The sequence below is a fragment of the Streptomyces sp. NPDC048361 genome, assembly GCF_040651795.1.
Classification (GTDB): Bacteria; Actinomycetota; Actinomycetes; order Streptomycetales; family Streptomycetaceae; genus Streptomyces.
Genome location: NZ_JBEZKW010000046.1, coordinates 1 through 56,485, shown reverse-complemented (window position 1 = coordinate 56,485; position 56,485 = coordinate 1). Strand labels below are relative to the sequence as shown.

The 56,485-nt window shown below is 70.9% G+C and carries 54 protein-coding genes (1 of these 54 cut by a window edge); 29 read left to right on the top strand and 25 right to left on the bottom strand.

Annotation, left to right across the window (positions count from 1 at the left end):
• Positions 1-70 carry the beginning of a D-alanyl-D-alanine carboxypeptidase gene (locus tag AB0D31_RS24685; RefSeq protein ID WP_362726977.1) on the bottom strand. The gene continues 1,379 nt to the left of window position 1, outside the view, so only the first 70 of its 1,449 coding nucleotides appear in the window; its start codon is at positions 68-70; the stop codon falls past the left edge of the window.
• Between AB0D31_RS24685 and AB0D31_RS24680 the strand changes: the two genes are divergently transcribed.
• The 3 genes from AB0D31_RS24680 to AB0D31_RS24670 all read left to right on the top strand — a co-directional run bounded on the left by AB0D31_RS24680 (position 69) and on the right by AB0D31_RS24670 (position 4,452).
• A complete protein-coding gene (locus AB0D31_RS24680; protein ID WP_362726974.1) occupies positions 69-341 on the top strand; it encodes a hypothetical protein in 273 nt (90 codons plus the stop codon). The two genes, AB0D31_RS24685 and AB0D31_RS24680, sit on opposite strands and share 2 nt — an antisense overlap.
• A gap of 132 nt (positions 342-473) precedes the next feature.
• Positions 474-2,036, top strand: coding sequence for an ABC transporter substrate-binding protein (locus AB0D31_RS24675; RefSeq protein ID WP_362726972.1), 1,563 nt, complete (start codon positions 474-476; stop codon positions 2,034-2,036).
• A gap of 217 nt (positions 2,037-2,253) precedes the next feature.
• Positions 2,254-4,452 carry an alpha-N-acetylglucosaminidase gene (locus AB0D31_RS24670; RefSeq protein WP_362726970.1) on the top strand — a complete coding sequence of 733 codons (2,199 nt, stop codon included), beginning with the start codon at positions 2,254-2,256 and terminating at the stop codon, positions 4,450-4,452.
• Positions 4,453-4,527: 75 nt separating this feature from the next.
• On the opposite strand, the gene AB0D31_RS24665 is transcribed toward AB0D31_RS24670, so the two are convergent.
• The 7 genes from AB0D31_RS24665 to AB0D31_RS24635 form a co-directional block, all read right to left on the bottom strand.
• Complete coding sequence (locus AB0D31_RS24665; RefSeq protein ID WP_362726967.1) at positions 4,528-5,271, bottom strand: TetR family transcriptional regulator; 744 nt, start codon at positions 5,269-5,271, stop codon at positions 4,528-4,530.
• A gap of 121 nt (positions 5,272-5,392) precedes the next feature.
• On the bottom strand, positions 5,393-5,611 hold the full coding sequence (locus AB0D31_RS24660) for a hypothetical protein (protein WP_362726964.1): 219 nt from the start codon (positions 5,609-5,611) through the stop codon (positions 5,393-5,395).
• Positions 5,612-5,771: 160 nt separating this feature from the next.
• Positions 5,772-6,548 (bottom strand): succinate dehydrogenase iron-sulfur subunit, encoded by a 777-nt coding sequence (locus AB0D31_RS24655; RefSeq protein WP_362726961.1) that lies wholly within the window; start codon positions 6,546-6,548, stop codon positions 5,772-5,774.
• A complete protein-coding gene (gene sdhA, locus AB0D31_RS24650) occupies positions 6,548-8,302 on the bottom strand; it encodes a succinate dehydrogenase flavoprotein subunit (RefSeq protein ID WP_362726958.1) in 1,755 nt (584 codons plus the stop codon). The genes AB0D31_RS24655 and sdhA overlap by 1 nt, the downstream gene beginning before the upstream one ends.
• A 31-nt stretch (positions 8,303-8,333) precedes the next feature.
• Complete coding sequence (locus AB0D31_RS24645) at positions 8,334-8,816, bottom strand: succinate dehydrogenase hydrophobic membrane anchor subunit (protein ID WP_362726955.1); 483 nt, start codon at positions 8,814-8,816, stop codon at positions 8,334-8,336.
• Positions 8,817-8,824: 8 nt separating this feature from the next.
• Positions 8,825-9,205, bottom strand: coding sequence for a succinate dehydrogenase, cytochrome b556 subunit (gene sdhC / locus AB0D31_RS24640; protein WP_362726953.1), 381 nt, complete (start codon positions 9,203-9,205; stop codon positions 8,825-8,827).
• A gap of 166 nt (positions 9,206-9,371) precedes the next feature.
• Positions 9,372-10,100 carry a 2-oxo-4-hydroxy-4-carboxy-5-ureidoimidazoline decarboxylase gene (locus AB0D31_RS24635; RefSeq protein ID WP_362726950.1) on the bottom strand — a complete coding sequence of 243 codons (729 nt, stop codon included), beginning with the start codon at positions 10,098-10,100 and terminating at the stop codon, positions 9,372-9,374.
• Positions 10,101-10,560: 460 nt separating this feature from the next.
• Between AB0D31_RS24635 and AB0D31_RS24630 the strand changes: the two genes are divergently transcribed.
• The 4 genes from AB0D31_RS24630 to AB0D31_RS24615 all read left to right on the top strand — a co-directional run bounded on the left by AB0D31_RS24630 (position 10,561) and on the right by AB0D31_RS24615 (position 16,387).
• On the top strand, positions 10,561-12,156 hold the full coding sequence (locus AB0D31_RS24630; protein ID WP_362727011.1) for a glycoside hydrolase family 20 protein: 1,596 nt from the start codon (positions 10,561-10,563) through the stop codon (positions 12,154-12,156).
• A 446-nt stretch (positions 12,157-12,602) separates the two neighbouring features.
• Entirely contained in the window at positions 12,603-14,108 is a 1,506-nt protein-coding gene (locus AB0D31_RS24625) for an ATP-binding protein (RefSeq protein WP_362726947.1), read from the top strand.
• A gap of 594 nt (positions 14,109-14,702) precedes the next feature.
• Positions 14,703-15,365 carry an RNA polymerase sigma factor gene (locus tag AB0D31_RS24620; RefSeq protein WP_362727009.1) on the top strand — a complete coding sequence of 221 codons (663 nt, stop codon included), beginning with the start codon at positions 14,703-14,705 and terminating at the stop codon, positions 15,363-15,365.
• The gene (locus AB0D31_RS24615) at positions 15,365-16,387 is read left to right on the top strand and encodes a hypothetical protein (protein WP_362726944.1); all 1,023 of its coding nucleotides are present in this window, start codon (positions 15,365-15,367) and stop codon (positions 16,385-16,387) included. The genes AB0D31_RS24620 and AB0D31_RS24615 overlap by 1 nt, the downstream gene beginning before the upstream one ends.
• A 308-nt stretch (positions 16,388-16,695) precedes the next feature.
• On the opposite strand, the gene AB0D31_RS24610 is transcribed toward AB0D31_RS24615, so the two are convergent.
• Positions 16,696-17,592, bottom strand: coding sequence for a L,D-transpeptidase family protein (locus AB0D31_RS24610; RefSeq protein ID WP_362726942.1), 897 nt, complete (start codon positions 17,590-17,592; stop codon positions 16,696-16,698).
• 206 nt (positions 17,593-17,798) lie between these two features.
• On the opposite strand from AB0D31_RS24610, the gene AB0D31_RS24605 reads away from it, so the two are divergent.
• The 3 genes from AB0D31_RS24605 to leuE all read left to right on the top strand — a co-directional run bounded on the left by AB0D31_RS24605 (position 17,799) and on the right by leuE (position 20,840).
• Positions 17,799-19,379, top strand: a complete 1,581-nt coding sequence (locus tag AB0D31_RS24605) for a methylmalonyl-CoA mutase family protein (protein WP_362726940.1) — start codon at positions 17,799-17,801, stop codon at positions 19,377-19,379.
• A gap of 101 nt (positions 19,380-19,480) precedes the next feature.
• Positions 19,481-20,065, top strand: coding sequence for a Uma2 family endonuclease (locus AB0D31_RS24600; RefSeq protein WP_362726937.1), 585 nt, complete (start codon positions 19,481-19,483; stop codon positions 20,063-20,065).
• Positions 20,066-20,171: 106 nt separating this feature from the next.
• Positions 20,172-20,840 carry a leucine efflux protein LeuE gene (leuE, locus tag AB0D31_RS24595; protein ID WP_362726934.1) on the top strand — a complete coding sequence of 223 codons (669 nt, stop codon included), beginning with the start codon at positions 20,172-20,174 and terminating at the stop codon, positions 20,838-20,840.
• Here leuE and AB0D31_RS24590 read toward each other — a convergent pair.
• The 3 genes from AB0D31_RS24590 to AB0D31_RS24580 all read right to left on the bottom strand — a co-directional run bounded on the left by AB0D31_RS24590 (position 20,827) and on the right by AB0D31_RS24580 (position 24,742).
• Complete coding sequence (locus AB0D31_RS24590) at positions 20,827-21,951, bottom strand: acyltransferase (RefSeq protein WP_362727007.1); 1,125 nt, start codon at positions 21,949-21,951, stop codon at positions 20,827-20,829. The genes leuE and AB0D31_RS24590 overlap by 14 nt on opposite strands.
• Before the next feature lie 386 nt (positions 21,952-22,337).
• Positions 22,338-23,711 carry a polysialyltransferase family glycosyltransferase gene (locus tag AB0D31_RS24585; protein ID WP_362726931.1) on the bottom strand — a complete coding sequence of 458 codons (1,374 nt, stop codon included), beginning with the start codon at positions 23,709-23,711 and terminating at the stop codon, positions 22,338-22,340.
• A complete protein-coding gene (locus tag AB0D31_RS24580) occupies positions 23,711-24,742 on the bottom strand; it encodes a glycosyltransferase family 2 protein (RefSeq protein WP_362726928.1) in 1,032 nt (343 codons plus the stop codon). Before AB0D31_RS24580 ends, AB0D31_RS24585 begins: the two co-directional genes overlap by 1 nt.
• A gap of 188 nt (positions 24,743-24,930) precedes the next feature.
• On the opposite strand from AB0D31_RS24580, the gene AB0D31_RS24575 reads away from it, so the two are divergent.
• From AB0D31_RS24575 to AB0D31_RS24515, 13 genes are all read left to right on the top strand, one after another.
• Complete coding sequence (locus AB0D31_RS24575) at positions 24,931-26,310, top strand: DUF6716 putative glycosyltransferase (RefSeq protein ID WP_362726926.1); 1,380 nt, start codon at positions 24,931-24,933, stop codon at positions 26,308-26,310.
• Positions 26,310-27,608: an acylneuraminate cytidylyltransferase gene (locus tag AB0D31_RS24570; RefSeq protein ID WP_362726924.1), complete on the top strand. Its 1,299-nt coding sequence runs from the start codon at positions 26,310-26,312 to the stop codon at positions 27,606-27,608. Before AB0D31_RS24575 ends, AB0D31_RS24570 begins: the two co-directional genes overlap by 1 nt.
• Positions 27,609-27,619: 11 nt before the next feature.
• Positions 27,620-28,567, top strand: a complete 948-nt coding sequence (locus AB0D31_RS24565; RefSeq protein WP_362726921.1) for an N-acetylneuraminate synthase family protein — start codon at positions 27,620-27,622, stop codon at positions 28,565-28,567.
• Between the two features lie 15 nt (positions 28,568-28,582).
• Positions 28,583-29,674 (top strand): hypothetical protein, encoded by a 1,092-nt coding sequence (locus tag AB0D31_RS24560; RefSeq protein ID WP_362726918.1) that lies wholly within the window; start codon positions 28,583-28,585, stop codon positions 29,672-29,674.
• 293 nt (positions 29,675-29,967) lie between these two features.
• Complete coding sequence (locus AB0D31_RS24555) at positions 29,968-31,215, top strand: amidohydrolase (RefSeq protein ID WP_362727004.1); 1,248 nt, start codon at positions 29,968-29,970, stop codon at positions 31,213-31,215.
• A gap of 140 nt (positions 31,216-31,355) precedes the next feature.
• Entirely contained in the window at positions 31,356-32,420 is a 1,065-nt protein-coding gene (locus tag AB0D31_RS24550) for a BMP family ABC transporter substrate-binding protein (RefSeq protein ID WP_362726915.1), read from the top strand.
• 229 nt (positions 32,421-32,649) lie between these two features.
• Positions 32,650-34,215 carry an ABC transporter ATP-binding protein gene (locus AB0D31_RS24545; RefSeq protein WP_362727001.1) on the top strand — a complete coding sequence of 522 codons (1,566 nt, stop codon included), beginning with the start codon at positions 32,650-32,652 and terminating at the stop codon, positions 34,213-34,215.
• On the top strand, positions 34,212-35,336 hold the full coding sequence (locus tag AB0D31_RS24540) for an ABC transporter permease (protein ID WP_362726912.1): 1,125 nt from the start codon (positions 34,212-34,214) through the stop codon (positions 35,334-35,336). The genes AB0D31_RS24545 and AB0D31_RS24540 overlap by 4 nt, the downstream gene beginning before the upstream one ends.
• Entirely contained in the window at positions 35,333-36,622 is a 1,290-nt protein-coding gene (locus AB0D31_RS24535; RefSeq protein WP_362726910.1) for an ABC transporter permease, read from the top strand. The genes AB0D31_RS24540 and AB0D31_RS24535 overlap by 4 nt, the downstream gene beginning before the upstream one ends.
• Positions 36,619-37,011, top strand: coding sequence for a cytidine deaminase (locus tag AB0D31_RS24530; RefSeq protein WP_362726907.1), 393 nt, complete (start codon positions 36,619-36,621; stop codon positions 37,009-37,011). The genes AB0D31_RS24535 and AB0D31_RS24530 overlap by 4 nt, the downstream gene beginning before the upstream one ends.
• A gap of 101 nt (positions 37,012-37,112) precedes the next feature.
• Complete coding sequence (locus AB0D31_RS24525; protein WP_362726904.1) at positions 37,113-38,390, top strand: thymidine phosphorylase; 1,278 nt, start codon at positions 37,113-37,115, stop codon at positions 38,388-38,390.
• 109 nt (positions 38,391-38,499) lie between these two features.
• Positions 38,500-39,090: a Uma2 family endonuclease gene (locus AB0D31_RS24520; protein WP_362726901.1), complete on the top strand. Its 591-nt coding sequence runs from the start codon at positions 38,500-38,502 to the stop codon at positions 39,088-39,090.
• A gap of 19 nt (positions 39,091-39,109) precedes the next feature.
• Positions 39,110-39,436, top strand: a complete 327-nt coding sequence (locus tag AB0D31_RS24515) for an STAS domain-containing protein (RefSeq protein WP_362726898.1) — start codon at positions 39,110-39,112, stop codon at positions 39,434-39,436.
• Positions 39,437-39,501: 65 nt separating this feature from the next.
• Here the strand turns inward: AB0D31_RS24515 and AB0D31_RS24510 are convergent, their stop codons facing one another.
• The 3 genes from AB0D31_RS24510 to AB0D31_RS24500 form a co-directional block, all read right to left on the bottom strand.
• Positions 39,502-40,677 (bottom strand): methyltransferase domain-containing protein, encoded by a 1,176-nt coding sequence (locus AB0D31_RS24510; RefSeq protein ID WP_362726895.1) that lies wholly within the window; start codon positions 40,675-40,677, stop codon positions 39,502-39,504.
• A 5-nt stretch (positions 40,678-40,682) separates the two neighbouring features.
• Positions 40,683-40,826 carry a hypothetical protein gene (locus AB0D31_RS24505; RefSeq protein WP_267055960.1) on the bottom strand — a complete coding sequence of 48 codons (144 nt, stop codon included), beginning with the start codon at positions 40,824-40,826 and terminating at the stop codon, positions 40,683-40,685.
• A gap of 317 nt (positions 40,827-41,143) precedes the next feature.
• Positions 41,144-41,422 (bottom strand): hypothetical protein, encoded by a 279-nt coding sequence (locus AB0D31_RS24500; RefSeq protein WP_362726892.1) that lies wholly within the window; start codon positions 41,420-41,422, stop codon positions 41,144-41,146.
• A 367-nt stretch (positions 41,423-41,789) separates the two neighbouring features.
• On the opposite strand from AB0D31_RS24500, the gene AB0D31_RS24495 reads away from it, so the two are divergent.
• On the top strand, positions 41,790-43,145 hold the full coding sequence (locus AB0D31_RS24495; RefSeq protein WP_362726889.1) for a hypothetical protein: 1,356 nt from the start codon (positions 41,790-41,792) through the stop codon (positions 43,143-43,145).
• 129 nt (positions 43,146-43,274) lie between these two features.
• Here the strand turns inward: AB0D31_RS24495 and AB0D31_RS24490 are convergent, their stop codons facing one another.
• The 3 genes from AB0D31_RS24490 to AB0D31_RS24480 all read right to left on the bottom strand — a co-directional run bounded on the left by AB0D31_RS24490 (position 43,275) and on the right by AB0D31_RS24480 (position 46,439).
• The gene (locus tag AB0D31_RS24490; protein ID WP_362726998.1) at positions 43,275-43,910 is read right to left on the bottom strand and encodes a hypothetical protein; all 636 of its coding nucleotides are present in this window, start codon (positions 43,908-43,910) and stop codon (positions 43,275-43,277) included.
• A gap of 130 nt (positions 43,911-44,040) precedes the next feature.
• On the bottom strand, positions 44,041-45,042 hold the full coding sequence (locus AB0D31_RS24485) for a sigma-70 family RNA polymerase sigma factor (protein WP_362726886.1): 1,002 nt from the start codon (positions 45,040-45,042) through the stop codon (positions 44,041-44,043).
• A gap of 113 nt (positions 45,043-45,155) precedes the next feature.
• Positions 45,156-46,439, bottom strand: coding sequence for an MFS transporter (locus tag AB0D31_RS24480; protein ID WP_362726883.1), 1,284 nt, complete (start codon positions 46,437-46,439; stop codon positions 45,156-45,158).
• 93 nt (positions 46,440-46,532) lie between these two features.
• Between AB0D31_RS24480 and AB0D31_RS24475 the strand changes: the two genes are divergently transcribed.
• On the top strand, positions 46,533-47,465 hold the full coding sequence (locus AB0D31_RS24475; RefSeq protein WP_362726880.1) for a LysR family transcriptional regulator: 933 nt from the start codon (positions 46,533-46,535) through the stop codon (positions 47,463-47,465).
• Between the two features lie 19 nt (positions 47,466-47,484).
• Here AB0D31_RS24475 and AB0D31_RS24470 read toward each other — a convergent pair whose 3' ends face one another.
• Positions 47,485-48,249 (bottom strand): prolyl oligopeptidase family serine peptidase, encoded by a 765-nt coding sequence (locus tag AB0D31_RS24470; RefSeq protein WP_362726877.1) that lies wholly within the window; start codon positions 48,247-48,249, stop codon positions 47,485-47,487.
• Positions 48,250-48,363: 114 nt separating this feature from the next.
• On the opposite strand from AB0D31_RS24470, the gene AB0D31_RS24465 reads away from it, so the two are divergent.
• Positions 48,364-49,518, top strand: coding sequence for an adenosine deaminase (locus tag AB0D31_RS24465; RefSeq protein WP_362726874.1), 1,155 nt, complete (start codon positions 48,364-48,366; stop codon positions 49,516-49,518).
• A gap of 125 nt (positions 49,519-49,643) precedes the next feature.
• Complete coding sequence (locus AB0D31_RS24460; protein WP_362726871.1) at positions 49,644-49,943, top strand: hypothetical protein; 300 nt, start codon at positions 49,644-49,646, stop codon at positions 49,941-49,943.
• Positions 49,944-50,021: 78 nt separating this feature from the next.
• Here the strand turns inward: AB0D31_RS24460 and AB0D31_RS24455 are convergent, their stop codons facing one another.
• The 5 genes from AB0D31_RS24455 to afsQ1 form a co-directional block, all read right to left on the bottom strand.
• Complete coding sequence (locus AB0D31_RS24455) at positions 50,022-50,225, bottom strand: PspC domain-containing protein (protein WP_362726868.1); 204 nt, start codon at positions 50,223-50,225, stop codon at positions 50,022-50,024.
• Between the two features lie 94 nt (positions 50,226-50,319).
• Entirely contained in the window at positions 50,320-50,871 is a 552-nt protein-coding gene (locus tag AB0D31_RS24450; protein WP_362726865.1) for a VanZ family protein, read from the bottom strand.
• Between the two features lie 319 nt (positions 50,872-51,190).
• The gene (locus tag AB0D31_RS24445) at positions 51,191-51,820 is read right to left on the bottom strand and encodes a hypothetical protein (protein WP_362726862.1); all 630 of its coding nucleotides are present in this window, start codon (positions 51,818-51,820) and stop codon (positions 51,191-51,193) included.
• Positions 51,817-53,322, bottom strand: a complete 1,506-nt coding sequence (locus AB0D31_RS24440; RefSeq protein ID WP_362726859.1) for a HAMP domain-containing sensor histidine kinase — start codon at positions 53,320-53,322, stop codon at positions 51,817-51,819. The genes AB0D31_RS24445 and AB0D31_RS24440 overlap by 4 nt, the downstream gene beginning before the upstream one ends.
• A 40-nt stretch (positions 53,323-53,362) precedes the next feature.
• The gene (afsQ1, locus tag AB0D31_RS24435; protein ID WP_189762146.1) at positions 53,363-54,040 is read right to left on the bottom strand and encodes a two-component system response regulator AfsQ1; all 678 of its coding nucleotides are present in this window, start codon (positions 54,038-54,040) and stop codon (positions 53,363-53,365) included.
• A gap of 193 nt (positions 54,041-54,233) precedes the next feature.
• Between afsQ1 and AB0D31_RS24430 the strand changes: the two genes are divergently transcribed.
• Positions 54,234-55,016 carry a SigE family RNA polymerase sigma factor gene (locus tag AB0D31_RS24430; RefSeq protein ID WP_362726856.1) on the top strand — a complete coding sequence of 261 codons (783 nt, stop codon included), beginning with the start codon at positions 54,234-54,236 and terminating at the stop codon, positions 55,014-55,016.
• 172 nt (positions 55,017-55,188) lie between these two features.
• Here AB0D31_RS24430 and AB0D31_RS24425 read toward each other — a convergent pair whose 3' ends face one another.
• Positions 55,189-55,827 (bottom strand): ATP-binding protein, encoded by a 639-nt coding sequence (locus tag AB0D31_RS24425; protein WP_362726854.1) that lies wholly within the window; start codon positions 55,825-55,827, stop codon positions 55,189-55,191.
• Between the two features lie 152 nt (positions 55,828-55,979).
• On the opposite strand from AB0D31_RS24425, the gene AB0D31_RS24420 reads away from it, so the two are divergent.
• Positions 55,980-56,396: a hypothetical protein gene (locus tag AB0D31_RS24420; RefSeq protein WP_362726851.1), complete on the top strand. Its 417-nt coding sequence runs from the start codon at positions 55,980-55,982 to the stop codon at positions 56,394-56,396.
• Positions 56,397-56,485: the final 89 nt, after the last annotated feature.

Below are 56,485 nucleotides of genomic sequence, written 5' to 3'. Positions count from 1 at the left end.
TACGGATGACCCGCCGAGAGCTCCCACCCGGCCGGAGGTGCCCAAGGGTGAACGCCGATACTGGAGCCATGAAACTCAGCCGCCCCCTCTCCTGGTTCCTGCTCGCCTTCGGCGCGTGGAGCTGGGTCATCTGGATCACTTTCGTGAAGAACCTGTGGAAGGACGGCAGTGGTCTCGCCTTCGACGCCGCCGGGGACCCCACCGCCTACTTCTGGATCCATCTCCTGCTCGCCATCACGTCGTTTCTCCTGGGGACGGCGGTGGGCGTGATCGGATTCCGTTCGCTGCGTACGCTGCGCCGTGAACAGGCGGATACGGAGGGTTCCGTCACGCTCGGCTAACGAGTAGCTGTGAGCGAATGGTTGTCTCTTCCACAATGTGAAGGTCGTGTGATTGGGTGAGCTCCATCACGGGCGCAGCGTGCCGACTCCGCGCGTTCGGCAAGGGTGGGGCGTTCCGAGGAGAGCACGGCGATGCGGTCGATCCGTATGCGAATGGTGGCAATAGGCGCGGCGGTGGTGGTCGCGGGCGTAGGGGGCTGGCAGCTGCTGCCGTCCGATCACGAGAAGAAGGACCCCATCACCGTCGGCACCACCGACGTCATCACGTCGCTCGACCCGGCGGGTGCCTACGACGCGGGTTCCTGGGCCGTCTACAACAACGTCTACCAGTCGCTGCTGACCTTCCGCGAAGGCAGTTCGACGCCGGTTCCGGACGCCGCGAAGAGCTGCACCTTCATCGGGCAGAAGCTCCAGACGTACCAGTGCGTGCTCCGCGACGGCATCAGCTTCTCCAGCGGGCGCACGATGACCGCCGAGGACGTGAAGTTCTCGTTCGACCGGATCGTGAAGATCAACTCCGATCTCGGCCCCCTGCCGCTGTTCGCGATGATCGCCTCGGTGAAGGCCGAGGGGAACACGGTCACCTTCAACCTGAAGTCGAAGGACGCCACCTTCCCCTCGAAGCTCGCCACGGGCGCGGGCTCGATCGTCGACAGCACCCAGTACCCGGCGGGCGCACTGCGCAAGGGCGACTCGGTGAGCGGGTCGGGCCCGTACCTGCTCAAGGGGTACACGAAGGACGCCTCGGGGCGTCCGGTCAGCGCCGACCTGGAACCCAACCCCCACTACCAGGGCGCGGTGACCAGGACCGGGCTGCCCATCACGGTGCGCTACTTCGCCGAGGCCGACCAGCTCAACGACGCCTGGCAGGCCAAGCAGGTCGACGTCACCCACCGCGAGATGCCGCCGGCGGTCCTCGCCAAGCTCTCGCCCGGCCCCAGTCTGCGGATCACCACCTCGCCCGGCTACGACATCCGCACGATGAACTTCAACGTCAAGTCGCCGAGCCCGGTCTCCAAGGTCAAGGTCCGTGAGGCCGCCGCCGCGCTCATCGACCGCGGCGCGCTCGTCAACGCCGTCTACAGCGGCACCGTCGACCCCCTGTACTCGGTGATCCCGCAGGGCTTCACCGGCCACAGCACCGCGTTCTTCGACGCCTACCCGCAGCCCGACGCGGTCCGGGCGAAGGCGCTTCTGAAGGGCGAACAGCTCCCGGTCCGCTTCGACATGGCCTACCGCAAGCTCGGCGCGAACGGCGCGGAGGCCGAGGAGATCAAGAAGCAGCTCGAAAAGGACGGCCTCTTCAAGGTCACCCTGATCGCCGAGGCCGACTGGCCGAAGATGCAGCAGAACTACGCCGAGGGCAAGTACGACGCGTACACGGCGGGCTGGCTCGCCGACTTCCCCGACCCCGACAACTTCAGCCAGCCGCTCGTCGGCACCGGCAACAGCCTCCACAACAACTACTCCGACAAGACGGCCGACCAGCTCATCCGCCAGACCCAGGAATACACCGACCGCGGCCGTGCCGCGGACGACTTCAAGGCGCTCCAGGAGAAGGTCGCCGAGGACGTTCCGCTGATCCCGCTGTGGCAGGGCAAGAACTACGTGCTCGGCAGCAAGGACATCAGCGGCTCGCAGTACCTCTCGGACGGCACGGGAGTGTGGCGGCTGTGGGAGCTGGGCTGGATCTGAGCCGGGGCCGCGTGCCGCTGGGGCGGGTCCGCGTGCCGGTGGCGCCGGGTCCGCGTGCCGGTGGCGCCGGCGGGGGCAGGGCCGCGGCGCGTGGCGGCGGCCCGATGGGCCCCCGGGGTGGAAGTGAACCAGCGGGGTTGACCCAAAGGGCTTCTGTCCAAGGGGTCACCGGTTCTGCTCCATTGACCGCGCCCGGACTCACTGCTTCCGTCGAAGGATGCGCCTTTCCCGCCGTACGCTCCTGAGCTCACTCGCCGGATCGGCCCTCGCCCTCGGGGCGGGCACCGGGACCGGGCATGCCGCCGGGGCCCGGGGTCCCGCCGCACCGGATCCCGCCGCGCGGGCGCTGGCCCGGCTGCTGCCCCGCCACACCGGCCAGGTCACCTTCCGTACCCCGGCACGCGCGGCCGGCCCCGACGGCTTCCGCGTCTCGGGCGGGGCCGGCCGGATCCTCGTCGAGGGCACCACCCCGGCCGTCCAACTCACCGGATTCCACTGGTACTTGCGACACGTGGCCAACGCCCACATCTCCTGGGCCGGCGAGCAGACCACCCTGCCCGCCACCCTGCCGGCCGTGCCCGCGCCCATCGAGAGGTCGGCCGGCGTCGCCCATCGCTTCGCCTTCAACGACACCAACGACGGCTACACCGGCCCCTACCACGACTGGACGTACTGGGAGCGCGAGCTCGACGTCCTGGCCCTGCACGGCTACAACGAGGTGCTCGTCTACCTCGGCGCCGACACCGTCTACCACCGCACCTTCCTCCAGCACGGCTACGACGACGCCGAACTGCGCGCCTGGCTCCCCGGGCCCGCGCACCAGCCGTGGTGGCTGCTCCAGAACATGTCCGGCTTCGGTGGCCCGCTCACCCAGCAACTCCTCGACGAGCGGGCCGAGTTGGCCATCCGCGTCGTCACGAGGCTGCGCGAACTCGGCATGAGTCCGGTGCTGCCCGGCTACTTCGGGACCGTCCCGCCGGGCTTCGCAGACCGCGACCCGGACGCCCGCGTGGTGCCACAGGGCGTCTGGGGCGGCTTCCCCCGGCCCGACTGGCTCGACCCCCGCACCGACTCCTTCGCCCGGGTCGCGCAGACGTTCTACGACGTACAGAACGAACTGCTCGGCGCCGCTCCCGCGTACAAGATGGACCTGCTGCACGAGGGCGGCACCCCCGGAGACGTGCCGATCGGCGACGCCGCGCGGGCCGTCGAAACCGCGCTGCGCACCGCGCATCCCGGGGCGTTGTGGACCATCCTGGGCTGGCAGAACAACCCGCACCGCGAGATCGTCGAAGCCGTCGACAAGACCAGGCTGTTCATCGTCGACGGCCTCTCCGACCGCTTCCCCTCCGTCACCGACCGCGAGGCGAGCTGGGAGGGCACGCCGTACGCCTTCGGCTCCATCTGGAACTTCGGCGGCCACACCGCGATGGGCGCCAACACCCCCGACTGGGCTTCCCTGTACGAGAGGTGGCGCACCAAGCCCGACAGTGCGCTCGACGGCATCGCGCTCATGCCGGAGGGCGCGGACAACAACCCGGCCGCGTTCGCCCTCTTCTCCGACCTGCCCTGGACGGACGGACCGCTCGACCTGGCGGAGTGGTTCCGGCAGTGGCCGCGCTACCGGTACGGTGCCGACGACGCGCACGCGGCCAGCGCGTGGGACGTGCTGCGCCGCACCGCGTACGGCACCACGCGCGCCGACTCCTGGAGCGAGGGTGCGGACGGCCTGTTCGGCGCCCGCCCCGACCTGAACGCCCTGTCGGCCGCGTACTTCTCTCCCCACCAACTCCGTTACGACGCAGCCGAGTTCGCAAAAGCGCTGCCTGCCCTCCTGGCCGTGGCGCCGGCCCTGCGCACCTCGACGGCCTACCGCTACGACCTGCTCGACGTGGCCCGCCAGATCCTCTCCAACCGGTCCCGGCTGCTGCTCCCCGGCATCCGCGCCGCCTACGAGGCGAAGGACACGGCACGGTTCGCGCGCCTGACGGGGGAGTGGCTCGACGACATGGCCCTGCTCGAACGGGTCGTCGCCACCGACCGGGGTCATCTCCTGGGCCGGTGGCTCGCCGACGCGCGGTCGTGGGGCGTGACCGCGCAGGAGAAGGACCGCCTGGAGTACGACGCGCTGACGCTGCTCACGGTGTGGGGGCCCCGCGCCGCCGCCGACGACGGGCATCTGCGGGACTACGCCAACCGGGAGTGGTCCGGCCTGGTGGGCGGCCTCTACACGCTCCGCTGGCGCACGTACTTCGACACCCTCACCACCGCGCTCACCACGGGCCGCCCGCCGGCCCCCGTCGACTGGTACGCCCTGGAGGACACCTGGGTGCGCACCCACCCGCCGTTCCCGACGGAGCCCAAGGGGGACATCGTGAAGGTGGCGGGGGAGGTGAGCCGGGCGCTGGGCCTGTGACACCCGCGCGGCCCCCCTCGCGCGGCCCGCCCTCGCGCGTCCCGGCCTCGCGCGGCGTGCCCTCGCTGGGCGCGGTTAGCTCCGCTTGCGGGAGGCCGCCGCCTGGGACATCCCCGGCAGGAAGTCCGTGAACAGCTCGTGCACCTCGTGCACGAGCGGCCGCAGCACCCGGAACCGGGCGAGCGCGATGCCCCGGGTGGTGAGCTTGGCGCCCCGCGCCGCGAGCCGGTAGCTGCGCTCCCGGCCGGGCGAGCGGTCGAAGACCCAGTACAGGACGAGCCCCATCTGCGACAGCCACATCAACTCGGGCAGCACGTCGGCGAGTTCGGCCGGCACCTTGGTCTTCGTGCCGGCGAGCACCTCCCGGTGCACGGAGATCGCGGCCTCGCGCGCGTGCTCCGACTCCGTGGAGAACGGGCTGAGCGGGCTGTCCGGATCCGCCGCGTTCTTGAAGAACTGCGCCGCGAACTCGTGGTACGGCGACGCGATGTCGAGCCAGACCCGCAGCACCCCGGCGAGCCGCGCCTCCAGCTCCGTCTCGGTGTCCAGCACCTCCCGCACCGCGGCGTGGTGCTGGGCGGCGATCCGGTCGTAGAAGCCCTGGATCAGGTGCTCCTTGCCGGCGAAGTAGTAGTACGCGTTACCGACCGAGACCCCGGCCTCCTGGGCGATGGCCCGCATCGTGGTCTTGTCGTACCCCCGCTCCTGGAAGAGCCGCATCGCGGTCTCCAGAATCAGGGTGCGGGTCTGCTCACCCTTGGCGGGGCGAGACCCGGCCACATCCGGGGCCGTCTCTTCAGGAGCGTTCTCTGCTGGCACGGCAAGAGCCTAATCGGCCAGGTGGCGACGGAGACGACAGGGTTGGTTCACATGCTGAGCGAACGGGCGTAGTTGACCTGGCCCATCACCCACGGGAACGTGCCGACGTCGGTGGCCGGAATCATGCCGCGATGAAGGGCAGCATCAGGTCGGTCAGCCCGCGCCCATGGGCGCCGTCTACTGGGGGCGTCACGCGGATCTGCCCCTTGATGATCTCGATGCGGTAGCCGGGGAGCCGCTCCGTGAGCGGGTTGGCCTCGTCGAGCAGCGATGCCTCGCTGTCCTTGGGGTGCTCGGCGGGCGCGCTCCGGTGGGGACGCTCTGCGGGTGCTGCGGACATCACGTGCCTCCCGTAGCTGCTGGTCGAGGCCATCATCGTAGGACGGGCAGGGCCCCCGCCGGGATCACCGCGCGTTCACCCGCACGTGCGAGGGCCCCGCACCCGGAAGCGAAGTTCCGGGTGCGGGGCCCTCGTCAGAGCCGTACAGACGCGTACAGGATCAGAAGCGGCGCGTGATCAGGGCGCGCTTCACTTCCTGGATGGCCTTGGTGACCTCGATGCCGCGGGGGCACGCGTCGGTGCAGTTGAACGTGGTGCGGCAACGCCACACGCCGTCCTTGTCGTTGAGGATCTCCAGGCGCTGCTCGCCCGCCTCGTCACGGCTGTCGAAGATGAAGCGGTGTGCGTTCACGATCGCGGCCGGGCCGAAGTACTGGCCGTCGTTCCAGAAGACCGGGCACGACGACGTGCACGCCGCGCACAGGATGCACTTGGTCGTGTCGTCGAAGCGCTCGCGGTCCTCGGGGGACTGCAGACGCTCACGCGTCGGCTCGTTGCCCTTCGTGATGAGGAAGGGCATCACGTCGCGGTACGCCTGGAAGAACGGCTCCATGTCCACAACCAGGTCCTTCTGGACCGTGAGGCCCTTGATGGCCTCGATGGTGATGGGCTTGGACGGGTTGATGTCCTTGATCAGCGTCTTGCAGGCGAGGCGGTTCTTGCCGTTGATGCGCATGGCGTCGGAACCGCAGATGCCGTGGGCGCAGGAGCGACGGAAGGTCAGCGACCCGTCGATCTCCCACTTGATCTTGTGGAGACCGTCGAGCACACGCTCCTTCGGGTCGATCTCCAGCTCGAAGTCCTCCCACGTCGCTTCCTCGGAGATCTCCGGGTTGAAGCGGCGGATGCGGAAGGTGACGGTGATGTACGGCGAGTCGGCGAAGCCGGGCTCCGGCGCGCCGGCCGTGCCGGGCTTGTCCAGGGTCGGGGTGGCCATCAGTACTTACGCTCCATCGGCTGGTAGCGGGTCTGGACGACGGGCTTGTAGTCGAGGCGGATCGAGTCCTTGCCGCCGTCCGCGACCTCGCGGTACGCCATGGTGTGGCGCATGAAATTGACGTCGTCGCGGTTGGGGTAGTCCTCGCGGTAGTGACCGCCGCGGGACTCCTTGCGCGCCAGGGCGGACACGGCCATGACCTCGGCCAGGTCGAGCAGGTTGCCCAGCTCGATGGCCTCCAGCAGGTCGGTGTTGAACCGCTTGCCCTTGTCCTGCACGGACACGTTCTTGTACCGCTCGCGCAGCTCGGCGATCTTCTCGACCGCCGTCTTGATCGTCTGCTCGGTGCGGAAGACCATGACGTTGGCGTCCATGGTCTCCTGCAGCTCCTTGCGGATGACCGCCACGCGCTCGGTGCCGGTCGCCGACAGCAGGTTCGCGACCTGCGCCTCGACCAGCGCCGCCGGGTTCTCCGGAAGCTCCGCGAACTCCGTGGTGTGGGCGTACTCGGCGGCGGCGATGCCCGCGCGCTTGCCGAACACGTTGATGTCCAGGAGCGAGTTGGTGCCCAGGCGGTTGGCGCCGTGCACGGAGACACAGGCGACCTCGCCGGCCGCGTACAGACCCGGCACGACCGTGGTGTTGTCCGAGAGGACCTCACCCTGGACGTTGGTCGGGATGCCGCCCATGGCGTAGTGCGCGGTGGGCTGGATCGGGATCGGGTCCGTGTACGGCTCGATGCCCAGGTAGGTGCGCGCGAACTCCGTGATGTCCGGGAGCTTGGCGTCGAGCTGCTCCGGCGGGAGGTGCGTCAGGTCGAGGTAGACGTGGTCGCCCTCGGGACCGCAGCCGCGGCCCTCGCGGATCTCCGTGTAGATGGAGCGCGAGACGACGTCACGGGAGGCGAGGTCCTTCATGACCGGCGCGTACTTCTCCATGAAGCGCTCGCCGTCCTTGTTGCGCAGGATGCCGCCCTCACCGCGGGCGCCCTCCGTCAGCAGGATGCCCATGCGCCAGATGCCCGTCGGGTGGAACTGGAAGAACTCCATGTCCTCCAGGGGCAGCCCGCGGCGGTAGCACGCGGCCTGGCCGTCACCGGTCAGGGTGTGCGCGTTGGAGGTCACCTTGAAGAACTTGCCGGTGCCGCCCGAGGCGTACACGACGGACTTGGCCTGGAAGATGTGGATCTCGCCGGTGGCCAGCTCGTAGGCGACGACACCGGCGGACTTCTTGACGCCGTCCTCCTCGACCAGGAGCTGATCGAGGACGTAGAACTCGTTGAAGAACTCCACGCCCTCCTTGATGCAGTTCTGGTAGAGCGTCTGAAGGATCATGTGGCCGGTGCGGTCGCCCGAGTAGCAGGCACGGCGGACCGGGGCCTCGCCGTGGTTGCGGGAGTGACCGCCGAAGCGGCGCTGGTCGATCTCACCCTTGGGCGTACGGCCGAAGGGCAGGCCCATCTTCTCCAGGTCGAGGACCGCGTCGATGGCCTCCTTCGCCAGGATCTCGGCGGCGTCCTGATCGACCAGGTAGTCGCCGCCCTTGATCGTGTCGAAGGTGTGCCACTCCCAGTTGTCCTCCTCCACGTTGGCGAGCGCGGCGGCCATGCCGCCCTGCGCCGCACCGGTGTGGGAGCGGGTGGGGTAGAGCTTGGTCAGCACGGCGGTGCGGCTGCGCTTGGTCGACTCGATGGCCGCGCGCATACCGGCGCCGCCGGCGCCGACGATGACGGTGTCGTACTTGTGGATCTTCATCGTTGAATTCCTCAGTCCCTCAGCCCGTGGCCTAGCGCATGTTCGGGTCGAAGGTGAAGATCACCAGCGTGCCCAGCAGGACGGTGAACACCGTGGCGGTGTAGAGCAGCATCTTCAGCCAGAAGCGGGTGTTGTCCCGCTGCGCGTAGTCGTTGATGACGGTGCGCAGGCCGTTGGCGCCGTGCAGCATGGCCAGCCACAGCATGGCCAGGTCCCAGACCTGCCAGAACGGGGACGCCCAGCGGCCCGCGACGAACGCGAAGCCGATCTTGGAGACGCCGCCGTCGAGGACGAGCTGGATCAGCAGGTGGCCCAGGACCAGGACGACCAGCACGATGCCGGACAGCCGCATGAACATCCAGCCGTACAGCTCGAAGTTGGTGCGGGTCGACTTGGGGGTCTTCCTGGTGCGCTGGCGCGGGGCCTCGATGAGCGGGGCCGGGTGATCGGTGTCGTACAGGCTCGCGCCCTCGACTTCCCCGATCGCGGCAGCGGAAGAGGTTTCGGCAGACATCTCAGTCCTCAGCTCCCGAACAGTACGCGAGCGGCGTGCCCGAGCACCGGGTAGATCGCCATGACCATCAACACGACCCAGACGCCGACCACGGTCCAGAGCATCTGCTTCTGGTAGCGCGGGCCCTTGGCCCAGAAGTCGACGGCGATGATGCGCAGGCCGTTGAGCGCGTGGAACAGGATCGCGGCGACGAGGCCGTATTCCAGACACGCAACGATGGGCGTCTTGTAGGTGGCCACGACCTTGTCGTACGCCTCGGGGGAGACACGCACGAGAGCGGTGTCGAGGACGTGGACGAACAGGAAGAAGAAAATGAGGACGCCGGTGACTCGATGAGCCACCCAGGACCACATTCCTTCCCGGCCGCGGTACAGCGTTCCAGCCGGCACGGAAGAACCCTCCGGGAGCGGTGTGAAGGGCCGGCCGGCTTCAGTGTCGGTCTGACCCGGCCGGGTACGGTCCACCGGCCCCGGTCATCGTAGCGACGAGTTGTCGGTTCCCTCGCGCCGGGTCCATAGGTGTGATCAAACAGGCAATCAAACAGGCTCGTACGGCCTAGAGGACACGGGATGCGGCGGTCCACGCGCCGGGTTCGGGGTGGCTTGCCACGAGATGGGCGAGCCGGGCCCGGGCGAGGCGGCGCAGCTCGTCGGCGGCGATCGAGCGCTCATCGTCCCGCTCGTTGTTCATCCGTACGCGGATCCCGGTCAGTACCCGGTCGAGGTGCTCGGCCGGGTCGACGCCGTCGAGGCAGATCACGAAGGCGTGCCGGAAACGGCTCTCGTACGCGGCGTGTGCCGCCGAGAGCGCCGTGTGCGCGGCCTGCGGGGCGCTCTCGTGCAGGCCGGGCGAGGCCTCGTCGGCCAGCGCCTCGTCGAGGTCGGCGGCGCTCAGGTCGTAGCTCGCCTCGTCGGCCGCGGCGAGCAGGGAGCCGAGATCCGGGTAGGGGCGGTGGGCGGCGATCCGCAGGGCCCAGCGGCGGCTGGCGCAGCAGGCGAGCAGGGCGGCCTCGGCGGCGCCGGCCGACGCGTGGTTGAACCGGTCGAGCCCGCCGAGGCGTGGCGGGGCAGCCGGAACGGATGTGCCCCGTACCTGATTCGGTATGGCCGCTCGCCCCTGGGCACGAGGAGTGTGATGGAGTGTCGGCGGTCGCTTCCGGGGGCCGGTGTGGGCTTCGCTGGACAGCGTGGGCTCCTCGAAACACCGCGCGGGACGGTGCAGTGCGGGACGGACGGGCTCGGAGCACGGAGACTGGAGGGGACAGGGAGGTGGGAGTGCCGCCACGCTATCGACGTGGAGCGGGAGGCGCCCGGGGGTTGAGCGAAAGTTCACCCGGACGTGAGCACATAGTCACGCGTGGTAGACGGTCTCCCGGGCATTTCGGCGCCCGGTCGCGGGGCCGCCCGGCGAGTCCCCCCGGTCCTTCGGTGCCTGGTCGCGGGGCCGCCCGGCCGACAGGCGGGGGAGTCGGCTTGGCCCTTACCCTTGGGCGACGGGAGGTTTCTGAGTGATGTCGCGTTTCAGGATGTCACGGGCCCGGACGCCGCGGTCCGGCGATCCGAAGGGGTCGTCTTCGCCGGCGTCCGAGGCGCGCGCCTCTCAGTCACGCCCGTGGGCACGACCCTCGGCACGGTCCTGGGTGCGGTCCTGGGCACAGTCCTGGGAGCGGTTCTGGGCGGGGTCCTGGGCAGCGTCCTGGGAACGGCCCGCCTGGCTGCACCGGCCGCGCGGCCCGCGCGCCCTGATGCTGAGGGTGGGCCTCGCCTGCCTCTCGGTGCTCGCGCTGATCATCGCGGTCTGGCCGGACGACGACACGCACGGCGGCCACGGCGGCCCGGTCGACAGCAGGCGCGCCTCGTCGGCGCTGCCCGCCCCGTCGCCGATCTACCCGATCTCCTCGCCGCCCCGCACGATCCCCTCCGTACGGGAACACCACGCAGCCCGCGGGCCCGGGTTCCGGCCGGTCGGCTCGACCCGGGTGATCGTGGCCACCGGCAGCGAGAGCCTCGCCGACGAGGGGAAGCTGTTCGCGCAGGAGCTGGGCGTCGGCTACACCACCGGCGCGAAGCCGGGCGCGGGCGACATCGAGCTGGCGCTGAACCGGCCTGCCGCCGGGCAGAAGCCCGTACCCGAGTCGTACACCCTGAGCACCGCCGACCGCCGGGTGCGGATCACCGGGGACGACGACGCCGGGGTGTTCTACGGCACCCGCACCCTCAAGCAGGCGCTCAAGGGCGGCGGGGTGATGCCCGAGGGCGTCGTCAAGGACCGGCCCGACAAGCCGCAGCGGGGGCTCAACCTCGACATCGCGCGCAAGCCGTACACCGAGACCTGGATCGAAGCCCAGCTGCGGCAGATGGCCGACCTGAAAATGAACCAGCTCGGGCTGCACTTCTCCGACGACCAGGCCTTCCGCGTCGAGTCGCAGAGCCACCCCGAGATCGTCTCGCGCGACCACCTCAGCAAGCGCGACGTCCAGCGGATCGTGGCGCTCGCCACCAAGCTGCACATCACGGTGGTTCCCGAGATCGACTCGCCGGGCCACCTCGGCGCGGTGATCGCCGCCCACCCCGACCTCCAACTGCGCGACAAGGACGGCAAGGCGGTCAAGGGCGCCATCGACATCGCCAACCCCGACTCCGCGCGCATCGTCGACGACCTGCTGCGCGAGTACGCCGATCTCTTCCCCGGGGCGTACTGGCACCTGGGCGGTGACGAGTACCAGGCACTCGTGGTGAAGGCGCCGGCCACCCCCGAATCCACCTATCCGGGTCTCGCGGCCGCCGCCCGGGCCAAGTACGGCTCCAAGGGCAGCATCAAGGACCTGGCCACCGGGTGGCTCAACGACCGCGCCGAGACGGTCGATTCGGCGAGCGCAGGCCGCACCCTGAAGGCGTGGAACGACGGTTTCTTCGCCGGCGGCGAGGTCTCCGCCGACCAGGGCCGCGAGGTCGAGTACTGGACGGGCAAGGAGATCGGCGCCCGTCCGCCCGAGGAGTACCTCGCCGAGGGCCGCCCGGTGGTCAACCTCAACGACGAGTACCTCTACTACGTGCTGGGCGAGCCGAACACCTTCAAGTACCCGACGGGCAAGCGGATCTACGAGGAGTGGACACCGCTGGTGCTGCGCGGGACCAAGCCGGTGGACGCCAAGTACGCGGGCCAGATCCTGGGCGGCCGCTTCGCGGTCTGGGGCGACATCCCCAGCGCCCAGACCGAGGAACAGGTGGCCCGTGGCATCCGCATGCCGCTGCGCGCGACGGCCCAGAAACTGTGGGACGCGCGCACGCCGGCGATGGCCTGGGAGGAATTCAAGTCCCTGGCGGACCGGCTGGGGTGAACTCAGCCGGCCCGTGCCGGGGGTGAACGCGGAGGAGCCCTGCTCGGCCCCCGGCGATCGCGCAGCACTTCCCATCGTATTGCCTGCTCAGCGCAGGTGAGTTCGGAGGACGACCGGGGCCGCCACCCTGGCCCGATCGGGCCTTGGATGGGCACTGACCAGGCGTTTTGTCGCCCAGTTGCAGGTTCTCGCCTACCGTCTGGACCGGCCCTCATTCGGGTGTTTCTGACTGTTCCTGACTGCTGTTGGTCACACGTTGGTCATGCGGCCAAACATCGGATCGGCCTCTGCGGGCTGTCGCGCTGGAAGTTGTCCTCCCGCCGGTGGGGCGGGTGGCTGATCTTTAAGGTCCGGATGTCGCAGCCCGGTGCATGAAGTCCAGTACGACGTTTTCTGTCGAAGTAGACTTAGACGAATTTCGTCGCAGCCGATGTGTGGGAGGGCGAGTGAAGACAGGTCTGCCAGCCAAGCCGGGTGATGTGATCGACCGGGACCGGGAGTGGCATCTGCTCGCGGAGTTCCTCACTGACCCAGATCCGGCGATGCGGCTAGGCATCGTGTCGGGGCGGCGGCGGCACGGGAAGTCGTACCTCCTACAGGCTCTGTCCGAGCAGGTCGGCGGCCTGTACGTGACAGCGGTCCGGGAGGAGGGGCGGCTGCCCGCGATCCAACGGTTCAGCGACGCGGTCGCCGCCCATGCCGGCCTGCGGCCAGGAAGTCTGCGACTGACCGACTGGCGTGATGTGTTGTCCAACGCCCTTGATGTGACGGCTCGTTCGGCCCGCCCGCTACTGGTGATCGACGAGCTGCCGTATCTGCTCCAGCACTCGCCTGAGATCCCGGGGCTGCTACAGCAGCTCTACGACGAACGTCAGCGGGGTGCCCGTCCCGGTGCCGGGCCGGGCCCGCGGCTGATCCTCTGCGGCTCCGCGATGAGTGTCATGCACGAATTGCTCTCGGGGACCAAGCCGCTGCGGGGGCGTGCGGTGGTCGATCTACGCCTGGGTGCCTTCGACTACCGGGACAGTCGGACCTTCTGGCAGATCGCCGACCCGCTGACCGCGCTGAAGGTCCACGCGGTCCTGGGCGGAGCCCCGGGCTACCGACCGGTGGCTGCCCGGCCGCACCCGGACGACGGCTTCGACACCTGGCTCACCAGGACGTTGCTCGACCCGGGGCGGGCGGTGTACTCGCGTACCGAGACCGGGTACCTGCTGCGCGAGGACCCGAGGATCACGCAGCACACGCTCTACTACGACATCCTCACCGCGATCGCGAATGGCGCCACCACCCCCAGCAAGATCGGTGCTGCCCTGGAGCGCCCACGCAACGCCGTCGCCCACCCCCTCGGAGTGCTGGAATCCACCGGTTACATCCGACGGGAACAGGACATCCTCCGCTCCCGGCACCCCGTCATCACGCTCGCTGACCCCGTTATCCGCTTCAACCAACTCATCACCCTCCCGCAGGCCGCCGCCGTGGATCAGGGTTTCGCCGAGCAGGTGTGGCAGCAGGCCGCTCCGACCTTCAACTCCAAGATCCTCGGACCCCACTTCGAGGACTTGGCTCGCGACTTCACCCGCCGCTACGCCCACACACTGCTGCCCGGTGGACTGCCTGGCCCGGTAGGCACCACCGAGGTCGCCGACCAGGCCGCCCGGACCAAGCATGAGGTCGATGTCATCGCCCTGGCCGCAGGCGAGCGCCCGCAGGCTCCCCGCGCGAGGATCGCGCTGCTGGGCGAGGCCAAGGCGACCGCCGCCCGGCGTGGAATCGGTGATCTCGAGCGCTTGGAGCGCATTCGTGCCCTGCTTGCTGATCAGGGGTACGACACCGCCGCCACCACTCTGGCCCTGTATTCACTGCACGGCTTCTATCCCGATCTGGTCGACCTGGCAGACCGGCGCGACGACCTCCTTCTGGTCGATCTGCCTACCCTTTACGGCGGCTGACGCCGACAGCCAGCGCTCCTGTCGAAGTTCGCCGAGCCACGGGGGGAACGGCGAAATGTGCGACGGTTGTCGGAGCGCCTGTACCTCTATCAGGATAGGTACGGCGAGGCGCGATGGGCGGTCGAGCGGGCGATCCGTATCGCACGCGACCACCGGGTCCCGATCAACCTGCGGCGGTCGCTCACCGTACTGGCCTCACGCATGTGCAGGGCCTCAGAACCCCATCTGGACGGTTCAGTGCCAGGATCACACGAGACGCCTGGCCGGTTGGTCACGCGTTGGCCACGTTGGTCACCGCTGCCGCGCATCGTCCCAGGTCGGATGGGATAAAACGGGAGGACGACCGGGGCCGCCACCCCCCACAGGAGAGGCCCCGGCCGTCTTCCGGCGGGGTCGTTGTGGCGACCCCGTACTCCTTTCAGCGCCGAGCGTGCGTTTTCTGTCACACCGCGCTGTGTCAGGAGGTAGTTGCAGGTTGTACAAGGCGTGGACTTATGGGGCGCCGAGGCCGTAGCGTGCAGATTCGCCTACGGAGATGCGACCGTGATGACCAGCGGGGACATCGAGACAGTCAGTCAAGACAGGGTGCAGGGATTGCTGGGGGACGACGCGGAGCTGACCGCCGCGGTGCTCAGGGCGCAGGACGGGGACGAGGACGCCTTCCGTGCCGTCTACCGCGCCGTGCACCCGCGCCTGCTCGGTTACATCCGCACGCTGGTCGGCGAACCCGACACCGAGGACGTGGCCTCCGAGGCCTGGCTCCAGATTGCCCGCGACCTCGAACGCTTCACGGGTGACGCCGACCGTTTCCGCGGCTGGGCCGCCCGCATCGCCCGCAACCGGGCCCTCGACCACATCCGGATGCGTGGCCGCAGGCCCGCCGTCGGCGGCGACGAGAGCGAGCTGGCCGCACGCCCCGCCGAGTCGGACACCGCCGACGAGGCGCTGGAGGCGCTCGGCACCGGACGTACGATGGCGCTCATCGCCCAGCTCCCGCAGGACCAGGCCGAGGCCGTGGTGTTGCGCGTGGTGGTCGGCCTCGACGCGAAGAGCGCGGCGCAGACCCTGGGCAAACGGCCCGGCGCGGTGCGGACCGCCGCGCACCGGGGCCTGAAGCGGCTTGCTGAACTGCTCGGCGCGGACGGCCCGGCGGGGGAGGAAGCCCAGGATGCGGAGGAGCTGGGTGCCGTGCCGTCGCAGCGTGCGCCGGAACGCGGTGTGACGCAATCGCGCGCCCGGACGCAGAAGGACATGTGATGGCTGACGAGCGGCACGAGTGGCTTGACGGGGATGCCGCCGAGCGACTGCTGCGCGGCGACCAGGTCGAGTCCGGCGACGAGCGGGCCCGCGCCGAAGCCGCCGAACTCGCGGCCCTGCTGCGCTCCCTCGGCGCCACCGAGCCCGCCACCACCGAACTGCCCGGCGAAGCCGCCGCCCTCGCCGCCTTCCGCACGGCCCGCCCCGCGAACGCCGCCGACGCCGAAGGCCTCGGTGTCGTCAAGGTCGGACGGGTGGCGCGGCCGGCCGACGCACCCCGGCGCAGGCGCTTCGCGCCCGTACGCCTCGGCCTCGCCGCGGCGCTGGCCTGCTGTGCGCTCGGCGGGGTCGCCGTCGCCGCGGGCACCGGCGTGCTGCCGGGCCCCTTCGCCTTCGACGAGCAGGACCCCACGCCCGCGTCGACGGTGTCCGCCGACGTGACCCCGGGGCCCGTCGACACCTCACCCTCGCGCTCTTCGTCGCCCGGCTCCTCCACCCCGACCCCGGACGCCCGGCACGGGCCGTCCACGGCTCCGGGCACGCCCGGCGGGGATCCCTCGACGGCGGCCACCCCCGGCGGTCCGAGCGCGGGCGCCGGCCCCGGGGACGGCACCGAGCCGGGCGGCCCGCCGACCGGGGACGAGGCCGCCGGCAAGCAGCAGTGGCTCGCCAAGACGGCCGACGACTGCCGCGACTACCGCTCGGGCCGGCTCGACCAGAACAAGCGCCGCACCCTGGAGGCGGCCGCGCACGGCCCGGCCGCGGTGAAGGCGTTCTGCGATCTGCTGCTCGACGGCAAGGGCGGCAAGGGCGGCGACAAGGGCGGGAAGCCCGGCGGCTCGGACGGCGGTGGCGGTTCGGGCGATTCGGGCGGATCCGGCAAGGGGAAGGGCGCCGGTCCCGGGAACAAGACCGGCGGTGGTGGGGGCGGCAAGCAGACCTCCGTCAGCAGGTCCGGCGGACTCCTCGGCCGGCTCGCGCCCGCCGCCCCCGCCGTGCCCGGCACGCCCGCGCACCACTGAACACACCCGGTGGAGCGCCCCCGTTCACGCGGCGGAAGCGCTGCTCAAAACCGGGAGTAACGTTTTTTGCGGCGGCGGCGCAGTACTGAGTGAGCCGACTGGTCATCGGCGGCGCAGATGAGCCGGGGTTCCCCCCGTACCCACGGCTCCGCGCGAATGGCGCGGGCGGGACACGTTCCCCCGGTCCCGCCCGCGCCCCCTCACCGACCGGCCAGGGAGCACGGTCCCGCCCGCGGCCCCCTCACCGACCGGCCAGGGAGCACGGTCCCGCCCGCGCCCCCCTCACCGACCGGCCAGGGAGCATCCGCTCACCAGTAGACGACGACCTTGTCGCCGTTGCGCACCTGGTCGAAGAGGGCCGCGATCTTCGCCTTGTCCCGGACGTTGACGCACCCGTGCGACGCGCCGTTGTAGCCGCGGGCCGCGAAGTCCGACGAGTAGTGCACCGCCTGGCCGCCGCTGAAGAACATCGCGTACGGCATGGCCGTGTGGTAGATCGTCGAGACGTGGTTGCGGCTCTTCTCGAAGACCTTGAAGACGCCCTCGCGGGTCGGCGTGTACTGCGAGCCGAAGCGCACGTCCATCGTGGACTGCACCTTGCCGTCGACGACCCAGGACAGCGAGCGGCTCGTCTTGCTGATGCACATCGCACGGCCGGTCATACAGCGCGGGTCGAGCTTGGCGGCCGGCTTGTTGACGGCCCTGCCCGCCAGTTCCTGCGCCGTGGGCTTGGTGGTCATGCCGAGCAGCCGGTCCCAGGTGACGCTGTCGGTCTTCCCCGTCGCGGGAAGCCCGCGCTTGCCCTGGAAGCCCTTCACCGCGGCGGTCGTCGCGGCGCCGTACGTACCCGTCGGGGTGTCGTCGAACCAGCCGATCTGGGCGAGCCTGGCCTGGAGCTCCTTGACCTGGGCGCCCTTGGAGCCGTTCGCCATCAACACCTTGGGCGCGGGCTTGGCCGCGGGCTTCGCGGCGGTGGCGGCCGACGCGCTGGGCGCGGCCGCGGGCTTGTCGTCGGTGGAGGCCGACGCGGAGGGGGAGTGCGAGGCGGACGCGAAGGCCGCGGGGGCCGAGGGCGATCCGGGGGCAGCCGGAGCGCCCGATGCGGGCTTGACGGTCTGTGGGCCGCAGCCGACGGCGGCCACCGCGACGACGGCGGTGGCGGCGAGGGTTTTGGCTATGACGGTGGTGTGGTGGTTCCGGCGCATCGGTCGCCCCCCTGATTCTCTGTGTCCCCAGAGACAGATTCCCGCGCCGGACGGTTGCAAAAGCGGGCGATCGCATCGCGAAAGTTGTGAGCAAGCTCCCAGCGTGCGCCTGTCCACCCTGGGCGCGCCCGCCGCTACAGTCCGTCGCGAGGGTGTGGGTACCAGTGAGTAATAAAGCAGCGGAACTCCAACGGGAGGCACAGCACATGGCGCGCGAGACTGAATCCGGTCTGCCCATCGAGCCGGTCTACGGGCCGGACACCCTCGCCGGCTGGGACCCCGCGGAGAAGCTCGGCGAGCCCGGCGCGTACCCCTTCACGCGCGGCGTGTACCCGTCGATGTACACCGGCCGCCCCTGGACCATGCGGCAGTACGCCGGTTTCGGCACGGCCGCCGAGTCCAACGCCCGCTACCAGCAGCTCATCGCCAACGGCACCATGGGTCTCTCGGTCGCCTTCGACCTGCCGACCCAGATGGGCCACGACTCCGACGCGGCGATCGCCTCCGGCGAGGTGGGCAAGGTGGGCGTCGCCATCGACTCCGTCGACGACATGCGCGTCCTGTTCGGCGGCATCCCGCTCGACAAGGTCTCGACGTCGATGACGATCAACGCCCCGGCGGCGCTGCTGCTCCTGATGTACCAGCTGGTCGGTGAGGAACAGGGCGTCCCCGCCGACCAGTTGACCGGCACCATCCAGAACGACGTGCTGAAGGAGTACATCGCGCGGGGCACCTACATCTTCCCGCCCAAGCCCTCGCTGCGGCTGATCGCCGACATCTTCAAGTACTGCAAGGCCGAGATCCCGAAGTGGAACACCATCTCGATCTCCGGCTACCACATGGCCGAGGCCGGCGCCTCGCCCGCGCAGGAGATCGCCTTCACGCTGGCCGACGGCATCGAGTACGTGCGCACCGCGGTCGCCGCCGGCATGGACGTCGACGACTTCGCGCCGCGCCTCTCCTTCTTCTTCGTCTCCCGTACGACGATCCTGGAGGAGGTCGCCAAGTTCCGTGCCGCACGCCGCATTTGGGCCCGGGTGATGCGGGACGAGTTCGGCGCGAAGAACCCCAAGTCGCTGATGCTGCGCTTCCACACGCAGACCGCGGGCGTGCAGCTCACCGCCCAGCAGCCCGAGGTCAACCTGGTCCGCGTCGCCGTCCAGGGCCTCGCGGCCGTACTCGGCGGCACCCAGTCGCTGCACACCAACTCCTTCGACGAGGCGATCGCCCTGCCGACGGACAAGAGCGCGCGCCTGGCCCTGCGCACCCAGCAGGTCCTCGCGTACGAGACCGATGTGACGGCCACCGTCGACCCCTTCGCCGGGTCGTACGTGGTCGAGAAGATGACCGACGACGTCGAGGCGGCCGCCCTCGCGCTGATGGAACGCGTCGAGGATCTGGGCGGCGCGGTCGACGCGATCGAGCACGGCTTCCAGAAGGGCGAGATCGAGCGCTCCGCCTACCGCATCGCCCAGGAGACCGATGCGGGCGAGCGCGTCGTGGTCGGCGTCAACCGCTTCCGGAGCGAGACCGAGGACCCGTACGAGCCGCTCCGCGTCGACCCGGCGATCGAGGCCCAGCAGGCGGCCCGCCTCGCCGCCCTGCGCGCCGGACGCGACCAGTCGACGGTGGACGCGGCCCTGGCCGAGCTGAAGAAGGCGGCGCAGGGCGACGCGAACGTCCTGTACCCGATGAAGGACGCGCTCAAGGCCCGCGCCACGGTGGGCGAGGTCTGCGACGCGCTGCGCGAGGTGTGGGGGACGTACGTGCCGACGGACACGTTCTGAGGAGACCGGCGCGATGAGCCCCCCGAAGGGGTGACCGGAGGCGGAAGCGGGACGCCTCCGGTTACTCTCGGTGGAGAGTGGTCTCCCGAATGGAGGATGCCGTGGCCGTAATACTGAACGAGATGACGATCGGCGAAGCCGCCGACCGCCTCGCGGAGGCGCTGCCCGGACATCGCGTGGAGGTCCTCAAGGGGAGCATCGTCGCGACACCACCGCCGGATGGTCCGCATCAAGAGGCTCTGGACGAGATCGCCTACCTCTTCAGGCAGGCCGGGGGCCGGGACAGGGGTGCCAAGTCGCTCCAAGGCATCGGTGTTTGGCTCGGTACGGGCCCCGACGACTACGCCGAGCCTGACTGGGCGATCGTCGATACGGACTACAAGGACGCCCTGGTCCAGAAGAACTGCTACGCCGCGAGCGTCTTCCGCCTCGTCCTTGAGGTGACGTCCTCCAACTGGGGCAATGACCTTGTCACCAAGGCGGAGACGTACGCCGAGGCTCGCATCCCGGTGTACGTCATCGCCGACCGCAAGCACGACGAGGTCCTCGTCCTCACCGACCCCGTGGGGGACACCTACCGGACCCGCTCGCGTTACGGACGCGGTGCGACCGTGGTCCTGCCGCAGTCCGTCGGGGTGGACCTGGAGCTGCCCGTCGACGTCCTGCTCGACGGGGACGGAGACTGACGAGGCTCCGGCCGCGCGGGGCACACCCCGACCCCGGCGGAACGCGCTGTTCCGCTCCGTGAAACCCGGGTGCCCGCTGTCGTACCCGCGTGCGACACTCGGCCGCATGCTGGGTGTGACCGATCTTCCGACTTACCTTGCCGGCGTGGCGCTGATCGTCCTGTTGCCGGGGCCGAACTCGCTGTACGTGCTGTCCGTCGCCGCGCGCCGCGGGGTGCGCACCGGGTACGCGGCCGCCGCCGGTGTCTTCACCGGTGACACGGTGCTCATGACGCTCTCCGCGCTCGGCGTGGCCTCGCTGCTCCAGACGACGCCGGTGCTGTTCGCCGTCGTCAAGTACGCGGGCGCGGGCTATCTGAGCTGGCTGGCGCTCGGCATGCTGCGGCAGGCCGTGACGATGTGGCGCTCCCGGCACGACCAGAATGACCAGCACGACAAGACGGAGCGGGCCGGCGCGGCGCAGGCGGCGGCGGGCGAGCGCCCCTACCGGCGGGCGCTGATGCTGAGCCTGTTCAACCCCAAGGCGATCCTGTTCATGATCTCCTTCTTCGTGCAGTTCGTGCGGCCCGACTACGCCTACCCCGCGCTGTCGTTCCTGCTGCTCGGCGCGCTGCTGCAGCTCGGCAGCTTCCTCTATCTGTCGACGCTGATATTCAGCGGCACCCGCCTCGCGGCCGCGTTCCGCCGCCGCAAGCGGCTCTCGGCGGGCGCCGCCTCGGCGGCCGGTGCGCTCTTCCTCGGCTTCGCGGTGAAGCTGTCACTCAGCGGGGTGTGACCGCCCCCGGGGTGGTGGTGGTCCGCGGGGTGGTCGTCCCCGGGGTGGCTGTCCGCCGGGCGAGCGCCCCGCGCAGCAGCGGTGTCGCCCAGCGCTCCACGTAGCGGTTGAGCAGCCATGCCAGGAGCAGCATCGAGGCGATGGTGAGGGCGAAGGTGGCCGGTGCGGGGATGTGCAGGCCGCGGTGGAGTACGCCGACGACGACCCAGCCCAGGTGCTCGTGGACGAGGTAGAACGGGTAGGTGAGGGCGCCCGCCACGGTGAGCCAGCGCCAGTTCGCCCACCGCAGATGGCCGAGCGCGATCGCGCCGACCAGCACGAAGCCCAGCGTGACGATCACGATGATCACCGAGGCGTGCCGGTTGGAGAACGCCGCCGGGTTCGGCTTGTGCCACAAACCCGCGACCGCCCAGTGCTGGCCGATGGCCCAGCTGACGGCGACGATGCCCCACGCGGTCACGTCACGCCGGTTGCGGTGGAGCAGATACAGGCCCATGCCGCCGATGAAGAAGGACGCGTACTGGGGCATGAACACAGCGTCCAGGAACGGCTGTTTGGCCGTGGCGGTGAGTGCGGCGGCCAGGGTCCAGCCCGCGCAGAACAGCACCACGCGGCGCCGGGTCGCGCCGGGCAGCACGACGCAGACGGCGAACAGGGCGTAGAAGCGCAGCTCGGCCCAGAGCGTCCAGCACACCCCGAGCACCCGGTGCACGCCGAGCGGCGTCTGCAGCATGGTCAGGTTCACCGCGAACTCGCTGGGCGTGACGGTCTTGTAGACCACCCAGGGCAGCGCGAACACGGCGGTGATGATGATCAGCGCCGCCCAGTACGCGGGGTAGAGCCGAGAGACGCGCGAGGCGAAGAAGGAGCGCAGCGGACGCCCCCAGCCGCTCATGCAGATGACGAAGCCGCTGATGACGAAGAAGATCTGCACCCCGAGGCAGCCGTAGGAGAACCACTCGTGGGTGGCGGGGAACAGCTTTTTGGGGGAGACGCCCCACCCCCTGCTGATGTCACCGGAGCGCCCGCCGTAGTGGTACAGCGCGACCATCAGGGCGGCTATCAGACGCAGCCCGTCGAGCGCGCGGAGCCGGGAGACGGGGGCCGCCACCGGTGTGTGCGCGGTCGCCTGGTGCGGCCCGCCGCCCTCGGTGCGGACCCGCGGCAGGGTGTTGGTCACGGCTCTCCTCTGGCCCGGCGTTCCGTTGCGGCCCGGTGAGCCGCGGCGTCGACAGAGTAGGACCGCCGAGGACCGGAAAACGGTCCGCGGCCCGCGAGTTCCCGCGCCCGACGCGCCATGTTCATCTCACACCGCGACGCGTTTGCCCGGACGTCGATTTCCGGGGCGGCCGCGGCTGGTGCACGGGGGCGGGCCGGCCGGGTACAGAGGTCAACCCCGCCTGAAATCAAGGGCTTTCAACGATCACCACCGTCACCCTCGCCCCGGGCGGAGGGCGCGCGGGGCCCACGACCATCGCCCAGCCGGGGACCCCCGCCTCAGCGCCGGGCCGGCGTGCGGGCCAGGGTGCGGTTGCGGGCCAGGGCGCGGGCGCGGCGGGCGAGCCTGCGTACCGTCGCGTTGCGCGGTACGAAGCCGAGCCGACCCGGCACCGCGCCCGGAAGCCCGAGCACCGTCAGCCGCCGCCGCTTGAAGTACCGCCAGGTGTAGGCGGAGAGCGACCCCGCGAGGTACCGCTCGGCCGCGCCGCGCAGATCCGGCCGCAGCTCGGGCTGCATCGCGTACCCCACCGCGCCGAGGAGCCCGGGAAGGTCGACGGGCGGCGCGTCCGGGCCCTGCTCCAGGGGCGGAAGCAGGGCGTCCGCGATGGTCACCGGCACCCGGTTGCTGTTCTGGTACGGGGCGAGCCGGTCCAGGAGCAGCTCGGTGCCGACCCGCGCGACCGGAAGCCCGTAGAACGCCGACGCCGTGAGCAGCGCCGTGGAGAAGCAGCCCACCACGAGCGCCGGGGAGAGCCGCTCGTACAGGACTTCGGCCAGCAACGGGCGGTCCAGAACGGTCAGTTGGACGCCGAGCGCCGCCGCCTCGCGCGCCAGCGCCTCCGACCCGGCGGCCGGCGCCGAGGGGTGCGGCTTGAACACGAGGTGGCGGTGCCCGCGCGCCGCAGCGCCCCGCACCATCCGCAGATGCAGCCGCTCCTCCTGCTCCGGGGTGAGGATGGACAGCGCGGACAGGTACTGGCCCAGCAGGAGCGCCACCGGTTCGCCATCGGCCGGCATCCCCAACTCGACCTCGTCGACGGCGAGTTCACTGACCACCTTGAGGAAAGCGGCGGTCGCCACGGGCTCGGACGGCACTCCGAACTCGCCGAGCAGCAGCGGCTTGAGCCCGGGCACCAGGTCCAGGTGGAGCACCCTGCGCGCCCGGCCGCCGATCAGCGGGTCGAGCTTGTTGCGTGTCGGGCCGTACGTCATCAGGCCGTCCGCGTACACCGTGATCGGCGCGTCGGGGAAGAGCTGGGCCACCGCCTGTGCCGGGTTCACCTGGATGGATTCCAGGGCGAGCTCGATCCGGTCGTCGCCGAGCTCCCACAGCGTCCTCAACTGCCGTTCCCACAACGGAGTGTCGTCGGCACGCGGGGACCAGCCCGCGGGGTGGAAGGGGGCGATGGTGTCGTTCCACGAGAGCACGCCGTCGAAGCGGCCCCGCAGCCGCTCGAACCCCGGCAGGGTGTCGAGCGGCGCCGTCGTCTCCGGTGCGTACGCGTTGTTGCTGAGGAGCAGCAGTCGCCGATAGGCCGGCGCGAAGCAGCCGCTGTCCAGCGCGGCCGCGAGCGTGGCCACCCCGTACAGCGTGGATGCGGCGAAGATCTGTGTCGTGCGCGGACCGCGCGGACCCGGTGTCGTGGCCATCAGACGACCGCCCCCGCCGACGCTCCGACAGGCGCCCCCACCGATGCCCCCACCGATGCGCCTGCCGACGCCCCCGCCGGCCGGCGGCGCAGTCGCCGCAGTCGGGCGGCGCGGCGGGAATCCATGGAATTCAGCGCGTCCTTGAGGTGGTCCTGCGGCAGCCGCCTCAGGGCACCCGCGGTCAGGGACCGCAGTTTTCGGGCCACGGCAGGTTCGAACCTTTCGATGCTGCTCATATGGTGGGAAATGATCGCGCAGTACGTGCGTACCGCTTTCGGGAGCAGCTCGGCGGCGTCACGGTCCTTCGCCGTTTCCTCGATGACCTGGTCGAAGGCGCGAATGAAGTCGAGCTGGCGCACATCGCCTATCTGGGTGAGCGAGGACGCGACGCCACGCCGGTAGAAGACGCCGAGCTGCCCCGTGACGGCGAACGACTCCGCCTCGCGGTGCAGCCGCCAGATCCACGGCCGGTCCTCGGCGGTGCGCAGCCCGTCGGTGAAGTGCAGCAGGCCGCGGTCGACGAGCCTGCGGTGGTACATCCCGGCCCAGGCGTACGCGTAGTCCACGGAGGTGGAGCGGGTGGCGGGCAGGATCGCGTCCCGCGGCGACATCACCTCGCCGCGCCGGCCGTGCGGCACGCGGTGCACCGTACGCTCCGTACCGGTCACTTGTACGTGGTCGGTGCGTATGAAGTCACAGCCCAACTCCTCCATGGAGGACAGGAGTTGGGAGAAGTATCCGGACGCCACCCAGTCGTCGCCGTCCAGGTAGGCCAGATAGGTGCCGCGGGCCGCGTCGAGGCCCGTGTTGCGCGCCGTCGCGAGGCCGCCGTTGCGTTCGTGTCTGAGCAGCACCGCCCCGGGCAGCTCGCGCTCGGCGCGCTCGAGCAGCTCGACCGTGCCGTCCGACGAGCAGTCGTCGACGAGCAGGAACTCGAAGTCGTCGCGGGTGTTCGCGCGCAGACTTCGCAGGGTGTCGGGTGCGTAGGAGCGCACGTTGTAGAACGGCACGATGACGGAGAGCTTGACCACGGCGGTGACGCTAGGGGCGCCGCGCGTCCTGCGTCCTGTCCGGCGTCCGGATGCCGGGTGAACGAAGAAAGGCGGGACCGTTAACCGGCCCGTGCGATTGCCCCGCACGCCTTTCGTAGTCACGCTGTTAACCCGTTGTTGCAGCTTAGTTGGGCCGCGAATCCGGTGGGCTTCCTAGTTTCTACGGCGTGCCATCACGTACCGACTCACGGCTGCGGATCGCGGTTCTCGCGGATTCGGACACCCGGTGGAAATGGGGCGCGCTCACCGCGCGCCGTCTCGCCGAACAGGTGCCCGGGACCGACACCGCCGCACCCCGGCCCGCCGCCCCCACCCCCGACCTCGACGGCTTCCTGCTGCGCGGCCGCGCCACCCCCACCCCCCGTCAGCTCGACGAGGTCGGAGCGGACGCGGACAGCCTGCGCGAAGTGACGATGGCGCAATTCCTGGAACACGCCGCGGGGTTGGGGGACAGCGGTGCCGGTGACGGCGCGTACGACGTGATCGTGCTCGCGCTCGTCGGCGGCGCCGCGCAGGCCGCGCTTCACGGGCTCGCCGCCCGGTGGCGGGGGCACGCGCGGCGGCCCGTCGTCGTCACCGGCTACGTCGGCGTCGTCTACGAGAAGCTCGCCGATGGCCTGCTGCTGCGCCACGGCGCGGACATCGTGCTTGCCAACTCCCGCCACGACGCGGACCGGTTCCGCGCGGTGTACGAGGGCGTGGGCGCCGACGCCGCCGCGGTCACCGAGGCCGCCCTGCCCTTCCTCGGCGGCGCCCCCTACCGGGCCGAGCCCGCCCGCGACATGGTCGTCTTCGCCGCCCAGCCCTCCGTGCCGGAGAGCCGCGCCGACCGGCAGTACCTGCTGCGCCGCCTGGTCGAACACGCCCGGCGCCACCCGGAACGCGAGGTCGTCCTCAAGCTGCGCTCCAAGCCCGGCGAGCACACCACCCACATCGAGGAACACCCCTACCAGCGGCTCACCCGCTCCCTGGACCTGCCGCCCAACTTCCGTCTCGCGTACGGAAACATGGGCGAACTCCTGGACCGTACCGACCTCCTGGTGACCGTCTCCTCGACCGCCGCGCTCGAATCCCTGCACCGCTCGGTCCCGACCGCCGTCCTGACCGACCTCGGTGTACGCGAGCTCCTCGGCAACCACCACTTCCTCGGCTCCGGCTGCCTCACCTCCTGGGACCGGCTCGACGCCGGACACCGGCCCGCGCCCGACGAGGCGTGGCTCGCCGCCCAGGGCGTGGCCACCGGCGACGCCTACCAGCGCGCCTTCGACCACGCCCGCGCGCGCCTTGACGCGCTGCTCGGGCAGGAGAGCCTGCCACCGATCATCCCGTACTACACCGCCACCACCGCACCCGGCTATCTGCCCGGCATCCTCGCCCGGCACCACCTCGCTCCCGACGGCACCCCGCTGCCGGGCGCGGCCCCCGCGCACGAACCGACCGGCCTGCGCCGGTGGATCAGGGACGCCGTGCGCGACGCGGCGCGCGGCGCCTACCGCCACGGCGTACAGCGGGTCGCGCCCGTGATCCGCCGGATGGGAGAACTGTGATGAGCGCAGCGACCGCCGCCCCCGCCCGGAGGGTCCTCGCCGTGATCCCCGCGCGGGGCGGCTCCAAGGGCGTACCCGGCAAGAACCTCGCGCCCGTCGGCGGTGTCCCGCTCGTCGTGCGGGTCGTGCTCGCCTGCCGCGCCGCCCGCCACGTCACCGATGTCGCCGTCTCCACCGACGACCCGGCGATCGCCGCCGCGGCGCGCGCGGCCGGCGCCGACGTGGTGGTCCGACCGGCCGCCATCGCGGGTGACACCGCCTCCAGCGAAGCCGCCGTGCTGCACGCCCTCGACGCGTACCCGGGCACCGACGCCGTGCTGCTCGTGCAGTGCACCAGCCCGTTCCTGACCCGAGAGGACGTCGAGGGCGTGGCGGGCGCGGTCGTCGAGGACGGCGCCGACACCGCCGTCACCGTCGCCCCCTTCCACGGCTTCCTGTGGCGCGAGTCCATCGAGGACGGCGCCGCCTGCGGGCAGGGGATGGGACACGACAAGTCGGTCCGGCCGCGCCGCCAGGACCGGCCCCAGGACTTCCTGGAGACGGGGGCCGCCTACGCCATGGACGCGGCCGGCTTCCGCACCCACCGCCACCGCTTCTTCGGCCGCACCGCGCTGGTCCGCACCGACCCGGCCCGCGTCCTGGAGATCGACGAGCCGCACGACCTGGCGCGGGCCCGCGCACTCGCCCCCCTCGTCGACCGCGCCCCCGCCCCCGCCCTCGACGACGTCGACGCGGTCGTCCTCGACTTCGACGGTACCCAGACCGACGACAGGGTGCTCATCGACTCCGAGGGCCGCGAACTCGTCGCCGTGCACCGGGGTGACGGCCTCGGCATCGCCGCCCTGCGCCGCGCGGGTCTGAAGCTGCTCATCCTCTCCACCGAGCAGAACCCCGTCGTCGCCGCCCGCGCCCGCAAGCTCAAGATCCCCGTCCTGCACGGCATCGACCGCAAGGACCTCGCACTCAAGCAGTGGTGCGAGGACGAGAACGTCGACCCGCAGCGCGTGCTCTACGCCGGCAACGACGTCAACGACCTGCCCTGCTTCGCGCTCGCCGGCTGGCCCGTCGCCGTCGCGAGCGCCCACGACTCGGTGCGCGCCGCCGCGCGCGCCGTCACCGCCGCCCCCGGCGGCGAAGGGGCGATCCGCGAGATCGCCGCCTGGCTCCTCGGACCCGAGCTCGACCGCACCCCACTGCTCCCGCCCGACCCCCAGCCCCACCACACCCCACCACTCGCGCCGGACCCCAAGCCCCACCGCACCCCCGCAGGGCCCCCCACCACACCCCAGCACAGCTAAGGAACCCACCCATGAGCAACCGTCTGCGCACCCTCGGCAGCCGCACCGCAGGTCCGGGCCACCCCGTCTACATCACCGGCGAGATCGGCATCAACCACAACGGCGACCTCGACAACGCGCTCGCCCTCATCGACGCCGCCGCCGACGCCGGCTGCGACGCGGTCAAGTTCCAGAAGCGCACCCCCGAGATCTGCACCCCGCGCGACCAGTGGGACATCGAGCGGGACACCCCGTGGGGCCGGATGACGTACATCGACTACCGCCACCGGGTGGAGTTCGGCGAGGACGAGTACCGCGCCATCGACGCGCACTGCGCCCAGCGCGGCATCGACTGGTTCGCCTCCCCGTGGGACACCGAGGCCGTCGCCTTCCTGGAGAAGTTCGACGTGCCGGCCCACAAGGTGGCCTCCGCCTCGCTCACCGACGACGAGCTGCTTCGGGCGCTGCGCGCCACCGGCCGCACCGTCATCCTCTCCACCGGCATGTCCACGCCGCAGCAGATCCGCCACGCCGTCGAGGTGCTCGGCAGCGCCAACATCCTGCTCTGCCACGCCACTTCGACCTACCCGGCCAAGGCCGAGGAGCTCAACCTGCGCGTGATCAACAGCCTGATGGCCGAGTACCCGAACGTGCCCATCGGCTACAGCGGCCACGAGACGGGCCTGCAGACCACGCTCGCCGCCGTCGCGCTCGGCGCCGCCTTCGTCGAGCGCCACATCACCCTCGACCGCGCGATGTGGGGCTCCGACCAGGCCGCGTCCGTCGAGCCCGGCGGCCTGACCCGCCTGGTCCGCGACATCCGCACCATCGAGGCGGCGCTCGGCGACGGCGTCAAGAAGGTCTACGACTCCGAGCTCGCCCCGATGAAGAAGCTGCGCCGCGTCGCCGGTGTCGTCGCCCAGGCCGAGTCCGCCGACAGCGCGGAGCGCACCGGGGACCGCGCTCCGGCCGCGGTCTGAGGGGGCGTACCCGCCGTGCCTCGGGAGACCACCGCGACCGTCGCCTTCGTGGAGAGCCCGGTCCAGCTGCTCAACGTCCTGGAGTGGGCCCATGCGCCGGGCCCGCTGCTCGACGGCGTACCCGCACAGCAGCGGTCGCTCGCACCGGACCTTGCGGGCCTGACCGTCGTGGTGCTCTCGCCGACCGACCCCATGTCGCGCGGCCAGCTGCGCCGGATGGCGGAGCTGGCCCGTGACGCGGGCGCGACGGTGCGGTGGGAGGAGGCGAGGGGTGGGCTCACCGCCCCGCTGCACACCGTGGCCGGGCTCGCCCCGATGCTGCGGCGCGCGGAGCGGATCGTCATGGGCGACCCCTTCTCGCGCTACGTACAGCTGCTCCTGACCGTGTCCCGCGCCCGCGACCTGGTGGTCGTCGACGACGGGACGGCGACCATGGAGTTCGTCTCCCAACTCGCCCGCGGGGAGCGCCTGGTGCGCTGGCACCGGCGCGGCAGCAGGGCCGGCGCGCGCGAGCTCCTGTTCGCGCCGGTCGCCACCGTCGCCCGGCGCCGGCTCACCCCCGCGCGGCGGCGCGCCGTCGAGGTGTTCAGCGCGATGCCGATAGAGGCACCCGAGGGCGTCACGGTCACGGCCAACACCTTCGGCTGGACCCGGGCGCACTTCGGCCCGCCACGGCTGACCAAGGGCGCCGACCTGGTGGGAACGTCGCTGGTGGAGACCGGTGTCGTCGACCCCGAGAGCTATCTCGACGCGGTCGCCCAGCTGGCCCGTACACACGGCGTGACCCGCTACTTCGCGCACCGCCGCGAGTCCGCCGACAAACTGCACACCCTGCACGCCCGGACCGGACTCGAAATCGTCCGGCCCGACCTGCCGCTCGAACTCATCGCACGCCGGGGGCCCATCGGCCGTACGGTCCTGAGCTTCCCCTCCACCGTCGTCCACACCCTGCCGCTCGCGCTAGCCGGCACCGGCGTGACCGTCGTGGTCTGCGACATAGACCCGCGCTGGCTCACCGAACGGGCCTCGCCCCGGGCGCAGGGCTTCCTCGACGGGGTTACCGGGGCGGCGCGCAAGGCCCACGGACTGGCGACGGTGGCGGCCTGAGCGGATCTCGCGCAGGGGAACTCCCGCTCCCCGGCACCGGGCGGCCCCGCAGCCGGAGACCCGTTGCCCGGCACCGGGCGGCCCCGCAGCCGGAGACCCGTTGCCCCGCATCGGGCAGCCCCAGCCGGACGCTCGTTGCCCCGCATCGGGCTGAAGGACGAAACACCTTACCCAGCCGAAGCGATCGACATGCGCCATGCGCCCGGCTTTCTTTCCCCTATGCGGCTGAACTTTTGTTGATCGCGAGCGAGTTGAGCCTCGAAAAGGCCTACCCTCAACGAGTGAACCAGTTGATGTCCCGTGAGTCCGAAGCCGATCTGCCCGGCGAAGCACCGCTGCCCGGCGAGCTGAGCGAGGCCCTGTGTGCCGAACTCATCGCCTTCCGGCGGGACTTGCACATGCACCCCGAGCTGGGCAACCAGGAGTTCAGGACCACCGCCGCGATCAGAGCCCGCCTCGAAGCGGCCGGCCTCGAACCCAGGGTCCTGCCGGGCGGCACCGGGCTCATCTGCGACATCGGCATGCCGGCCGCGCACGCCTCGGCGACGAGCGGCGCGGTCCGCCCCGTCCTCGCCATCCGCGCGGACATCGACGCGCTGCCCATCCCGGACGCGAAGGCCGGCGTCCCCTACCGCTCCACCGTCCCGGACCGCGCCCACGCCTGCGGCCACGACGTGCACACCACCACCGTCCTCGGCACCGGTCTCGTCCTCGCCGAGCTGCACCGCGAGGGCCTGCTGCCCGCCCCCGTACGGCTTCTCTTCCAGCCCGCCGAAGAGGTGCTCCCCGGCGGCGCGGCCGACGCCATCGTGGCCGGGGCGCTCGACGGAGTGGGCCGGATCATCGCCGTCCACTGCGACCCGCGCGTCGACGCCGGCAAGATCGGGCTGCGGCCCGGCGCCATCACCTCGGCCTGCGACCGGCTCGAAGTCTTCCTCGACGGCCCCGGCGGCCACACCGCGCGCCCCCACCTCACCACCGACCTCGTGACCGCGGTCGCGCGCGTCGCATCCGACGTGCCCGCGCTGCTCGCCCGCCGCATCGACGCCCGCGCCGGGCTCGCCCTCACCTGGGGCCGCATCGAGTCGGGCCACGCCTGCAACGTCATCCCGATGCACGCCGAGCTGGCCGGCACGGTGCGCTGCCTCGACCTGTCGGCGTGGCGCGACGCGCCCGACCTCGTCCACGCCGCGATCGACGAAGTGGCCACCCTGCACGGGGCCAAGTCGGAGATCAACTACGTGCGCGGGGTGCCCCCGGTCGTCAACGATCCGGCCGTCACCGAGCTGCTGCGCGACGCGATGACGGCGCGCCGCGGCCCCTTCTCGGTGGAGGACACGGAGCAGTCACTGGGTGGCGAGGACTTTTCGTGGTACCTGGAGCACGTACCTGGGGCGATGGCCCGCCTCGGGGTCCGTACGCCCGGCTCGCATGCCCGGCTTGACCTCCATCGGGGTGATTTCGACGCGGACGAGTCCGCCATCAAGGTGGGTGTGGAGCTCTTCACCGCCGCCGCGCTCCTGGATGGCAACCGCTCGTAACCGGACACTTCATCCCCTGTTCGCGGCGATTCGATAACGGCTTCCGAACAGGGCTTTACGCGACATCTACGCGCGTTACGATCCGACGCGAAACCAGCGCCGGTAGGGGCGCCTCGGTTCAGGTTTGAAGGGACCTCCTCGTGCGCCGGGTATCCAAGATCGCTGCGGCAGGTATCGCCACCGCCGCGCTCGCGCTTTCCGCCACCGCCTGTGGCTCCACGTCCACCCAGAAGGACTCGGGCACCTCTTCGTCGTCCTCCGCGGGCGGCAAGGGCGTCAAGATCGGTGTCGCGTACGACGTCGGTGGCCGCGGTGACCACTCGTTCAACGACTCCGCCGCGCGCGGCATCGACAAGGCCAAGGCCGAGTTCGGCGGTGACGTCAAGGAGCTCACCGCCAAGACCACCGACACCGAGGCCGACCGCGAGCAGCGGCTGACCGACCTCGCGGGCGCGGGGTACAACCCGGTCATCGGCATCGGCTACGCGTACGCGAACTCGATGAAGAAGGTCGCGGTCAAGTACCCGAACGTCACCTTCGGCATCGTCGACTCCGTCGTCGAGGGCCCGAAGAACATCGACAACATCGTCTTCACCGAGGAGCAGGGCTCCTACCTCGCGGGTGTCGCCGCGGCGCTGAAGACGAAGTCGGGTCACGTCGGCTTCATCGGCGGCGTCGACGTCCCCCTCATCAAGAAGTTCGAGGCGGGCTTCAACCAGGGCGTCAAGGACACCAAGCCGGACGTCAAGATCGACAACCAGTACCTGTCGCACGGCTCGGACACCTCCGGCTTCGCCAGCCCCGACAAGGGCAAGGAAGCCGCTCAGGGCATGCTCGACAACGGCGCCGACGTGATCTACACCGCGGCCGGCTCCTCCGGCACCGGCGCGATCGAGGCCGTCGCGGGCAAGAAGGGCGCCTGGGCGATCGGGGTCGACTCCGACCAGTACCAGCAGGCCTCGCTCTCCAAGTACAAGAACTCGATCCTGACCTCGGTCGTCAAGAACGTCGACATCGGCGTCTACGACCTGATCAAGTCGATCAAGGACGGTAAGCCGTTGGTCGGCACCAACAGCTACCCGCTGGCCAAGGGCGGCGTTTCGCTCGCCACCAGCGGTGGCTTCATCGACGACCTGAAGCCGCAGCTCGACGCGGCCCAGAAGAAGATCGTCGACGGCACCATCAAGGTCAAGACGACCCCGTGACCCCCGGCGGTCGCTGACCGCCCCCGTCGCGAACCGGCCCGGTGAGCAGGGACCGCCCTGCCTCACCGGGCCGTAACGAAGTGTCAACTCTACGCGCGTAGGCCGGAGTTGGCGCGCCGTGAGTGTGCTGAACTACTACGCCGGAGGCCCGGCGTGGCACATCAGTACGCTTCCCGGCTTCCCCGGAAGCTCCCCGCCCCCCTGCTCCTGCCCACGAGGAGAGTGCGCCATCAACGCGTCCAGCCCTCCCGCCGTCGAACTGCGCGGCATCACCAAACGATTCCCCGGTGTCGTCGCCAACAAGGACATCGACATCACCGTCCGCAAGGGCACCGTGCACGCCCTGTGCGGTGAGAACGGCGCCGGCAAGTCGACCCTGATGAAGATCCTCTACGGCATGCAGAAGCCGGACGAGGGCACCATCACCATCGACGGCACCCAGGCCTCCTTCTCCAGCCCCGCGGACGCCATCGCGCTCGGCATCGGCATGGTCCACCAGCACTTCATGCTGGCCGACAACCTGACCGTCCTGGAGAACGTCGTCCTCGGCGGCGAGAAGCTGTACGGCATCGGCGCCAAGGCCCGCGCCAAGATCAAGGAGATCTCCGACGCGTACGGCCTCGGCGTCCGCCCCGACGTCCTCGTCGAGGACCTCGGTGTCGCCGACCGCCAGCGCGTGGAGATCCTCAAGGTCCTCTACCGCGGCGCACGCACCCTCATCCTCGACGAGCCGACCGCGGTCCTCGTCCCGCAGGAGGTCGAGGCGCTCTTCGACAACCTGCGTGAGCTCAAGGCCGAGGGCCTGACCGTCATCTTCATCTCGCACAAGCTCGGCGAAGTCCTCTCCGTGGCCGACGAGATCACGGTGATCCGGCGCGGCACCACGGTCGGCACCGCCGACCCGCGTACCACCACCACCAAGCAGCTCGCCGAGCTGATGGTCGGCAGCGAGCTGCCCTCGCCCGAGACCCGCGAGTCGACGGTCACCACGACGCCGATGCTCCAGGTCGAGGGGTTGCGCCTGGCCGCCACCGACCCCGACGGCATGGTGCGCGAGGTGCTCTCCTCGGTCTCCTTCACCATCCACAAGGGTGAGGTGCTCGGCATCGCAGGCGTCGAGGGCAACGGCCAGGCCGAGCTCGTCGAGGCCATCATGGGCATGCGCATCCCCGACGGTGGTGTCATCACCCTCGACACCACCGACATCTCGACGGCCCCGACGCGCAAGCGCCGCGAGGGCGGCGTCGGCTACATCCCCGAGGACCGCCACCGCCACGGCCTGCTCCTGGAAGCGCCGCTGTGGGAGAACCGCATCCTCGGCCACGTCACCGAGAAGCCCAACTCCAAGGGCGCCCTCCTCGACAACAAGGCCGCCCGCCACGACACCGAGCGGATCGTGCGCGAGTACGACGTGCGCACCCCCGGCATCGAGGTCACCGCGGCATCGCTGTCCGGCGGCAACCAGCAGAAGCTGATCGTCGGCCGCGAGATGAGCCACAACCCCAAGCTGCTGATCGCCGCGCACCCCACCCGGGGCGTCGACGTCGGCGCGCAGGCGCAGATCTGGGACCAGATCCGCGAGGCCCGCCGTGAGGGCCTCGCCGTGCTGCTGATCTCCGCCGACCTGGACGAGCTGATCGGCCTGTCCGACACCCTGCGGGTGATGTACCGGGGCCGTCTGGTCGCCGACGCCGACCCCGCCACGATCACCCCCGAAGAACTGGGCTCCGCCATGACCGGTGCCGCAAGGGGCCACCTGGAGCACCAGCAGAACAATGGGGGAGAGGACCGATGAAGAAGCTCACCTCCCGGATCGACAAGGAGAAGCTGCTCCTCGCGATCGCGGCCCCCGTGCTCGCGCTCGTCGCGGCCCTTGTCGTCACCGCCCTGATCATCCTGGCCACCGGCAAGAACCCGTTCCCGGCCTTCAACGACATGCTGTCGTACGGCTCGGCGAGCGACAGCCAGGTCTACATCCTCAACAAGGCGACGACGTACTACCTCGCGGGCATCGCGGTGGCCATCGGCTTCCGGATGAACCTCTTCAACATCGGCGTCGACGGCCAGTACCGTCTCGCCGCCTTCCTCGCGGCCGTCGTCGGCGGCGCGATGAGCCTGCCCGGCATCGTGCAGATCCCGGTCATCATCATCGTCGCCATGCTGGTCGGCGCGATGTGGTCGGCGGTCGCGGGCATCCTCAAGGTCACCCGGGGCGTCAGCGAGGTCATCTCGACCATCATGCTGAACGCCATCGCGACCGCGATCATCGCCTACCTCCTCCAGCCCGACCGGCTCGGCCAGCTCGACGAGGCCGGCACGCTGGTCTCCACCAAGCCGCTGCCCACCTCGTCGTGGTTCTTCACCATGGACATGGGCCCGGCCGGCCAGCTGTGGGGCTTCATCGTCGTCGCGGTCCTGGTCGGCGTGGCCTACTGGTTCACGCTCGGCCGCACCCGCTTCGGGTTCGACCTGCGGGCGGTCGGCCAGTCCGAGTCCGCGGCCGCCGCGAGCGGCGCCAACGTCAAGAAGATGATCGTCACCAGCATGATCATCTCGGGTGCGGTGGCCGGTCTCGTCGGCATGCCGACGCTGCTCAACGACAGCCACCAGTTCGACAACAGCTTCCCGCTGGGTCTCGGCTTCACGGGCATCGCCATCGCGCTGCTCGGCCGCAACAACCCGGTGGGCGTCGCGCTCGCCGCGCTGCTCTGGGGCTACCTGGAGCGCACCACAGGCCACTTCGAAGTGATCGGCTACGACAAGGAGATCCTCGGCGTGATCCAGGGCGTCATCGTCCTGTGCGTCGTGATCGCCTACGAACTCGTCCGCCGCTACGGCATCAAGCGTCAGCAGCAGCGGGTCGGCGCCGAGCTCGCGGCCCAGGCCGCCAAGACCGAGACGGAGGTGACGGCATGAGCGTCACGACCGAAACGACCACGACCCCACCGCCTCCGGCCGGGGTCAAGCGGGGCAACGCCAAGCGCAAGTTCTCCCTCGCGCAGGTCCTGATGATCATCGCGGGCGCGCTGATCCTCGTCTCCGCCGTCCGCATCATCACCGGCGCCGACCAGCTGACCAGCGAGGGCCAGATCAGCGCCGCGCTCGGCCTCGCCGTGCCGATCGGGCTCGCGGGCCTGGCGGGTCTGTGGTCCGAGCGGGCCGGCGTGGTCAACATCGGCCTCGAAGGCATGATGATCCTCGGCACCTTCGGCGCCGGCTGGATCGGCTGGCAGTCCAGCCCCTGGCTCGGCCTGCTCGCCGGCATCGGCTTCGGTGTCCTCGGCGGTCTCATCCACGCCGTCGCCACCATCACCTTCGGCGTCGACCACATCGTCTCCGGTGTCGCGGTCAACCTGCTCGCGCTCGGCGTCACCCAGTACCTCGCCAAACTGTTCTTCAACGGCGGCGAGGCCCAGGTCAAGGGCGGCAACCCCAAGCAGTCGCCGCCCGCCGACTCGCTGCCCAGCTTCAGCATCCCGGGCCTCTCCTCGGGCCTCGAATCGATCCAGAACCACCACTGGTTCCTGATCTCCGACCTCGCCGGCATCATCGGCGGCCTGGTCACCGAGGTCTCCTGGGTCACCGTCATCGCCGCGGCGCTCTTCGTCGGCACGTGGTGGGTGCTGTGGAAGACGGCCTTCGGTCTGCGCCTGCGCTCCTGCGGCGAGAACCCGATCGCGGCCGAGTCGCTCGGCGTCAACGTGTACTCCTACAAGTACGCGGCGGTCGCCATCTCCGGCGGTCTCGCCGGCCTCGGCGGCGCCTTCCTCGCCCTGGTCACCTCGCACATCTACCTGGAGAACCAGACCGGCGGCCGCGGCTACATCGGCCTCGCCGCGATGATCTTCGGCAACTGGCGTCCGGGCGGACTCGCCATGGGCGCGGGCCTGTTCGGCTTCTCCGACGCGCTCCAGCTGCGCAACGGCGGCACCACCGTCCACGCCCTGCTCCTCCTGCTCGTCGTCCTGCTCGCGGCGCTGGCCGGCTGGAAGGCGTACAAGAAGGCGGTGATCCAGGCCGTGGTCAGCGCGGTGATGGCCGCGCTCATCCTGGTCTGGTACCTGGTCACCGACGACGTGCCCGGCGACTTCGTCGGCGCGACGCCGTACGTCGTGACCCTGCTCGTCCTCTCGCTCTCCGCCCAGCGTCTGCGGATGCCCAAGGCGGACGGCATGCGCTACCGGAAGGGCCAGGGCAAGTGACGCCGACGCCCGACTGGGACGCCCTGCGCACGGCCGCACGCGAGGCCATGTCCCGCGCGTACGCGCCGTACTCGGGCTACCCGGTCGGCGCGGCCGCCCTGGTCGACGACGGGCGTACCGTCACCGGCTGCAACGTGGAGAACGCCTCGTACGGCATCGGCCTGTGCGCCGAATGCGGGCTCGTCTCCGCGCTCCAGCTCTCCGGCGGCGGCCGCCTGACGCACTTCACCTGCGTCGACGGCCACGGCGACGTCCTCGTCCCGTGCGGCCGCTGCCGTCAGCTGCTCTTCGAATTCGGCGGCCCGGAGCTCCTGTTGGAGACCCCGAAGGGCGTCCTCACGCTCGCCGAAATGCTGCCCCAGGCCTTCGGCCCGGACCACCTGAAGTAACCTCGCGGCCCCCGCACAGCCCGTGCGGGGGCCGCTCCTTCAACTCCCCTCTATGCGCGTAGAGTCGCGTACGTAACGTGCACCAAGCCGGAAGGAATGCCATGGACGTCATCTCCGTCATCCGCACCAAGCGAGACCGGGGCGAGCTGTCTCCCGAGCAGATCGACTGGGTCATCGACGCGTACACGCGCGGTGTGGTCGCCGACGAGCAGATGTCCGCCCTGGCCATGGCGATCCTCCTCAACGGCATGAACCGCACCGAGATCGCCCGCTGGACCGCGGCCATGATCGCCTCCGGTGAGCGCATGAACTTCGACCAGCTCTCCCGCCCGACCGCCGACAAGCACTCCACCGGCGGCGTCGGCGACAAGATCACCCTGCCGCTCGCCCCGCTGGTCGCCGCGTGCGGCGCGGCCGTGCCGCAGCTCTCGGGCCGGGGCCTCGGCCACACCGGCGGCACCCTGGACAAGCTGGAGTCGATCCCCGGCTGGCGCGCGCTGCTCTCCAACGAGGAGATGCTGAACGTCCTGGACACCACGGGCGCGGTCATCTGCGCGGCGGGCGACGGCCTGGCCCCCGCCGACAAGAAGCTGTACGCGCTGCGCGACGTCACCGGCACGGTCGAGGCGATCCCCCTGATCGCCTCCTCCATCATGTCCAAGAAGATCGCGGAGGGCACCGGCTCCCTCGTCCTCGACGTGAAGGTCGGCACGGGCGCGTTCATGAAGACCATCGAGGACGCGCGTGAACTGGCATCCACGATGGTCGCGTTGGGCACGGACAGCGGCGTGAAGACGGTCGCGCTGCTCACCGACATGTCCACCCCGCTCGGCCTCACCGCCGGCAACGCTCTCGAAGTCCGGGAATCCGTCGAGGTGTTGGCGGGCGGCGGCCCCTCCGACGTCGTCGAGCTCACCATCGCGCTCGCCCGCGAGATGCTGGACGCGGCGGGCATCAAGGACGCCGACCCGGCGAAGGCCCTCGCGGACGGCTCCGCAATGGACGTGTGGCGCCGGATGATCGCGGCGCAGGGCGGCGACCCGGACGCGACCCTCCCCGTCGCCCGCGAGCAGCACGTCGTCACCGCCCCGTCCTCGGGCGTCCTGACCCGCCTCGACGCGTACGACATCGGCGTCGCCGCCTGGCGCCTCGGCGCGGGCCGCGCCCGCAAGGAGGACCCGGTGCAGGCGGGCGCGGGCGTCGAACTCCACGCCAAGCCCGGCGACACGGTGACCGCGGGCCAGCCCCTGCTGACCCTGCACACGGACACGCCGGAGAAGTTCGAGTACGCGCTGGGATCGCTGGCGGGCTCGTACGACGTGGCTCCCGCCGGAACGGCCTTCTCGGCGACCCCGATCGTGCGCGAACGTATCGCCTGACCTGCGCTTCTGGGCTGACGCCCACGTATGGGTGAACGGGACCGGTGGACCATCGCCGGTCCCGTTCGGCATGCTGGGCTGTGTGACGAACCGACGTAGGGAGACCGCCGTGAGCGCACTCACCGTCGACCACTCCGGCACCGGCCACGAGTGGGACGACGTCGTCCGGATCTGGGAGGAGACGGACGCACCCGAGGGCTGCAAGGTGGAGATCATTGAGCGGATCGTCACGGTGTCGCCGACACCGTCCGAAGAACACAACGACACCGCTTGGCTCGTACAACAGCAACTTCTCACTGTGCTGCCGGACGGCTGGGCCATCTACCAGACACTCGGCCTGGTCCTTCAGCAGAGCGCCGGACTCTACGTGCCGGATCTCGTGGTGATGCCGCGTTCGCGGTTGCGCCAGGGACCGGACGACCGCACCGCCGCGGCGGACGCCGAGCTCGTAGTGGAGATCACCTCCAAGAGCAACGCGAACCACGACCGCGTCATGAAGACCCACGGCTATGCCAAGTCGGGCGTGCCGCTGTACCTGCTCCTCGACCCCTGGCACTCGGGCCGGCCGACCGCGGTGCTTTACGGGGAGCCCGAGCACGGTACCTATCGGCTCCTCCGCACCGTCGAATACGGGGGAAAGCTGAAGCTGCCCGCCCCGTTCGACCTGGAGATCGACACCGGGAGCTTCCCGGTTCGTTAGCCCGGCCCGTGCCCTACCGATGAGTTCGGCGCGCCGATCCGGTCTCATCGGTGTGGAAGCCACCGATCCCGCGGAGCCGCAGCCTGTGCTCGTCGTCCCCGACCCCCTCACCTTCGCCGACGTCCCGCTGCTGTGCGAGCGGCTGCGTGGGCTGTACGGTGCGGGCGCCCGGGTGGTGGTGTGCGATCTCGCCGCGCTGAGCCGGGCCGACCTGGCGGCGGTCGAGGCGGTGGCCCGGCTGCGGCTCACCGCCCGGCGGGCCGGGGGCCGGGTGGTGCTGCGCAACGCGGGGGCGGGGCTGGTGGCGTTGCTGGATCTGGCGGGGCTGGGGCCGGCAGCTCCGTAGGCCCCGGCTCTGGCCCCGCTCTTCCAGGCCGCGCCTACGCGTGCGTGTCGCAAGAGCCCCGGGGTTTATCGGCCCACGGCCGGGACGGGGTGGTCCGGGGAGTCGAGCCAGGCCCGCTCACCGTCGCCGTCGACGGTCAGCCCGAACCGCTCGAACCCGGGCCGGCCCTGCGCGTCCCACCAGAGGTACGCGGCCTCCGTCTCGTCCCACAGCCTGCGGGGGCCGCTCTGCACAACCTCGAAGCGGTCCGCCCCCGGCTCGTAGTCGATGGATGCCCAGGACAGCGCGTCGGTGCTGTACGTCCACAGCGTGTACGAGCCGTCGTCGTAGCGCTCCACGCTCCAGAACGCCCCGGGCATCTGGAGTCCGGTGGCGAACTGTTCCACCCACCCGCTCAGGTCGACCGGGGAGAGGGCGGTCGTCGTCAGGGCGCCGTCGGCCGGCCACTCCTGACCGCCGAGGAAGGCGGTGTGCGGAGGCAGGACACGGCGTTGTTGGCGGAGCCGCATGAAGGCACTTGAGCGCGTGAACCGGCCGTGGGCGGTGAAACCGTCGCCCACGGTCAGCTTGGCGACCGCTTCTCCGCCGTACAGCGTCCCCCAAGGGGTCACGACCAGGCCGCCGGGGGATGTCTGCTCCACCCACGCCCGTGGAACCCTGCCGACCGAACAGGTGGCGATGACCCTGTCGTACGGGGCCCCACGGGCATGGCCGAGCTGTCCGTCCCCGACGACGACGAGGGGAGACAGTCCGGAACGGCGCTGGTTCTCCTGGGCCGCCTTCGCGACCCCGGGGTCGTATTCGACGGAAACGACGTTCCCCGCCCCGAGCCGGTGCGCGAGCAGGGCGGAGGTCCAGCCCGTCCCCGTCCCGATCTCCAACACCCGCTGTCCGTCCCGCACATCGAGATCGGCCAGCATGGAGAACACCATGTGGGGCTGGGAACTGGAGCTGGAAGGGGTCCCGCCCAGGCCGTCCCCGGTATGGCTGCCGTCGTCCCACTGCGTGGTCAGCGGGATGTCTCGGTACACCGCCCGGAGCCATGCGTCCGGGTCCTTCCTGCGGTCGACCACAGGGTTCTGTCGTGTGCCGTCGGCGATTCCCGGCCAGACGCGGTCGGGGACGAACAAGTCCCTGGGGACCGCCCAGAAGGCCGGCAGCCAGTCCGATCGCAGGGCGCCCGAAGCGACGAGCGCGGAGGCGAGCCCCGAGGAGCCCGCCCCTTCTGTGCGCGTGCTCATCCGGGCTACTTCTTCGCGGGGCCGGAGCCGTCGGAGGAGTTGCCGCCACTTGTCTCGGAGCCGCCGCCACCGTGGCCGCGACCGCTGTTGCTGTCGTCCTGCTGGCTGCCGCCCTGTCCGCTTCCGGTACCGCCGCCGTGCTTGGGCATGTGCTGCTCCTTCTCTTGTGAAGGTGGGGGTCCTTCGGTTCGGGTGCACTGGAGATGCCAGTAGGCGACGCAGGCCGATCCGTCCCTCGGGACAAGAATCCCGCGCCGGGCGGGGAGGTGGAGGGGGATCGGCTCGCGACAGGCAGGGCACGTCTCGCGCTCGGCGGTGTAGGTGACGTACTCGAACTGGGCTGTCGCGTCAGTGGACTTGTCGTCGATGGCCGTCGTCCTTCCCTTCGTCCGTGCACGTAGTCCGCTCCGGGCAGTTCGGCACCCAGGCCGTCCTTGCTCGCGCTGTCCTGTGGCTGCTTGGCGCCTCATGACTCGGGTCGCGCGTCTTCGATGGTGCGGTCGGCCAGTACTACGGCGGCCGTGTCCTGGACCGTCCGGGAGAAGACGGCGTGCCCGGTGCGTGCGGTGTGCTGCTGCATGTGACGGTCGACCTCGTCGTGCTTCTCGGTGGGGAACACCGCGAAGTGGCAGGTCCCGTGGGCGCACGTGGCCGAGATGCGGAACGACCCGTCCGGGTGGGCCATGACCCGGTACCGGGCCGAGCTCTCGTCGATCCGGTACCGGGCCGGGCTCTCGTGGGTCACGGGCGCCGCCGCCCCTCGACCGGGGTGTCGAGCGCGCGGGCCCGGGCCAGCCCGGCGGGCGCAGGGCCCCGGGCGAAGTGGCCCACCGGGCCCCGCCGCCTGGAGGGCGCAGGTACACGCTCCCCTCGAAGCGTTCCTGTACGACGCCGACTCTGTTGCCGTTCGCGGTGTCCACCGCGTACTCGGCGGCGCTTTCGGGGGCGCCCTCGGCCCGGTGAATGGTGCTGTCCACGTCCACAGTGCGGTTCCTTCCTTGGTGCTCTCTCCTGTCTCTACGCAACCGCATGACCACGCAGGGCGGTACCGTGGAAGGACGGTCGGACCATGAAAGCCATGAACGCCACGCACACTGCCGGGAGTTGAGGGCATGGCCAAGCGGACGCGCATCCCGAATGAGAGTTTGAGCCGCCTGCTCGCGCAGGCCGGATGGTCTCGTTCCCAGTTCGCGCTCATCGTCAACCGCCTGGGTGCGGAAGCCGGAATGGACCTTCACTACGATCAGTCGGCCGTGTCGCACTGGGTGGCCGGGACTATGCCGAACCCTCCGGTCAGGCGCCTCATCGTCGAGGCGCTCTCGCGCAAGCTGCACCGGACGGTCACGCACGCGGAGGCAGGCCTCCCGCTCGCCGAGTCCGATCGGACGTCGCCCGGCATCGACACCGTGGAGGAAATCGTCGACCTGGGCACGGCCGACATGGACCCCTCACGCCGAGGCGTCATCGCCGCAGCCGGGCTGTTCTCCGCCGCCCTGGCGGTGCCGATGTTCTCCGAGAACGCCCACGCCGCCGACGCCACCCCCGTAGTTCCCGGCAAGCAGACGGTGCGGATCGGAGCCGGGCAGGTCGAGTCGGTCCGCAAGGTGACCGACAAGATCGCGGACATCCTCGACGAGCTGGGCGGAGCGCACGCACGGCCGATGGCTGCGGCCTTCCTCGTCAACACCGTGGCTCCGTGGCTGCGCGCCGAAGCGACGGAAGCCGTCCGCAAGGACATGTGGGCCGCCGCCTCGGACCTGGTCTATCTGACGGGGTGGATGGCCATGTACGAACGGGACCACGGGACGGCGCAGACGTACTACCTCAAGGCGCTGAAGCTGGCGAACCGCGCGGAGGATCATGTGACGTACTGCCGGACACTGCGCGGCATGAGCCTCCAGGCGTCGAACCTCGGGTACGGGCCGCTCGCCCTCACACTCGCCGACTCGGCGGCCGAAGCGGCCCCCAAGGCCGGGCCCCGCCTGAAGGCGTTTCTCACCGGGCAGCAGGCGCACGCCACCGCCATGGTGGGAGATCACCGGCGTGCGCGGAGCCTGCTCGCCGCGACCGAATCCGCCTTGATGCGGGCGGACAACCGCCGCGAGTCGATCGGCGGGTATGACCAGTCCGCTTACGCGTTCCATGTCTCGCACGTGCTGTACGAGGGGAAGGACCTGCCGGGCTCGATCAGCGCCCTGCGACAGGCGCTCAAGGTGCAGCCCGCCAACGAGCGGCAGGGGAGGGTCCACTTTTACGGGGTGCTTGCCCAGCGGCAGCTCGAATACGGCCACCTCGACGCGGCTTGCGATTCATGGGCGCGCTTCCTGGAGGACTACGAGCATGTGTCGTCCGCCCGGGGCGACGAGCACTTCGACACGATGCGGCTGCGCCTGAAGCCGCACAAGAACGCGCGAGCCGTCCGGCAACTGGGCCCACGGATCAATGAGGTTGCCCGGCTCAAGGCGTGAGCCGTGCACCCTCGCCAAGCCCGGCATCAGTAATGTGCGCCCGCCGCCAGATGTCTCTCCAGCTGAACGGGGTCTCCGGCACGAGCGGATGCCCCTGCCCGCACGGACAGGGTACGCGCGCCCGGTGCGTCAGGAAGCTCGGCATGGGGTGGGCGTCAGATCCAGTGTCCGTGCCAGGGCGGCCGTGGTGGCGGCGGCGTGAGCCGGCAGGTGTTGTTCGGCCCAGGTTCCGGCAAGGCGGAGGAAGTCCCGCATGTCCTGCTGGACGTGGGCGGCGAGCTCGCGTACGTGGTCCACCGACAGCTCGATCACCGGGCCGCCGTCCGTCCCATGGGCGTCGAGGGTCAGCCGGACAACGTCGCCGACGCGCTCGGCCACCGAGGACGGATCGTGGCCGAAGTGGGCGGAGCCGGCGCCGTCAAGCATCTCCAGCCAGTCCCGCCACGTCTCCAAACCGTTGCAGCAGCCCGGTTCCACGTAGACGGCGGCGGTGGTGTTGTCGGTCACCCGGAAGCCTCCTGCGGCGAGTGGGCGAGGCGAGGTGAGCAGCCCGTGGAGGAATGCGCCGAGCGGGTCGGTCGCGCACGGCCCCTCGCCCTCCTCCTCCGCCTCGACGGCGTTGCAGTCCGCGATCCGCATGACCGCCGTGCCCACCTCCGCCGGCGTCAGTTCTCCGTTCAGCACGAGGTAGCCGTATGACTCGTGCTCGCCTACCGGCCAGAGCGCGAAGTCGTCGGCAGCGAATATCTCCAGAACGGGCTGCATCACGATCACGTGGGGATGATGCCGAACCCGCGGCCGTATCGCCACGGGCTTTCCAGCGACGGCGGCGGGCTCTAGCCGCCTCGGCGCCCGCTGGTCGCGCGGGGCGCTGCGGGCAGCAACGAAACACCCCTCAGCGCGCCGGAACCGGCTCGCCCTCCTCGTCCAAGCGGGCCGGGAGGTGGAACAGCGGGAACCAGCGGGACGTGTCCAGGAAGGAGGTGATGCCTGAGACCTTGCCCTCAGTCGTCTCGATCACCATCAGCGCCCACGGCGTGAACCCGCCCTCCGGGTCGGGGTGGTAGTGGGCGAAGGCCGGCGTGCCGTTGGCCACCGTGGGCACGAGGCGCGAGCCGCGGCAGACCTCGCCCACGCCGAGCATCCAGCCCACGATGTCGTCGTGGCCCCGCAGCCACAGGTCGTACGGCGGCATCGACAGCGTGGCGTCCTCGTGGAGGAGGGCGGTCAGGGCCGCCATGTCGTAGCCCTCGAAGGCCGCCACGTACCGGTCGAGGAGTTTCTGCTGCTCCTCGTCGAGGGGGTCCGCCGCGTCCGTCTGCTTCGGGTCGGAATCGGCCAGCGTCGAACGGGCGCGCTGGAGCGCGGAGTTGACCGACGCGACCGTCGTGTCGAGCAGCTCGGCGACCTCCGCCGCCTTCCACGCGAGCACCTCGCGAAGGATCAGCACCGCGCGCTGCTTGGGCGGCAGATGCTGGAGCGCCGCGACGAACGCGAGCCGCACCGACTCGCGGGCCAGCGCCGCCTCCGCCGGATCCTCGATCGTCGGCAGCACCCGTCCGTCCGGCACCGGCTCCAGCCAGGTCACCTCGGGGCGGGAGTTGAGCTGGGCGTTGGCCACCGGGGTGGCCGCCGTCAGGTCCATGGGGCGGGCCCGCTTGTTGCCCGCGGTCAGCATGTCCAGGCACACATTGGTCGCGATGCGGTACAGCCACGAGCGCAGCGACGAGCGGCCCTCGAACTTGTCGATGCTGCGCCACGCCCGCACCAGCGTGTCCTGCACCGCGTCCTCCGCCTCGAAGGCCGAGCCGAGCATCCGGTAGCAATACCCGGTCAGCTCTCTGCGGTGCTCTTCGAGGCGTACGTCCAGGTCCGCCGCCGCTGCCAGATCACTCATCGGTCCACCCCGTGTCGTGCCGCGCAATACCAGCACTTCGGAAGCTACCCGACCCCACTGACAATCGCGCGGGAACCGAAGAAAGCGCAGGTCAGCCCGGGGGTGAACCCGGCTCAGTGGCGGGCGTGCGCGAGGTGCAGGCGCCGGCTGCGGCGCTCGGCGCGGGCCGCGTGCGAGCCGTACAGGGTGACCGACACGACGCCGAGCACCGCGAGGAGCCCGAGCAGCACCGTGGCCGGCCAGCCCGCCGCGTGGAAGGCGACCGCGCCGAGCGTGCCGCCCGCGCTGGAGCCCAGGTAGTAGGCGGACTGGTAGAGCGCGGACGCCTGGGCGCGGCCCTGCTTGGCGGTGTGGCTGACCGAGGAGGACGCCACCGCGTGGCCCGCGAAGAAGCCCGCGGTGATCAGGACGAGGCCCGCGAGGATCGCGGGGAGCGACGAGGCCAGCGAGAGCAGCAGGCCCGCCGTGGTCGTGGAGACCGCCAGGTACAGGGCGCCCCGGCGGCCCACCCGCGCCACCAGCTTGCCGGCCGCCGCCGAGGAGACCGTACCGACCAGGTAGACCAGGAAGATCGAGCCGATCAGGCCCTGCGGCAGGTGGAAGGGGGCCGCGGTGAGGCGGTAGCCGATCACTGTGTAGACGGCGCCGAACACCGTCATGAACAGCGCGCCGATCATGTACAGGCGGACCAGGAGCGGGTCGGTGAGGTGACCGCGCACGGTGTGGGCCAGGGCGCGCGGGTTGAGCGAACCCGGCGTGAAATTGCGGGCCTTGGGGAGGAGCAGCCGGAACACCACCGCGCACACCGCGGCCAGCGCGCCCACCGAGAGCAGCGCCGCGCGCCAGCCCCAGGCCTGCGCCACCCAGCCGGTCAGGATGCGGCCGCTCATGCCGCCGATCGAGTTGCCCGCGACGAACAGGCCGATCGCCGCAACCAGCGCCTTCGGCTTCACTTCCTCCGCCAGGTACGCCATCGCCGACGCGGGAAGCCCCGCGATCGCCGCGCCCTGGACGGCGCGCAGCGCCACCAGCCAGCCCACGTTCGGCGCGAACGGGACGAGCAGGCCCACCAGGACCGCGACGGCGAGGGACACCGTCATCATCCGGGTCCGCCCGAACCGCTCGGACAGGGCGCTGAGCGGCAGCACGAACAGGGCGAGCGCACCGGTGGCCGCCGACACCGTCCAGCTGGCCGCGCTCGCCGTGGCGCCGAGGTCGGCGGAGATCAGCGGCAGCAGGGCCTGGGTGGAGTAGAGGAGGGTGAAGGTGGCGACACCGGCGGCGAAGAGCGCGAAGCTCATCCGGCGGTAACCGGCGGCGCCCGGGGTGAGCTGGAGCGGGGACGGCGAGGTCGAGGCGGCCACGGTGGTGGACGCCCCGGTACTGGCGGCAGGCATGACCAAACCGTAGGCCCGCCTGCATTTATGCGTCCAATGCACAGATGGGGGACAATCAATCCATTCCTGCATCAGCCGAGGCCAGAGGCGCGCATGTCATCGAACAGTTACGTGGAATCCATGGAAGACGCCGCGATGGCGCTCGCCCCGCGGCTCGCCTGCTTCGTCGGGGTGGCCCGCCACGAGCACGTCACCCGCGCCGCCCTGGAGCTGGGTGTGCCGCAGTCGACCCTCTCGCGCGCCATGGTCCGCCTCGAAGAGGACCTGGGTGTCGCCCTGTTCGCGCGCAAGGGCCGCACCGTCGCGCTGACCGCCGCGGGCCGCGCGTTCCTCGGCTCGGCCGAGCGGGCCCTCGCCGAGGTCGGCCGGGCCGCCGAGTCGGTGCGCGCCGACGCCGACCCCGGCACCGGGAAGGTCGCCTTCGGCTTTCTGCACACCATGGGCTCCGAAACCGTGCCGGGCCTCATCCGCGCCTTCCGGGCCGACCACCCCCGCATCCGCTTCACCCTCGTACAGAACTACGGCGAGGCGATGATCGAGCGGCTGCGGGCCGGCGAGCTCGACCTGTGTCTCACCTCGCCGGTGCCCGACGCGCCCGATCTGGTGTCCCGGCGCCTCGACGAGCAGCGGCTGCGCCTGGTGGTGCCCGATGAACACCGGCTCGCGGGCCGCAAGCGGGTGCGGCTCGCGGAGGCCGCCGACGAGACATTCGTGACCCTGGAGCCCGGATACGGCCTGCGCCGCATCACCGACGACCTGTGCGCGGAGGCCGGGTTCGCGCCGCGCATCGCGTTCGAGGGCGAGGAGGCCGAGACGCTGCGCGGTCTGGTCGCGGCCGGGCTGGGGGTGGCGCTGCTCCCACCGCCCGCGGTGGCGCGGCCGGGCGTCGTCGAGCTCACCGTGACCGCCCCGCGCGCGGTGCGCGAGATCGGTGTCGCGTGGCTCGACGGGCACCCGGACACCCCGCCGGTGGCCGCCTTCAAGGCCTTCCTGCTCTCCCGGCGGGGCAAGCTGATCCCCGAGTGAGCGTCCCGCTCCAACCCCCTTACGGATGCAGGGACTTGCCGAAGCCAGCGGCCAGCGGCATGCGCAGACCCAACGGCGGCGGCGCGGCGAACGCGTCCTCGACCGGGCGGGCGTACGGGCGTGAGAGCAGCGTGCCGAGTACGAAGTCCACGGCCAGTGCGTGGACTTCGGGCCGGTGCTGGCGCATCGAGTGGCCGTCGGAGTGGACCTCGAAGCGGCAGGTGTCCCGGTTGGCCTTCTTGGCCCGCTCGGCCAGCCGGAAGGACAACTCCGGGTCGCAGCGCGTGTCATTGGTACCGTGCACGATCATCACGCGCCGGCCCACCAGCTGCTTCACCGGCTCGGGATCGGCCGCCACGTCGTCGTCCGGGATCCAAGGAGCCAGCGCCAGAACGGAGTTGACCGCCGGATGCCCTGCCGCCCGCAGCGCGGCCCGGCCGCCCATGCCGTGCCCGGCCAGACACACCTGCACGTCCCCGTAGCGGCGTACGGCCTCGTCGGCCGCCCACTCCGCGTCCAGGGCGAGCCGGGCGTCGCCGCCGTTCCAGCCGTGGCCGCGGTAGTGCACGCCGTGCGCCACCAGACCGGCCCCGCGTCCGTCCCGCGCCAGTCTGCGGGCGAGCGGCAGCGCGGCCGCGTACGCCAAGGGGGAGGGCCGGCGTACCGAGACGGGGTCGCCGTCCGGCAGTACGAGGACCACACCGCTGACTGTCGCGCCGGCGCCGGTCGCACCGACGGCCCGTCCCAGCCGGGCAGCAGGCAGGGGAATCGCTTGCTGTGCCATGGCAGAACAGTCTCAGAAGCCCGGGTGTACGCCACCCGTCCGCACGGTCACTGTTACGTATCGACGGCGTTCGGACGTCCGGCGATCTACGCGCGTAGGGACTAGAGTGCCCGGATGACGAGCCAGACCGCATCCGTGCCCACCCCGGATCAGATCAGCCGTGCACCGAAGGTGCTCCTCCACGACCACCTCGACGGCGGTCTGCGACCCGGGACCATCATCGACATCGCGGAAGCGACCGGATACACCGGCCTGCCCGAGACCGAGGCCGACAAGCTCGGCATCTGGTTCCGCGAGGCCGCCGACTCCGGTTCCCTGGAACGGTACTTGGAGACCTTCGCGCACACCTGCGCCGTCATGCAGACCCGCGACGCGCTGTTCCGGGTGGCCGCCGAGTGCGCCGAGGACCTCGCCGAGGACGGCGTCGTCTATGCCGAGGTGCGGTACGCGCCCGAGCAGCACCTGGAGCAGGGCCTCACCCTCGACGAGGTCGTCGAGACCGTCAACGCGGGCTTCCGCGAAGGCGAGAAGCGGGCCAGGGCCAACGGCCACCGCATCCGCGTGGGCGCGCTCCTCACCGCGATGCGGCACGCCGCCCGCGCCCTGGAGATCGCCGAACTCGCCAACTCCTACCGGGATGCGGGCGTCGTCGGCTTCGACATCGCCGGCGCCGAGGCGGGTTTCCCGCCCACCCGTCACCTCGACGCCTTCGAGTACCTCAAGCGCGAGAACAACCACTTCACCATCCACGCCGGTGAGGCCTTCGGGCTGCCGTCGATCTGGCAGGCGCTCCAGTGGTGCGGCGCCGACCGGCTCGGCCACGGGGTGCGCATCATCGACGACATCGAGGTCGCCGAGGACGGCAGTGTCAAGCTCGGCCGGCTCGCGTCGTACGTGCGCGACAAGCGGATCCCGTTGGAGATGTGCCCCACCTCCAACCTCCAGACCGGCGCCGCGACCTCGTACGCCGACCACCCCATCGGGCTGCTGCGCAAGCTGCACTTCCGGGCCACCGTCAACACCGACAACCGGCTCATGTCGGGCACCAGCATGAGCCAGGAATTCGCGCACCTGGCAAATGCCTTTGGCTACACCCTCGATGACATGCAGTGGTTCACGGTCAATGCGATGAAATCAGCATTCATTCCTTTCGATGAACGACTGGCCATGATCAATGACGTGATCAAGCCCGGATATGCCGAGTTGAAGTCCGAATGGCTGTTCCAGCAGACCGCTACGACCAGCGGTTCTGCGGTCTCGGGCGGTTGATTCGGGGGAGGGGGGAACGGTCGGTCGTGTGAACGACCGGCCGTTTTCGTGTGTTTGCGGCCCGGGCCTTTCGCTGACTAAATTGGCGAGCCGCTCACCCTCCCCACCCCAAGGACGAATTTCTGATGAAGCAGTCTGCCAAGACGCTCGGTGTCGTTGCCCTCGGTGCCGCCTTCGCCGCCGCTGCCGCCGGGACGGCGTCCGCCGCCCCCGCGCTCCCGATGGGCGCGCTGTCGACCGTGACTGCCGGGACCCCGCTCGGCCTCGTCTCCAAGGCGCTGCCCGCTGCCTCCTCCCAGGAGGCGATGGCCGGCGGTCAGAAGGGCAGCAGCTCCGACCCGGTCGCCGGCCTGCTCGGTGGCCTGCCCACCGGCCCCGTGGCGAGCAACCTCCCCGGCGGCGGGCTGCCCGGCCTCTCCGGCTGACCCACGCCGACCCCCGCAGGGGCGCACACCCGTGAGCCGGGTGCGCGCCCCTGCGGCGTGTGCGGCCGAGCGCCGGACCTACCAGGCGGCGCGCGGCGACTTCTCGCCGGGGATGAGGGCCCACATGGCCAGGTAGAGCAGGAACTGCGGGCCGGGCAGCAGACACGACACCAGGAAGATCACACGCATCGTGGTGGCGGAGGTGCCGAAGCGCCGTGCGAGTGCTGCGCACACCCCGCCGATCCTGCGGCCTTCGGTGGGGCGGAAGAGAGGGGCGCTCATGGAAGGCTCCTTCGGGAGCTGGAGGGGAGCCGCTCCGTGTGGGCTCCCTCGCGATGTATCCATGGTCCTTCCGGACGCGACGCGCGGCGTCGGGCTACGGGGCGATACGGACCCTGGGAATCGTCGGGGTACGTCCCTGAGGGGAGTCCTCCCGAAGGACGGGCGCGGGGTGCTCGCGCTGGTTCCTGCGGCGGATGCCGCGCCGGCCCGCCGGCACCACCGCGAGGTGGGCGAGGGCCACCCCCGCGGTGTTCAGGAACAGCGCGTCCACATCGGGCACCTGCCCGGGCACCGACGTCTGGAGCAGGGCGATGCCGAGCGAGATCAGCGCCCCGGCCAGGACGGTGCGGAACAGCGAGGCGAACGGGGAGACCGAGAGCCGGCCGCCGGCCATGGGGAGCAGTATCCCCAGCGGGGCCAGGAGCAGCAGCCCCTCGCCGATGCGGTGGGCCGCCTCCAGGGGGCCGAGCGCGAGGTCGGCCTTGATGCCGGCGAACGGCGTCAGATTGGTGGGCGTCACCCACATCACGTCCCGTGGTCTCAGCGTGACCCACGCCACGAGCAGCAGATGCGCGAGAAGGAGCACGCATCCCACGACGCGGAACCGGATGACGGGGCTGCCGTCGTGACCAAGTTGCTGCTGCACGCTGCCCAAGACGCGGCCCGCGCCGCGAACGGTTCCGCCGCACCGGGTGATTCCGGCTGCGCGACACGTCACACCCGGGCCGCGCCGCCCGCCGCCCGCCGGTCCGTCACACCCGGGCCGCGCCGCCCGCCGCCCGCCGGTCCGTCACACCCGGGCCGCGCCGCCCGCAGCCCGCCGGTCCGTCGCACACGTTGTGCGCCGTGTCCGTCGTACGCCGTGCGTGCCGTGTCCGTCGTACGCCAGACGCCGTGCGGGCCGTGTGCGCCGCCCGCCGCACGCCGTGCGCTGCGTCGTGCCCGCCGTACGCGCCGTTCGCGTCCTAGGCACCCGGTGACCGCAGAGGCGCGGGGATCTCGCCGAGGGTGGCCGCGTTGTCCGGGCGGGACTTCATCTCCGAGGTGCAGGTGTAGCCGCGTGCCGGGTCCTCGCCGGGGCCGCCGAGCACCACCTGCTGGGTGCCGGGCGCGGACGGGGTGTTCTCCGCGAACGTGCACACCACCTGCGAAAGGGCGAGCGCGGACAGGTCGTCGGGCGCACGGCTCAGCCGCAGGGCGCCCGCCGGGTCGTGGGCGTGGGCCGCGGTGACGGTGAGCGGGCCCTTGACCTCCGTGGTGTACCCGGCGTCCTTCTCGGCGGTCGCCGGCTGGGCGATGAGCTCGTCGAGCAGTGTCTGAGCGAAGCGGACCCGGTCGGCCGCGCCCATGGTCCCGGGGACGCGCACCGAACGCTCCGCCGCGACCAGCTGGGCGCCGCACACCAGATAGACCTCGACGGTGACCCCCTCGAACTGCGGGGTCAGCGCGGACTGCGGGACCGTGCACGCCACCCGCGACGGCGCGGGGCCCGCGTCGACGGGGACGGAGGTGGGGCGGATGCCACAGCCGCCGGTGGCGCCCAGCGCGAGCAGCCCGGCCAGCACGACGGCTGCCCGGTGACGGAGGTTCCTCACGGCGCCGCGCTCCCTTCCGGCGTCTCGGGGTCGGCGGGCGCGGTGGCGTCCAGGGGGAGGCGCAGCACGAACACGGCACCGCCGTCGGGGGAGTTGGAGGCGGTGATGTCGCCGCCGTGAATGTGTGCGTTCTCCATGGCGATGGACAGGCCGAGCCCGCTGCCCTCCGAGCGCGGCCGCGAGGCGCTGGCCTTGTAGAACCGGTCGAAGACGTGCGGCAGTACGTCCTCGGGGATGCCGGGCCCGTGGTCGCGTACCGCGATCACCAGCTCCTCGCCCTCGACGCGGACCGCGACCCGCACCGGGGAGCCACCGTGCTTGAGGGCGTTGCCGATGAGGTTGGCGAGCACCACGTCCAGGCGGCGCGGGTCGACGCGGGCCATGATGCCGCGTTCCGCGTCGAGTTCGACGGCGTCCAGCCAGGCCCGGGTGTCGATGCAGGCGGTGATCTGGTCGGCGATGTCCACGTCGTCCAGGACGAGCCGGGCGGTGCCCGCGTCGAAGCGGGTGACCTCCATCAGGTTCTCCACCAGGATGTTCAGCCGCCGCGTCTCGGAGACCACGAGCCGCACCGCGGGCGCGATCATCGGGTCGAGGCTGTCCTCCTCTTCTTCGAGGACCTCGGCGACGGCGGTCAGCGCGGTCAGCGGCGTACGCAGCTCGTGCGACATGTCGGCGACGAAGCGGCGGCTCGCCTCCTCGCGCGCGCTCATGTCGGTGACCTTCTTCTCCAGGTTCTCGGCGGTCCGGTTGAACGTCCGTGACAGATCGGCGAGTTCATCGGTGCCGGAGACCCGCAGACGGGTGTCGAGCTTGCCCTCGCCGAGCCGTCGCGCCGCGTCGCCGAGCCGCTGCACCGGCCGCAGCACGGTGGTCGCCGCGGCCTGCGCGAGCAGCGCGGAGGCGAGCAGCGCGAGGAAGGTGGCGATCCCGAGCGACCAGGCCAGGGAGTTGAGGTCGCGCCGCTCCTGGTCGAGCGGGGCCAGCATGTAGCCCGTCGGACCGGCGCCGATGATCTTCGTGCCGCCGACCAGATACGGATGGCCGTGCAGGGTGATCCGCTGCCAGAACAGGTGGTACGGGTAGGCGTTGGCCTGGGTGACCTTCTGCTTCTTGGTGACCGCCTCCTGGAGCGAGGCGGGCACGTCGCCGAGCGTGAAGTCGTCGAGGTTCGACGCGCCCACGACCGGCTTGCCCGGGGCGCGCTCGTCCACGAGCACCACGTTGTAACGGGAGTTGGAGCTGTCCGCCATCTGCTGCGCGGCCACCTGGAGGTCGTGCTCGGCCGGCTGGAGCGGCAGTGAGGCGGCCCGGTTCTGCATGCCCTGACGGAAGTCGTTGAGCGCAGAGTCCTGCGTACGGACCAGGACGGCTTCGCGGTTGAGCCAGTACGCGATGCCCGACGCGGAGACGGCGGCGGTGAGCGCGACGAGCGCGAACACCACGACGAGCCGCAGACGCAGACTGGTCCAGCGCAGACCGGCGAGTACGGCTCGCTTCACTTGCCCTGCTTCTCGGGGGGACGGGGACGGTGCGACAGGTTCACGACGGGGTGTCCAGGCGGTAGCCGACGCCACGGACCGTACGGATCAGGGTCGGTGACGACGGCACGTCCTCGACCTTGGCGCGCAGCCGCTGCACACAGGCGTCGACGAGCCGGGAGTCGCCGAGGTAGTCGTGCTCCCAGACCAGCCGGAGCAGCTGCTGACGGGAGAGCGCCTGGCCGGGGCGGCGGCTCAGTTCGAGCAGCAACCGCAGTTCGGTGGGCGTGAGTTGAAGATCCTCGCCGTTCTTGGTGACGGTCATCGCGGCCCGGTCGATCACCACGCTGCCGAACGCCGCCGAGTCGGTCGCCTCCCGTTCGCCGCGGCGCAGCACCGCCCGGATCCGGGCGTCGAGCACCCGGCCCTGGACCGGCTTGACCACATAGTCGTCGGCGCCGGACTCCAGGCCCACCACCACGTCGATGTCGTCGTTGCGCGCGGTCAGCAAGATGATCGGCAGCTGGTCGGTGCGCCGGATCCGGCGGCACACCTCGAAACCGTCGATCCCGGGCAGCATCACATCGAGCACGATCAGGTCCGGCCGCTGCTCGCGCAGCAGTTTCAGACCGTCCTCTCCCGTCGCCGCGGTGGCCACACGGTGGCCCTGGCGTGACAGGGAGAGTTCGAGGGCCGTGCGGATGGCGTCGTCGTCCTCGATCAGCAACAGGAAAGGCACAGAGGTCATTCTGGCCCATGGGGGAGACGAGCACGACCCCCGTCCGGCCCCTGACCCGCGACGCCGGGTTCACAGGCCGCTGTGACGCCCCTGTGACAGTCGGCGGACAACCCCATGAAACTGCCCGGGCAGGCTCTTCCTCGTAACCAAGCACGCCGATGAAACACAGACTCCACCCGACGGGGGGCGCGAGATGAACGCACTGCACAGCACCAACTCCGGCGCAGTTGTGACGCGTCTCCACGACGTCGTACGGAACACCGAGAAGTCCGGTGCCGCGAGCCTGCGGGGGTGCGCTCGCGGCGCCGGGCGTCAGCACCCGTCGACCACACAGCAGAACCTCGTGCCCTACATGACGGTGCTCGACGCTCCCGCGGTTCCGGCCGCGGGCAACAATCCGGGGGAAAAGGGTGAGGCGGCGTACCGGGAGGGCTCGGGGGAGCGCGCCACGGTGTCGGAGGCGGAGTTCACCGCCTACGTCCAGGAGCGCCGCGCCTCCCTGTACGCCACCGCCTACCACCTGACCGGCGACCGCTTCGAGGCGGAGGACCTGCTGCAGAGCGCGCTGTTCTCCACCTACCGCGCCTGGGACCGCATCAGCGACAAGGCGGCGGTCGGCGGCTACCTGCGCCGCACCATGACCAATCTGCACATCAGCGCCTGGCGGCGGCGCAAGCTCAACGAGTACCCGACCGAGGAGCTGCCCGAGACGGCCGGCGACACGGACGCGATGCGCGGCACCGAACTGCGCGCCGTGCTCTGGCAGGCGCTGGCCCGGCTGCCCGAGACGCAGCGCACGATGCTGGTCCTGCGCTACTACGAGGGCCGCACCGACCCGGAGATCGCGGACATACTCGACATCAGTGTCGGCACGGTGAAGTCCAGCATCTGGCGCTCGCTGCGCCGGCTGCGCGAGGACGACGTCCTCAGCTTCGGCCGTGACGAGGAGGAGTCCTTCGGCGAGCTGGTGGCCTGAAGGGTCCGGGGGAGGGGACGCGGGGTCCACGGGGGGACACGGGGGACCCGCGGGGGACATGGGGGGGGAAAGCGGCGGGGCCATCGGCCCCGCCGCTTTCGCGTGTGCGGCCCGTTGTCGTGTGCGGCCCGTGGTTACGAGACCTGGGCGGCCGCCGCCGTGCGGCCGGGGCCTACGCGACCTGGCGGGCCGCCGCCGTGCGGGAGCGGCCCGCCGCCGCCCCGGCGATGCGGCCGAGCGCCTCCTGCTTGTCACAGGGGTGGGCGCCGAGCGCCGACTGGCGGGCCACGATCGCACGCTCGGCGCGCATCAGGCGCCAGCCGCGACGCAGCAGGAACGCCACCGACTTGCGGCCCTCCTTCAGATCACGCAGCAGCCTGCGGCGGAAGGTCGTCGAAGGGCGGCCGCGCAGACAGAGCGCGTCCGCGAGCACCCCGAGCTCATGGCAGCGCGTGACGATGTCGGCGGCGAAGATGCCCTCCGCGATGAACAGCGGGGTGCGGCCGATGCCGAGCGCGGTGCTGCCGGTGATGGAGCTCGTCGCGATCGAGTACACCGGCACCTCGGTGCGTCCCGTCCCGCACAGCTCGACGATGGCGCGGACCGCGGCCTCGGCGTCCCAGGACAGCGGGGAGTCCCAGTCGATGTCCGAACTGCCCGCCACCAGCGGCAGGGTCGGGTCGTCGGCCTCCTTGTAGAAGTCGTCCAGGCGCAGCACGGGCAGATCGGTGCGGGCCGCGAGGGACGACTTGCCGGAGCCGGAGGGACCCGAGAGCAGAACGACGCGCGTGACAATGGCAGATGAACTCACGGGTCACCAGTGTGGGCCATGCACCCGTGCGTGGGACCCCTCCGGGATGCCGTTGGTATCGAGCATCACATCTCAACTACGCTACGCGATCGCGTGGTTACGCACCTTCTCGTGATTGCGCGCCTATTCGTACGAGAGTGAGTGGGAACCCCATGGGACATCACGAGGCCCCCAGCACCGCCGGCGCCCGGCGTCGCCGGGCGCTGCTGCGCGCCGGGCTCACCGTCACCGCGGCCGGCGCGGCCCTCGCCGGCGCGGGCACGGCCGCCGCCCAGGCCGCGCCGCTCCCCGCCCCCGCGCTCGGCCACAGCGCGACCGCCGACGACCTCACGGCGGCCGCGCAGGGCCTGACCGGATCGGTCGGCCACGCCGTGGGGCCCCTGACGGGGCTGCGGCTCGACCCGCTGGCCAACACCGGTGTCGACCCGCTGACCAACGGAGTCGGTACCCAGGTCGCCGACTTCAAGCCGGTGTCGACGACGGCCGCGACCGGCGTGCTCACCAGCGGCGCCGCGCTCAAGGACCTCCCGCTGGTGGGCGGGGCCACCGGCGCGCTGCCGACGACCTGACCGCCCGGACGGGCCCACGCAGAAGGGCCCCGCCCTCGTCGGCGGGGCCCGTCTGCACGGCTCGGCGGTGTGTGGGGCGTTCGCCGGCT

Coding starts and splice junctions, on each gene's coding strand:
- AB0D31_RS24535 (WP_362726910.1), top strand. CDS start 35,333: ATGAGCGTCACGACCGAAACGACCACGACCCCACCGCCTCCGGCCGGG.
- AB0D31_RS24475 (WP_362726880.1), top strand. CDS start 46,533: ATGTCATCGAACAGTTACGTGGAATCCATGGAAGACGCCGCGATGGCG.
- AB0D31_RS24490 (WP_362726998.1), bottom strand. CDS start 43,910: ATGCAGCCCGTTCTGGAGATATTCGCTGCCGACGACTTCGCGCTCTGG.
- AB0D31_RS24430 (WP_362726856.1), top strand. CDS start 54,234: ATGAACGCACTGCACAGCACCAACTCCGGCGCAGTTGTGACGCGTCTC.
- AB0D31_RS24680 (WP_362726974.1), top strand. CDS start 69: ATGAAACTCAGCCGCCCCCTCTCCTGGTTCCTGCTCGCCTTCGGCGCG.
- sdhA (WP_362726958.1), bottom strand. CDS start 8,302: ATGAAGATCCACAAGTACGACACCGTCATCGTCGGCGCCGGCGGCGCC.
- AB0D31_RS24605 (WP_362726940.1), top strand. CDS start 17,799: ATGGCGCGCGAGACTGAATCCGGTCTGCCCATCGAGCCGGTCTACGGG.
- AB0D31_RS24660 (WP_362726964.1), bottom strand. CDS start 5,611: ATGTCCGCAGCACCCGCAGAGCGTCCCCACCGGAGCGCGCCCGCCGAG.
- AB0D31_RS24460 (WP_362726871.1), top strand. CDS start 49,644: ATGAAGCAGTCTGCCAAGACGCTCGGTGTCGTTGCCCTCGGTGCCGCC.
- AB0D31_RS24645 (WP_362726955.1), bottom strand. CDS start 8,816: ATGTCTGCCGAAACCTCTTCCGCTGCCGCGATCGGGGAAGTCGAGGGC.
- AB0D31_RS24570 (WP_362726924.1), top strand. CDS start 26,310: ATGAGCGCAGCGACCGCCGCCCCCGCCCGGAGGGTCCTCGCCGTGATC.
- AB0D31_RS24615 (WP_362726944.1), top strand. CDS start 15,365: ATGGCTGACGAGCGGCACGAGTGGCTTGACGGGGATGCCGCCGAGCGA.
- AB0D31_RS24420 (WP_362726851.1), top strand. CDS start 55,980: ATGGGACATCACGAGGCCCCCAGCACCGCCGGCGCCCGGCGTCGCCGG.
- AB0D31_RS24505 (WP_267055960.1), bottom strand. CDS start 40,826: ATGCCCAAGCACGGCGGCGGTACCGGAAGCGGACAGGGCGGCAGCCAG.
- AB0D31_RS24510 (WP_362726895.1), bottom strand. CDS start 40,677: ATGAGCACGCGCACAGAAGGGGCGGGCTCCTCGGGGCTCGCCTCCGCG.
- AB0D31_RS24565 (WP_362726921.1), top strand. CDS start 27,620: ATGAGCAACCGTCTGCGCACCCTCGGCAGCCGCACCGCAGGTCCGGGC.
- AB0D31_RS24495 (WP_362726889.1), top strand. CDS start 41,790: ATGGCCAAGCGGACGCGCATCCCGAATGAGAGTTTGAGCCGCCTGCTC.
- AB0D31_RS24675 (WP_362726972.1), top strand. CDS start 474: ATGCGGTCGATCCGTATGCGAATGGTGGCAATAGGCGCGGCGGTGGTG.
- AB0D31_RS24465 (WP_362726874.1), top strand. CDS start 48,364: ATGACGAGCCAGACCGCATCCGTGCCCACCCCGGATCAGATCAGCCGT.
- leuE (WP_362726934.1), top strand. CDS start 20,172: ATGCTGGGTGTGACCGATCTTCCGACTTACCTTGCCGGCGTGGCGCTG.
- AB0D31_RS24670 (WP_362726970.1), top strand. CDS start 2,254: ATGCGCCTTTCCCGCCGTACGCTCCTGAGCTCACTCGCCGGATCGGCC.
- AB0D31_RS24480 (WP_362726883.1), bottom strand. CDS start 46,439: ATGCCTGCCGCCAGTACCGGGGCGTCCACCACCGTGGCCGCCTCGACC.
- AB0D31_RS24485 (WP_362726886.1), bottom strand. CDS start 45,042: ATGAGTGATCTGGCAGCGGCGGCGGACCTGGACGTACGCCTCGAAGAG.
- AB0D31_RS24610 (WP_362726942.1), bottom strand. CDS start 17,592: ATGCGCCGGAACCACCACACCACCGTCATAGCCAAAACCCTCGCCGCC.
- AB0D31_RS24630 (WP_362727011.1), top strand. CDS start 10,561: ATGCTGAGGGTGGGCCTCGCCTGCCTCTCGGTGCTCGCGCTGATCATC.
- AB0D31_RS24515 (WP_362726898.1), top strand. CDS start 39,110: ATGAGTTCGGCGCGCCGATCCGGTCTCATCGGTGTGGAAGCCACCGAT.
- AB0D31_RS24555 (WP_362727004.1), top strand. CDS start 29,968: ATGTCCCGTGAGTCCGAAGCCGATCTGCCCGGCGAAGCACCGCTGCCC.
- AB0D31_RS24455 (WP_362726868.1), bottom strand. CDS start 50,225: ATGAGCGCCCCTCTCTTCCGCCCCACCGAAGGCCGCAGGATCGGCGGG.
- AB0D31_RS24540 (WP_362726912.1), top strand. CDS start 34,212: ATGAAGAAGCTCACCTCCCGGATCGACAAGGAGAAGCTGCTCCTCGCG.
- AB0D31_RS24470 (WP_362726877.1), bottom strand. CDS start 48,249: ATGGCACAGCAAGCGATTCCCCTGCCTGCTGCCCGGCTGGGACGGGCC.
- AB0D31_RS24525 (WP_362726904.1), top strand. CDS start 37,113: ATGGACGTCATCTCCGTCATCCGCACCAAGCGAGACCGGGGCGAGCTG.
- AB0D31_RS24585 (WP_362726931.1), bottom strand. CDS start 23,711: ATGGCCACGACACCGGGTCCGCGCGGTCCGCGCACGACACAGATCTTC.
- AB0D31_RS24655 (WP_362726961.1), bottom strand. CDS start 6,548: ATGGCCACCCCGACCCTGGACAAGCCCGGCACGGCCGGCGCGCCGGAG.